39 protein-coding genes, 2 tRNA genes, 2 rRNA genes and 3 pseudogenes (1 of these 46 cut by a window edge) are annotated in these 50624 nt (G+C 57.5%); 14 read left to right on the forward strand and 32 right to left on the reverse strand.

Features of this window, described 5'->3' with window-relative positions; translation table 11 throughout:
• The 12 genes from GHO03_RS01150 to sctW all read right to left on the reverse strand — a co-directional run.
• On the reverse strand, positions 1-1605 hold the beginning of the coding sequence (locus tag GHO03_RS01150; RefSeq protein ID WP_256668336.1) for an AvrE-family type 3 secretion system effector. The gene continues 1686 nt to the left of window position 1, outside the view; only the first 1605 of its 3291 coding nucleotides appear in the window; the start codon lies at positions 1603-1605; its stop codon lies beyond the left edge, outside the window.
• 68 nt (positions 1606-1673) lie between these two features.
• Positions 1674-2771, reverse strand: coding sequence for a type III secretion system export apparatus subunit SctU (sctU, locus tag GHO03_RS01155; protein WP_153398885.1), 1098 nt, complete (start codon positions 2769-2771; stop codon positions 1674-1676).
• Positions 2768-3565, reverse strand: a complete 798-nt coding sequence (gene sctT / locus GHO03_RS01160) for a type III secretion system export apparatus subunit SctT (protein ID WP_153398888.1) — start codon at positions 3563-3565, stop codon at positions 2768-2770. The genes sctU and sctT overlap by 4 nt, the downstream gene beginning before the upstream one ends.
• 12 nt (positions 3566-3577) lie before the next feature.
• The gene (sctS, locus tag GHO03_RS01165; RefSeq protein WP_095003190.1) at positions 3578-3838 is read right to left on the reverse strand and encodes a type III secretion system export apparatus subunit SctS; all 261 of its coding nucleotides are present in this window, start codon (positions 3836-3838) and stop codon (positions 3578-3580) included.
• 7 nt (positions 3839-3845) lie between these two features.
• Positions 3846-4499 carry a type III secretion system export apparatus subunit SctR gene (gene sctR / locus GHO03_RS01170; protein ID WP_095003191.1) on the reverse strand — a complete coding sequence of 218 codons (654 nt, stop codon included), beginning with the start codon at positions 4497-4499 and terminating at the stop codon, positions 3846-3848.
• Complete coding sequence (locus GHO03_RS01175) at positions 4496-5485, reverse strand: FliM/FliN family flagellar motor switch protein (RefSeq protein ID WP_095019663.1); 990 nt, start codon at positions 5483-5485, stop codon at positions 4496-4498. Before GHO03_RS01175 ends, sctR begins: the two co-directional genes overlap by 4 nt.
• Positions 5485-5871: a type III secretion system HrpP C-terminal domain-containing protein gene (locus GHO03_RS01180; protein ID WP_178110282.1), complete on the reverse strand. Its 387-nt coding sequence runs from the start codon at positions 5869-5871 to the stop codon at positions 5485-5487. The genes GHO03_RS01175 and GHO03_RS01180 overlap by 1 nt, the downstream gene beginning before the upstream one ends.
• Positions 5850-6296, reverse strand: coding sequence for a YscO family type III secretion system apparatus protein (locus GHO03_RS01185; RefSeq protein ID WP_153398890.1), 447 nt, complete (start codon positions 6294-6296; stop codon positions 5850-5852). The genes GHO03_RS01180 and GHO03_RS01185 overlap by 22 nt, the downstream gene beginning before the upstream one ends.
• Entirely contained in the window at positions 6283-7641 is a 1359-nt protein-coding gene (locus tag GHO03_RS01190) for a FliI/YscN family ATPase (RefSeq protein ID WP_372241693.1), read from the reverse strand. The genes GHO03_RS01185 and GHO03_RS01190 overlap by 14 nt, the downstream gene beginning before the upstream one ends.
• Positions 7638-8594, reverse strand: coding sequence for an FHA domain-containing protein (locus GHO03_RS01195; protein WP_256668338.1), 957 nt, complete (start codon positions 8592-8594; stop codon positions 7638-7640). The genes GHO03_RS01190 and GHO03_RS01195 overlap by 4 nt, the downstream gene beginning before the upstream one ends.
• Positions 8591-10684, reverse strand: coding sequence for a type III secretion system export apparatus subunit SctV (sctV, locus tag GHO03_RS01200; RefSeq protein ID WP_153398896.1), 2094 nt, complete (start codon positions 10682-10684; stop codon positions 8591-8593). The genes GHO03_RS01195 and sctV overlap by 4 nt, the downstream gene beginning before the upstream one ends.
• The gene (gene sctW, locus GHO03_RS01205) at positions 10681-11712 is read right to left on the reverse strand and encodes a type III secretion system gatekeeper subunit SctW (RefSeq protein WP_153398899.1); all 1032 of its coding nucleotides are present in this window, start codon (positions 11710-11712) and stop codon (positions 10681-10683) included. Before sctW ends, sctV begins: the two co-directional genes overlap by 4 nt.
• A 330-nt stretch (positions 11713-12042) precedes the next feature.
• Between sctW and GHO03_RS01210 the strand changes: the two genes are divergently transcribed.
• Positions 12043-12567 carry an RNA polymerase sigma factor gene (locus tag GHO03_RS01210; protein ID WP_095019668.1) on the forward strand — a complete coding sequence of 175 codons (525 nt, stop codon included), beginning with the start codon at positions 12043-12045 and terminating at the stop codon, positions 12565-12567.
• Between the two features lie 80 nt (positions 12568-12647).
• Here the strand turns inward: GHO03_RS01210 and GHO03_RS01215 are convergent, their stop codons facing one another.
• Positions 12648-13865 carry an MFS transporter gene (locus GHO03_RS01215; protein WP_095003198.1) on the reverse strand — a complete coding sequence of 406 codons (1218 nt, stop codon included), beginning with the start codon at positions 13863-13865 and terminating at the stop codon, positions 12648-12650.
• 172 nt (positions 13866-14037) lie between these two features.
• Between GHO03_RS01215 and GHO03_RS01220 the strand changes: the two genes are divergently transcribed.
• Both GHO03_RS01220 and GHO03_RS01225 read left to right on the forward strand, forming a co-directional pair.
• Positions 14038-14114, forward strand: a tRNA-Met gene (locus tag GHO03_RS01220).
• A 352-nt stretch (positions 14115-14466) separates the two neighbouring features.
• Positions 14467-15831 carry a glycosyltransferase family 39 protein gene (locus GHO03_RS01225; RefSeq protein WP_153398902.1) on the forward strand — a complete coding sequence of 455 codons (1365 nt, stop codon included), beginning with the start codon at positions 14467-14469 and terminating at the stop codon, positions 15829-15831.
• A 75-nt stretch (positions 15832-15906) separates the two neighbouring features.
• On the opposite strand, the pseudogene GHO03_RS01230 reads toward GHO03_RS01225, so the two are convergent.
• The 4 genes and pseudogenes from GHO03_RS01230 to GHO03_RS01245 all read right to left on the reverse strand — a co-directional run bounded on the left by GHO03_RS01230 (position 15907) and on the right by GHO03_RS01245 (position 21339).
• Positions 15907-16250, reverse strand: a pseudogene (locus GHO03_RS01230) (cupin).
• Positions 16251-16406: 156 nt separating this feature from the next.
• A tRNA-Phe gene (locus GHO03_RS01235) sits at positions 16407-16482 on the reverse strand.
• A 99-nt stretch (positions 16483-16581) separates the two neighbouring features.
• Positions 16582-17982, reverse strand: a complete 1401-nt coding sequence (locus GHO03_RS01240; RefSeq protein ID WP_153398905.1) for an FAD-binding oxidoreductase — start codon at positions 17980-17982, stop codon at positions 16582-16584.
• A gap of 102 nt (positions 17983-18084) precedes the next feature.
• Positions 18085-21339, reverse strand: a pseudogene (locus tag GHO03_RS01245) (response regulator).
• A gap of 281 nt (positions 21340-21620) precedes the next feature.
• On the opposite strand from GHO03_RS01245, the gene GHO03_RS01250 reads away from it, so the two are divergent.
• The 6 genes from GHO03_RS01250 (at position 21621) to GHO03_RS01275 (ending at position 27589) form a co-directional block, all read left to right on the forward strand.
• Positions 21621-22202 (forward strand): fimbrial protein, encoded by a 582-nt coding sequence (locus GHO03_RS01250; RefSeq protein WP_095019672.1) that lies wholly within the window; start codon positions 21621-21623, stop codon positions 22200-22202.
• Between the two features lie 75 nt (positions 22203-22277).
• Entirely contained in the window at positions 22278-22976 is a 699-nt protein-coding gene (locus tag GHO03_RS01255) for a molecular chaperone (RefSeq protein WP_095019673.1), read from the forward strand.
• A 35-nt stretch (positions 22977-23011) separates the two neighbouring features.
• Positions 23012-25633 carry a fimbria/pilus outer membrane usher protein gene (locus GHO03_RS01260; protein WP_153398909.1) on the forward strand — a complete coding sequence of 874 codons (2622 nt, stop codon included), beginning with the start codon at positions 23012-23014 and terminating at the stop codon, positions 25631-25633.
• Entirely contained in the window at positions 25626-26552 is a 927-nt protein-coding gene (locus tag GHO03_RS01265; protein WP_095021237.1) for a fimbrial protein, read from the forward strand. The genes GHO03_RS01260 and GHO03_RS01265 overlap by 8 nt, the downstream gene beginning before the upstream one ends.
• A 19-nt stretch (positions 26553-26571) precedes the next feature.
• A complete protein-coding gene (locus GHO03_RS01270) occupies positions 26572-27063 on the forward strand; it encodes a fimbrial protein (protein WP_095019676.1) in 492 nt (163 codons plus the stop codon).
• Between the two features lie 7 nt (positions 27064-27070).
• Positions 27071-27589 carry a fimbrial protein gene (locus tag GHO03_RS01275; protein ID WP_232527630.1) on the forward strand — a complete coding sequence of 173 codons (519 nt, stop codon included), beginning with the start codon at positions 27071-27073 and terminating at the stop codon, positions 27587-27589.
• A gap of 9 nt (positions 27590-27598) precedes the next feature.
• On the opposite strand, the gene GHO03_RS01280 is transcribed toward GHO03_RS01275, so the two are convergent.
• The 7 genes and pseudogenes from GHO03_RS01280 to GHO03_RS25780 all read right to left on the reverse strand — a co-directional run.
• Entirely contained in the window at positions 27599-28243 is a 645-nt protein-coding gene (locus GHO03_RS01280; RefSeq protein ID WP_095023120.1) for a response regulator, read from the reverse strand.
• Positions 28244-28279: 36 nt separating this feature from the next.
• Complete coding sequence (locus GHO03_RS01285) at positions 28280-28927, reverse strand: response regulator (RefSeq protein WP_095003207.1); 648 nt, start codon at positions 28925-28927, stop codon at positions 28280-28282.
• Positions 28928-29017: 90 nt separating this feature from the next.
• Positions 29018-30214 carry an EAL domain-containing protein gene (locus GHO03_RS01290; RefSeq protein ID WP_095021239.1) on the reverse strand — a complete coding sequence of 399 codons (1197 nt, stop codon included), beginning with the start codon at positions 30212-30214 and terminating at the stop codon, positions 29018-29020.
• Between the two features lie 11 nt (positions 30215-30225).
• Entirely contained in the window at positions 30226-32994 is a 2769-nt protein-coding gene (locus GHO03_RS01295) for an ATP-binding protein (protein ID WP_153398912.1), read from the reverse strand.
• A gap of 96 nt (positions 32995-33090) precedes the next feature.
• Positions 33091-33972, reverse strand: coding sequence for a Dyp-type peroxidase (locus GHO03_RS01300; protein ID WP_095039415.1), 882 nt, complete (start codon positions 33970-33972; stop codon positions 33091-33093).
• A 97-nt stretch (positions 33973-34069) separates the two neighbouring features.
• The gene (locus tag GHO03_RS25775; protein ID WP_371928120.1) at positions 34070-34501 is read right to left on the reverse strand and encodes a methyl-accepting chemotaxis protein; all 432 of its coding nucleotides are present in this window, start codon (positions 34499-34501) and stop codon (positions 34070-34072) included.
• Between the two features lie 108 nt (positions 34502-34609).
• Positions 34610-35599, reverse strand: a pseudogene (locus GHO03_RS25780) (PAS domain-containing protein); the annotation flags it as partial.
• Here GHO03_RS25780 and GHO03_RS01310 point away from each other — a divergent pair.
• Complete coding sequence (locus GHO03_RS01310) at positions 35598-37016, forward strand: short-chain fatty acid transporter (protein WP_095003210.1); 1419 nt, start codon at positions 35598-35600, stop codon at positions 37014-37016. The pseudogene GHO03_RS25780 and the gene GHO03_RS01310 sit on opposite strands and share 2 nt — an antisense overlap.
• Before the next feature lie 120 nt (positions 37017-37136).
• On the opposite strand, the gene can is transcribed toward GHO03_RS01310, so the two are convergent.
• Positions 37137-37781: a carbonate dehydratase gene (can, locus tag GHO03_RS01315; protein ID WP_095003211.1), complete on the reverse strand. Its 645-nt coding sequence runs from the start codon at positions 37779-37781 to the stop codon at positions 37137-37139.
• A 151-nt stretch (positions 37782-37932) separates the two neighbouring features.
• Here can and GHO03_RS01320 point away from each other — a divergent pair, with 151 nt between their 5' ends.
• On the forward strand, positions 37933-38316 hold the full coding sequence (locus GHO03_RS01320) for a serine kinase/phosphatase (protein ID WP_178110283.1): 384 nt from the start codon (positions 37933-37935) through the stop codon (positions 38314-38316).
• 105 nt (positions 38317-38421) lie between these two features.
• Here the strand turns inward: GHO03_RS01320 and rimI are convergent, their stop codons facing one another.
• On the reverse strand, positions 38422-38874 hold the full coding sequence (gene rimI, locus GHO03_RS01325) for a ribosomal protein S18-alanine N-acetyltransferase (RefSeq protein WP_016781701.1): 453 nt from the start codon (positions 38872-38874) through the stop codon (positions 38422-38424).
• Positions 38867-39640, reverse strand: coding sequence for an energy transducer TonB (locus GHO03_RS01330; RefSeq protein WP_095003212.1), 774 nt, complete (start codon positions 39638-39640; stop codon positions 38867-38869). The genes rimI and GHO03_RS01330 overlap by 8 nt, the downstream gene beginning before the upstream one ends.
• Positions 39641-39784: 144 nt before the next feature.
• Between GHO03_RS01330 and mksB the strand changes: the two genes are divergently transcribed.
• Genes mksB through mksF form a run of 3 tightly spaced genes read left to right on the forward strand, consistent with a single transcriptional unit; the run spans position 39785 to position 44536 of the window.
• On the forward strand, positions 39785-41062 hold the full coding sequence (gene mksB / locus GHO03_RS01335) for an Mks condensin complex protein MksB (protein WP_095019681.1): 1278 nt from the start codon (positions 39785-39787) through the stop codon (positions 41060-41062).
• Positions 41052-41699, forward strand: a complete 648-nt coding sequence (gene mksE, locus GHO03_RS01340) for an Mks condensin complex protein MksE (RefSeq protein ID WP_095003214.1) — start codon at positions 41052-41054, stop codon at positions 41697-41699. The genes mksB and mksE overlap by 11 nt, the downstream gene beginning before the upstream one ends.
• Positions 41696-44536 (forward strand): Mks condensin complex protein MksF, encoded by a 2841-nt coding sequence (gene mksF / locus GHO03_RS01345; protein ID WP_095003215.1) that lies wholly within the window; start codon positions 41696-41698, stop codon positions 44534-44536. Before mksE ends, mksF begins: the two co-directional genes overlap by 4 nt.
• Before the next feature lie 57 nt (positions 44537-44593).
• Here mksF and GHO03_RS01350 read toward each other — a convergent pair whose 3' ends face one another.
• The 5 genes from GHO03_RS01350 to GHO03_RS01370 form a co-directional block, all read right to left on the reverse strand.
• Positions 44594-46897 carry a PqiB family protein gene (locus GHO03_RS01350; RefSeq protein ID WP_095003216.1) on the reverse strand — a complete coding sequence of 768 codons (2304 nt, stop codon included), beginning with the start codon at positions 46895-46897 and terminating at the stop codon, positions 44594-44596.
• On the reverse strand, positions 46890-47513 hold the full coding sequence (locus GHO03_RS01355) for a paraquat-inducible protein A (RefSeq protein ID WP_153398919.1): 624 nt from the start codon (positions 47511-47513) through the stop codon (positions 46890-46892). The genes GHO03_RS01350 and GHO03_RS01355 overlap by 8 nt, the downstream gene beginning before the upstream one ends.
• Positions 47500-48159, reverse strand: coding sequence for a paraquat-inducible protein A (locus GHO03_RS01360; RefSeq protein ID WP_153398923.1), 660 nt, complete (start codon positions 48157-48159; stop codon positions 47500-47502). The genes GHO03_RS01355 and GHO03_RS01360 overlap by 14 nt, the downstream gene beginning before the upstream one ends.
• 189 nt (positions 48160-48348) lie before the next feature.
• Positions 48349-48464 (reverse strand): 5S ribosomal RNA (gene rrf / locus GHO03_RS01365).
• Positions 48465-48612: 148 nt separating this feature from the next.
• Positions 48613-50624, reverse strand: a 23S ribosomal RNA gene (locus GHO03_RS01370); the annotation flags it as partial.

A 50624-nucleotide genomic window follows, 5' to 3' on the forward strand; every position in this document is an offset into this window, starting at 1 on the left:
CTTGACCGGCGCATTGTCCGGCACCGGCACGGGAGTCCAGGTGAGCGCTGAGGTGCAAGGGGTTTGCCAGTGAGCCTTGTCGAGCTTGAGCAGTTCGCCGGCGCCGGTCTGTGCATACAGATCTCCCTGACGGTCAAGTGCCAGCGCCACAAGCTCTTTAGGCCGGGTAAAGGTCAAGACCCTGGCCTTTCCGTTGACGTGGGCAATCAGCTTGTTTTCAGCATCAAGCGTTACAAATTGCCTGGCGTTATCGATAGCAAAACCGGTGATCTTTCGCTCGTTATTCTCAACCATGGCGCCACCAAGGTTGATATGGGCATGAGCATCATTAACAGGTGTCAGGTCATAACTGGCACCGCTGTACGCAGCATCCCGCGTTTTATGGATTGCCAGCGCTTTCAGCTCTGCACCTTGCAATACATAAGCGCGACCATCCAGGCCACGCTCCAGTCGCTCCACATTGTGGTGAGCGCTTTTATCCCATTGCTGTGAGCGCTCGTTCCAGCACAACAATGTGTTGCCCTCAAGCGCAACCTTGCCCCGCGGCCCAAGGTCCACACTACCGGCGAGTGTCTGCAGCCCTGGCTCGGGCAAACCTGTGTCGTTCACTCTGAGGATCACATCACTGAGGTTCCAGCCCGATGCCTGATCAGGGCCATGGCTCAAAGGGGTGCTGTGTAACTGGCGGCGGGAGTCGAGGACAAGGGCGTTGAGCCGGCCTTGATCATCATGCATAAAGCCCTTGATGCTGACTGCGCCCTGATGCAGCTGCTCAAGATTATCGAGTGGTTCAGGGCGCATGACCAATTGCCCGTCTTCGGCATTGCGCAGGTTCGCGCACAAAAACTCACCCTGAGGTGTCGAGGCGTACAGCACATCACCCGCCAGCCCCAGATGCGCCAGTTGCACCGGTTTACCCGACTCGTTGACGGGAACAAGACAAAGAGCAGCATCGGCTGTGTCGCGGCTGATTTTTAGCGTGAAACCCTCAAGGCTCGCCTGCGTTTTACCATCAATGCTCATGTCTGCGACCCCCTGCGGCACTTTCATCAGTTGCCCTTGAGCACTCAAGCCAATACGGCTGTATCGGGCCTCGTCCTTGTCGGGCAACCAACGAAGCGTCTGTGCTTCTAACCGGTACAGGCGTTGCTCGACCACACGAAACTGGCCGCCTTCGGCGGTTGTTTGCACACCGCTTATCTGCCCCAGATGGGCACGCCCGGGATTGATCGGGGGCGACGGGTAAAAACTCAGGGGAAGACTGCTTTTAAGTACTGCAGCGGCCGCAGGGGTGGACTGGATATGAAATACATTAAATTTGTCGTCCCTGATTCGCAGGTTCCGGGCAGGGCCTGCGTAAGTGGCATCTTGCTTGAACGGCCTGGACAACTGATTCAGTTGGGCGGCAATGTCCTGGCCCACATACGAGCCTTGGGTCACGACTTTTCCTTCAACCAGGCTGGCGCTGAATGCCAGAGAGGGCTGCTGATAATGACGAAAACCGGTCATTTGCACCGATTCGGTGGGGCCAGAAGTGTTCGGGGAGGCTGTGCCGCGCATTTCTGACGGCGCTGGCTTTGCGGGTTCAAAAAAATTGACGTCCATGACTGCTCAACTCTGACTGGCTGATGAAGAGTGAGTGACCATGTAATAGCGCCCGGTTCCTGCCCCGATCAGCGTTGCTCAAGTTCCGCCAACTCGATGACTTCACGGCGCTCGTCATCATCCAGTTCTCGCAGAGTGCGGTAGACCAGCGCAACCGCCTGCAGGGTCTCGCGGCTGATGCAATGCCCGGTCTCGATGCCATACAGCGTGCGAGCCAGCCACACACACTGAATCACCGGAACATCTGCTGCCCGTGCCCTGTCGATCATTCGCCGTGCCCGGGCATCAGCCCCCTTGGCAATCACGGTCGGCAAAGGCGTCTGTGGCGGCCGGTAGTACAGCGCCACGGCAAAATGCGTAGGGTTGATCAGCAGCATGTCGGCCTCTTCCAACGGCGGAGTCGGGGCCACAGGCTCTTCATGGGCCAGCTCCTGGGCCAGTGCCCTACGCAGCATCTTGGTATGAGGATCACCTTCCATGCCTTTGTACTCCTTGACCACTTCGACATGGGTCATGCGCATGCGCCGGGCAAAAAAATACCGCTGCAACGCCAGGTCAACCACTGCGAGCACCAGCAGCAGGCCAAGGCACACATGCAGCAAATGCCGGAACAAGGCGATCAGCGCGACGATATAGCCCGGCAAGCCAGCGTTGACCAACCCGATCAACGCCCCCAGGGAAGGCCCGATCACGCGGTAAAGCACCGCACAGATCAGCAGTGCCTTGATCAGGCCGGTGAGCAGGGTCAACAGTGACTGGGCCGAAAACATCTGCCGGGCCTGATTGACCGGGTTGAGCCGGTTGAAGTCCGGGATCAGGACTTCAGGGGCAAACAGAAAGCCGAATTGCAGCCAGCTGCTGATTAATTTCATCAAGACTGCAACGCCGGTCATCAGCAAGGCGAAGTCAAAAAACAGGTAACCCGCCTCGACGAACACGGTCTGCAGCGAATAACCAAAAGGTTGCCCGACCAGTGAAACGGGCAGCATCAGCAATTGGCCAAAACGCTGCAGGCTGTTCTGGGCCGTGATCAAGGCGACCTCACTGATAACCGCCAGCGTCAGCAGTTTGGCGATGTCCTGACTTTGCGCAACCTGGCCTTTTTTGCGCTGGTCCTGCAGTTTTTTCTGGCTGGCGTCATATTTCTTCTCACCCGAATCGCTCATGACTCACCTACTTTGAAGAGCTGGCCCAGTGCGTGCCCAAGATCCCCCAGCAGACTCATCCGGCCCACGATCAACTCCTCCAGTTGTGGTAGGTAGAGCAGCAGAAAGCCCAGCCCGGCCAGGCTTTTGGCCGGCATCGACAGCACAAACACCTGCAACTGCGGGCTGTAGAGGCTCAACAGGGCAACAGCGAATTCGATCAATAACAACAGCGCAATAAAGGGCGCGGCGTAGAGCACCAGATGCGTGAAGGTATCGCCGAGCAAAGAAAGAAACACGGCAAAACCATCCGCAGCAATGGTCGGTAACCAGAGCGTGGGGGGCCAGATCAGGTAGCTGTCCCAGATCACCCGGGTCAAGCTGCCCAGCCCGAGAGTGACCATCAGCACAAAAATGCTCAGTTGCTTGAACAGGTGCCCGACAGGTGTGGCATCCGCCCCCAGCGAAGGGTTGAGCTGCCCGCCGATCAGGGCACCACGCTGGTTATCGAGCAAAGCCCCTACCGACTCGAACAGCCAGAACGGCATGGACAGCAGCATGCCCAGCAAAAAGCCCAACATGGCCTCTTTGAGCATCAGACCGCTGAGCGCCAGCAGGGTGTAATTCACGCCCGACAAGGCGTGATAAATACCCGGAGCAGGTATCAGGGCCAGCGCAAAAACGATGACATGCCGGGGCATGCCGCGCACATGTTCGAAGCAGAATGCCGGGATCAGAAAAAAACAGGGATACAGGCGCGCCATCGCAATGGCGAGGCTGGGCAGGTATTCGAGAAACGCAATTTGTGGGGCCATCGGGTGTTCCCTCTACAGCGCCGAGCGGGCGACCATGTCAAAGGTGAGGTTGATCAATTGAATCAGTTCAACCCCGATCCAGCGCCCCGTCAGCGCCAACGTGACGCCCACTGCAACCAGTTTGATGCCGAAGGGCAGCGTCTGGTCCTGTACCTGCATCAGCGCCTGCACCAGCGAGGTCAGCACACCCACCGCTACAGCCACGATCAGCGGTGGCGCAGACAGCACCACCACCAGCAGCATGCCCTGCTTGAACAGCAAAATCGGCTCCATGGACGCCTCACAGATAGGACAGGAACAGACTGTCGAGCAGACGTGTCCAACCCGAAACCAGCACAAACAGCAACAGCTTGAGCGGCAATGAAAGGGTCATGGGCGAGACCATCTGCATGCCCAGCGCCAACAACAGGTTCGAGACGATCAGGTCGATCACGATAAAGGGGATGTAAATCAGAAAACCGATTTCAAACCCTGCCTGTAGCTGCGACAGCACAAATGCCGGTACCAGCAGGATAAGGTCGTCACGCTTGACCTCTTGCGCCAGTTGCGCAGGCCATAGACGCGCAGTGTTATCCAGCAGATGGGTCAGCACATCGGGAGCAGTGTTGCGTGCCATAAAGGCCCGCAAGGGCTTTACCGCCTCCTCCCCGCTCTCCTGCAAGGCTTGCACACTGCTCATATCCAGCGGCGTCTGCTTGAGGGCCTGGGCGGTTTCATACCCCACCGGTGCCATGACAAACATCGTTGCAGCCAGGGCAACTCCATAAAGGGCCATGCTCGGCGGCACCTGCTGCACACCAATGGCGTTGCGGGTAATCATCAACACAATGCAGATTTTCAGGAAGGCGGTGCACACCATCAGCAGCATGGGCATCAGTGACAGGCCGCCGAGAAACAGCGCCAGCAGAAAGGGATCGATCCCTTGAACGGTCATTGCGAAAAACTGATGCGCGACAGTTGCAGGCCAAGGCGCCCCTCAACCTCCACCAACTGCCCGTGACCGATCGGCCGGTCGCCGTAATACAACCCGGCCATGCCCGTGTCATAGCCCTCGATGCTCAACACCATGCCGGGGGCCAACTGGCGCAGCTCACCCAGGCTCAACTTGAGTGCGCCACAGCGCACGCTCAGCTCTACCTGCAAGGTTTCAAACGGCTCATTGCCTTTATGCCGTTCAACGTCCGTACCCGCAAACATCACCTCTTCCACAGCCGACTCCTCGAGAGCACACACGGTCAGGCAGCGACGCCCGCCTTCATCATCAATTTGCGATGTGATCCGCCACCGCCCAATCCTCAACTGCCCCACGCCATCACCGCTGAACAACAGGCGCTCCGGCACCAGCACGTCGCCTGGTCGTACCCTGCGCAACTGCTCAACCGTCAACGGCAGATAGCCAAGCACCACGGGCACAGGCACGGCAAAGCAATCGGGCAACGGCGCCTTGACTGCCTGCCATTGCCCCGCCTCGCAAAGCGCCAACAGGCTGTGGGCCGCCAGCATCAATCGGCCGACACTTCGCGATGGGCCCAGCACTACACTGAGGCAGCACTCGAATGCGCCCACCTGCCTGTCGGCAAGGGGCCGCAGATAGCCAAAAAGCGCCCTCAACTGCGCACTCATGCGCTGCTCAAAGTGCGCCCAAAACCATGACTGGGGATCGTTGCCGGTCTCGGCCAGCACCACCGGGCACTCGCCAAACAGGCTAAGCAAGGGCCCTGCATCACTGAGCGTAAAGACCCCGCAGCGGCTCTCGAACGAGACACACGCACCACCCCCTGGCGCCCGCCCCGGTTCCAGCAAAAGCTCACCGGGCTCGCCTGCGACCTGAAATGAATAGCGCAGGCCACGACCCAACCGCCAACAGGCCTGGACCGTGGTTGCGTCCAGCTGTGGCAAGGTGATCGGCGCTACCGTCATCACTGGCACTCCTGCAGTAACCGGATCCTGACGACCTGCCCCAAGGCACGGGCCAGACGCCGTTGACAGGGTTGCTGCTGACGGGCGAGCCATTGTCGGGTGGCGGATTGCTGCGCCTTTAAAATGATCAGCCAGCCATGATGTTCATAACGGGCGCTGACACTGACCCGCCCGCAATGTGCCAGATGCAGCACAAATTGCACTGGCCATGGCCCTGCCCCCGTTGCACGGGGCATCAGTGCCTCGGACAACACCTGTGCCAAGCCCCTATCCGCGCCTGCCAGGCTGTCTGCAAACAGTTTGCAGTCGGCTGCGCGCGCCGGGGCGGCAGGCTGATACCGGGCCAATGGCAACGGCACCGGGTTTACTCCTGATGACTCAGCCATCCCGCCTCCTCTGCCAGCAACATCGACCATTCCAGAAGTTTTTCGACCTTTCTCTGGCATTCACCCGCGTACTGGCGGGCACTCTCGACATGGATTGCAACCACGCGCTGCTGCTCGAGCAGCGCTTGCAAGGCACTTGCCTGTTGCGCTGTTTGAGCCGCCCACTGGCGCTGTGACTCGTCCCAGCCCGACAGGGTCCTGGGCGACACCACCTGCCCCTGATAGCGGCCGGTCAGTTCGGCTTGCTGCCGGTTTTCGTTTTGCCTGGCCTGCTCAACCGCCGAACGGGCCTGCTCAATGTTCAGGCCAAGGGCTCGCAGCTCCATACGTTTGATGTGCAACAAACGCTCAGCCCGATCGGCCCGATGTTGGCGCAGGCGCCGCAAGGGCTCTGTGGCAGGCGGGCGGTTTTCAGAAGGGCACATGGGCAGTCAACTCGCTCAAGTGCTCCAGGGTTTCCTGAAACGTTGCAGGCTCGCGCAAGTCCTGACGCAAAAAGGCCTCCACACGCTGGCGGCTCTCGACGGCCAGGTCGGTCAGGGCATCGTTGCCCGCCTGGTACTCACCCAGCCTGAGCAGCAGTTCGATCTGCTGATGCGCGCTCAGCAATCGCCTGAATGCGGCCATGTTTTGCATATGTTCTGGCGCAGCCACATTGCTCAGGATCCGTGACAGGCTGCCCAGCACATCTATCGCCGGATAGTGACCGCGCTCTGCCAGTTTGCGGGACAACACAATGTGCCCGTCCAGCAAGGATCGAACTTCATCGGCTACCGGATCGCCCATGGAGTCCTGCTCGATGAGTACGGTATAGATCGCGGTGATAGACCCCTCGCGAGTCAGGCCTGCGCGCTCGACCAAACGTGGCAACAGGCTGTAAACCGAGGGCGGCAACCCGCCTCTGCCCAAGGGTTCGCCAGCGGCCAGACCGATTTCCCGCTGAGCGCGGGCAAAGCGCGTCAATGAGTCGATCAACAATAAAACCCGCCGGCCTTTGCGTCGGAAACCTTCGGCCAGAGCAGTTGCGGTAAAAGCTGCCCGCGCACGCTCCATACTTGTGCGATCAGAGGTTGCGCACACCAGCACGGCTTTGCCCCGCAGCCCCTCATCCAGCTCATGGTCAAGAAACTCACGCAACTCGCGACCGCGCTCACCAACCAGGCCAAACACGATCACATCGCACTCGACGTTGCGGGCGATTTCGGCCAGCAGGGTGGTCTTGCCACAACCGGCACCGGCAAACAGCCCGACCCGCTGGCCCTCACCCAGGGTCAACAACCCGTCAATGGCCCGTACCCCTGTTGGCAAAGCGCGACCGATGCGCGGCCTCTGAGTGGCCAAGGGGGCTTCGCATACAACTGCATTGGCCTCCTCACAAGGCCGCCAGGCGAAGCCCCCCCCGTCGCCCCCGGCAAGCGATCGGCCAAACCCGTCGAGCACTTGCCCCAGCAGATCATTGCCGACGCGAACCTGATGCACAGCCCCCAAGCGTTCAACGGCCGCTCCTGCGCTTATACCTTCGAGGCTCGCCAAAGCACTGAGGGTGGCGTCCTGCTGATCACAGGCGATGACCTCTGCCAGTATCCATGCGTTGCTCCCTGCCTGAACCCGGCACAGCTCGCCAATGCGGGCCTGGGGCAGGCAGCATTGCAGCAGCATGCCATTGATCCGCAGGAGCCGACCGCTCAGGGTTACCGGTGAAAAACCCGCCAGGTGCGTGAACTGGCGTTGCCGCCAGCGCTCAAGGCGCTCAGCAATCGTGCCGTTCACCAGCTCACCTCATAGCGCTGCGCGCCTTCAAACAGCACTCGGCGGTTGTCGATCGCAGTCAGGCGCACACCCTGCGCTTCGTCACCAAAAAACAGCCGACGCCCGTCTTCCAGTACAACATGGGCCTTTTGGCCACCGATTATCTGGACGATCCTGAAGGGCAGTGCCGTGCTGATTTCCTGGACCTGATTAATGATCGCAACCGGCGTTTCAAACTGCGCCTCGAAGCGATCGAGCATCCGCGAGACCAGTGCCAGCGAGTCTTTGCCGACATCACCGCCCAGGATGATTTGCTCATCAACCACCTGCAGCCGGATGGCGTTGTCCAGATCACGCTCGATCAACATCTTGAGTAATTGCTGATGGACCTGATGCGTTGTTGCAAGCTGACGCCTGTCACTGACAGCCAATGGCTTCGGAGAAAGTGCCTGTGCCGTGTTTGAAGGCTGACAGGCCTGTGCCGCCAATATCAGCACCGACACGCTCAGGGCCAGCGCCAGCCACTTGCCAGGGCGGCGCGCAGGCACCATGCCCGAGCGCGCGGGGGCCGTTTCGCTCTGCACCCTGGTTACTTCTGCCGGCTCATCCACCCAGGCACTTTGCGTATTGGCGATGCACAAGCGTATCCCGCCAATGGCAAACGCCTTACCCGCAGCCAGATCGGCAATCTGTGCCCGGGCAGTGCCGGTTTCATCCTGCAAGAGACCTTCCTGCGCCTGCACTGTCCAGCGCCCGTCCACACAGTGCAACCGGGCATGCCTGGCTTCAACGCCAGGGTCGTACAACTCCAGGTCGGCATCTTGATGGGCACCGATGCTCCAGCACTCACCGAACAAAGGCAGTGCAGCCCCCTCATGCAAACCGCTCAGCACTCGCAACTCGAACAGCTGGCCAGGCTGCTGCAAATCGAACACCACGGTTGCGCCATCAGGTAAGCCATGCCCCGGACTCAAGACACGGCCTCGCGCAGCACACCGTCGAATTGCAGATCAAGACGCCCGAGCACCTTGACCTTGGCCGAGCCGGTCAACTCGGCGAAAGACATGACCGGCACATGGTTGAATTCATCGAACAACAGCGTGCGCAACGGGCTGCGCAGATCCTGCGCCACCAGCAATACGCTTGCGTCGCACTTGCGCGGTGCAAAAGCCTCCTTGAGCAGCGCCACAAGTTGCGTACTGTGCTCATTGTCCAGGGCAAAGAACACGCCCGCTTGGGTTTGGCGCAATGCCTCACGAAAAAGGTTTTCGCTATGGGCAGACAACAGCCAGGCATGCAGACCGTCAGCCTGACTGTACAGATGATAGATCTGCGACTTCAGGGCAATCCGCGCATAGTCCGCCAGCGCTGACACTTCGCGCTCGTGCTGGCCATGTTCGGTCAGCACTTCGACAATCAGGCGTACCGCCCGCAGGGGTACGCCTTCACTGGCCAGGCGCTGCAGAACGGCAGAGAACCGGGACAGCGGCATGATCCGCTGCAACTCTTGAACCAGCTCAGGCTGGGTTTGCTCAAGCCAGCCGAGAATCGACTTGCTCTCCTGCAACCCCAAAAATTGCGGCCCGCTGATCATCATGGCTTGACGCATGCGCTCAACAATCAAGGCATGGGCACTGAACGACTCGACGCCCTCCCGGGCCAGCAGCGGATCACCGGGGTTCAGCCATAGCCAGTCCCGTTCATCTCTTTGCTCGCTGCCTCTGAGAGCACTCTGAGGAGCATCCGTGACACTGTCCCGTGCCACGGCCCGTCGTTCATCAAAAGTCGCCTTGAGCGTGGGCACTTCGTGAACACAAAAGCGAAACTCATCCTCGGGCAGCATGTCGCTGTATTCGATTTCAAAACTGGGAAGTGTCACCCCGATACGGGTGACGATACTGTTGCGCACCTGACGAATCCCGTGAATCAGCCGCTCAGTAAGCTCCAGGCTTTGATGGGCACTGGCGAACTGCAACAGATAGGGGCGTGTCGGATCAAACACTCTCAGATCTTCGTTGCCGTTGTGTTCAGGGGCCACCTGCACTGCTTGCGCCGGCTCCAACGCCTCAGCCTTGCGGCTTCGCGACCACCAGTAAAAACCCGGCGCAAACGTACACAGGGCAATCAAGCCAAACACCGGGGCGGGCATTCCCGGCAGGGCGGCGAAGGCCAGCATGGCCGCCGATGCGATCATCCAGCTCTTGGGTTCACGGGTTATCTGCTGGCCGATTTGTGCCCCGACATGGCTGCCTGGCGATTGGTCGTCGGGGGCGACACGGATGATGATCATCCCCGCGGTCAAGGCAATCAACAGCGCCGGAATTTGCGCGATCAGACCATCACCGATGGTTAATACCGAATACAGCGTGATGGCCTCGCCAGCACTCATCCCGTGTTGCACTACCCCCGTGGAAAACCCGCCGAGGATATTGATCAGCACAATCACCAGGCCTGCGATGGCGTCTCCTTTGACAAACTTCATGGCGCCGTCCATGGCACCGAACATCTGGCTTTCCCGGGACAACTGGTCACGCTTGTATCGGGCCTGTGCACCATCGATCAACCCGCCACGCAGGTCACTGTCGATGGACATCTGCTTGCCCGGCAGCGCATCCAGGCTAAAGCGCGCCGCCACTTCAGCGACACGTTCCGAACCCTTGGTAATCACCAGGAAATTGACGATGGTGATGATCAGAAAAATCACCAGCCCCACCGCCAGATTCCCCCCCACCACAAAGTTGCCAAAGGCCTCGACGATCTCGCCCGCATCCTGCTCCAGCAGGATCAGGCGGGTCGTGGCAATCGACAACGCCAGACGAAACATCGTGGTCAGCAGCAAAAGTGCAGGAAATGTGGAAAATGCCAAAGGGTTGGGCAGATAAAGCGCCAGCACGATCAACAGGCTGGCCAGGCACATATTGAGCGCGATCAGCACATCCACCAGCCAGGTCGGCAAGGGCACGATAAAGATAAAAACAATGCCCAGCACCGCCACGGCCCCGAGCACTTCGCCCGGGCTTGCCACATTGCCAGGGCCTTTACTGAGCCATTTGACGAGTCTCATCGAATCGGTCTCGTCAGCCCTGCCGACAGCTGGACGATACCTTCGCTCTGAGTGTGTTCACCCATCAGGCTCAAAAAAGACTGCAATGCGTCCTGACGGCTTGCAGGGTCACTCCAAACGGCCAACGGGAGACGCTGAATCAACGGATAAACTTGATTGAGCAAGACCAGTTGACTGGAAAGGTTTTCGCCACCCAACTCACGACTCAGGCTTTGCACCTCATCGCTATCGATGCCCGTGCCCGCATACCCCAGCAGACGTTGCAACAGGGAGACTGGCGACAGTTCGGCCTGCCGTTCGCGGGATGACAATCGCTCAATAAACCACCGGCAACTGTGCAAAAGGCTGCTCAACTGGGTGCAGCCTTGAAGCCCGCTCAACAGAGTACGCAGCCTGATGCTCGGCACCGAGGGCCGGTGGGCGGCGATATCATCCGCCAGCGCGCGCGCCATCACGCGCAACCCGTCGTTGACCCTCTCTTCATCGAATAAAGCCAGCAAGGCCTGGATAATGCTCGGCAGTGATTGTTTGCGCACCACACTGGAGTAATACAGCGTGCGAACAGCCTGGCGCAGCGCGGCATCGCCTTCGGCTGCTGCCAGCGCCAGCGCAATATTCAGGCCCGCCTGAATTTGCCGGTCATAGCGGGTATGCAACTGTGCCTGAACCTTCTGCACCCGCTCGATATCACCTTCACGCCCTTGTGCCCGGGCCTGAGCAACCATGTACTGCAAGACAACACTGGTGCGGGCCGGGTCGTCGCCGGTCAACGCCAGCAAGGCTTCGACCCCTGAGTCTGACGCCAGTGCCAGACGAACGTGCCGGGTCCGCAGCCCCAGGCTGAGCTGAGCGGGATGCCCCAGTTGCTCATAGAGCTCGTTTAACTGCTGGATACCCTCAACCTTCTGCACCCGGTTATCTACCGTGCGCAGCACGCGCTGAGCCAATGCCTTGCTGCTGCTTTCGGCTTTCTGGCTGAACAACATGCCAACCTCTTCAGCGGCACTTTGCGCAGAAGACTGGGGCATCTGCCCCCCAACGCTCCGAGAAGAGAGCAGGATCTGCGCGGTGTCGTTTCGCCCTTCAACTTTCATAGCGCTGCCAAGTCAGGAGGTTTCATTGACCTGTGTGGTTGATCACAGGCAAGCGGTTCCCTGGCAGTAGCATTGGCATGTTTTTGAAAAAACTGGCGCACGCACAAGGTCCGCTACGCAAGATCCGGCACAACCGCGCCTGTTAAAAACCTGTAAAGCTCATATAAATCAGATGGCTATATTCGATCCGCAAATTGGCACAGGCGATGCTTGGGAGGTCCTTGTCGAAACCATTTTCGATAGCACTCACCCTGAGGATAAAAAATGGATCACCTTGATAAGGCTTCCCCCCCTGCCCCTGACTTTCTGGATCTGTCGACTGAACTTCAAAAAAAACTTAAAGCGTTTATCCACAAGCGCGTACTGAACCCCGAAGATGCAGAGGATATTTTTCAGTTGACCTGCCTGGAGGCGTGGCGCAGCAAAGCACGCTTCAACGGCCAGGCAACGCTCAGCACATGGATGTGCGGCATTGCCCAGAACCTCATTCGCAATCATTTTCGTCGGTTGCACGCAAGGCCGGTGCATTGCGAGTTCGACGAGACGCAGTGCCATGAGCAGGACCACAGCCCCGACCTGTATGGTCAATTTGAGACTCACCGCAGGCTTGAGCTCACGCTGATTGCCTTCAACCGGCTGCCCATCGAAATGCGCGACACGTTGTATGCATCGGTGCAAAGCGGCAGCAGTTATCGCGACACCGCCAGCGCTCTGGAAATCCCTATAGGGACAGTTCGTTCACGCATCTCGCGAGCTCGCGAACAACTCAAGATGGCCACCCACTGCTAGTGCCCGCCACGGATGCTCAGAGGGGTCCATGATTGAGGGCACGCCCGGAGCAAGGCCAGGGAATGGCCCCCACTACAGACTCAGACTTTTTTCGTTCGCGGCAGCAAAATCGCCAGCACGCCGAACAACGGCAGGTAAGAGCACAGGGTGTACACATACTCGATGCCATGAATGTCCGCCAAATGCCCGAGCAAGGCCGCACCAATCCCGCCAAAACCAAACATCAGGCCGAAGAAGATACCGGCAATCATCCCCACATTGCCCGGCACCAGCTCCTGGGCATACACCACAATGGCCGAGAATGCCGAGGCCAGGATAAAGCCGATGATCACGCTGAGCACACTGGTCCAGAACAGGTCGGCATAGGGCAGCAGCAAGGTAAACGGCGCCACCCCGAGAATTGAAAACCAGATCACCGCCTTGCGGCCAATACGGTCACCGATGGGGCCGCCAAAGAACGTGCCCGCCGCAACTGCGCCCAGGAACAGGAACAGGTACAACTGCGAGGTGGACACGGACACGTCGAACTTTTCGATCAGAAAGAAGGTGTAGTAGCTGGTCAGACTCGCCATGTAGAAGTACTTGGAGAACACCAGCAAGCCGAGCACCGCCAGGGCACCGAGTACCCGCTGCTTCGACAACCCATGAGTCGCCTGCTGCCCGGCCTTGAGCTTGAACAGATTCAAATGGTTGCGGTACCAGCGACTGATGACATACAGCAGCCCAACGGCGAACAGGGCAAACAGGCCGAACCAGGCCACGTTACCCTGACCGAAGGGAATGATGATGGCCGCAGCCAACAACGGGCCAAAGGCCGAGCCGGCATTGCCACCTACCTGGAAGGTCGATTGCGCAAGCCCGTAGCGCCCGCCCGAAGCAAGCCTCGCTACACGGGAAGCTTCGGGGTGAAACGTAGAAGAGCCAATACCCACCAGGGCGGCGGCCAGCAAAATCAGCGGAAAACTGCCGACCTGAGACAACATCAAAATCCCGATCAGGGTGCAAACCATCCCGGCAGGCAACAAAAGCGGATTGGGATGACGGTCGGTGTAGTAACCCACCCACGGCTGCAATAGCGAAGCGGTCATCTGAAACGTCAGGGTTATCAGTCCGATCTGAGTAAAGGTCAGGTCATATTTGGCCTTGAGCATCGGATAGATCGACGGCAGTACGGCCTGGATCAGGTCATTGATCAGATGCGCCAGGGCCACGGCGCCGATAATGCGCATGACCAATGGGCTTGACTGAGGGGCTGGAGGGGACGCGATTGTAGTTGTTTGAGCGTTGCTAAGAGCCATTTGGGTTTCCGTACGACAGGTGAATGCGCGCTTGCAGATCCGTCAATGTGCCATTCTTTTACAAGATCTTTCCATGCAAACGCCGTAAAACCTTAAGCAATTGATAGAACGAAGATTTTTTTTAGATATTTGCTTGACACACCCCCCGTACGAGGGAATAATGCGCGCCATCGGCTACATAGCTCAGTTGGTTAGAGCATAGCATTCATAATGCTGGGGTCCGGGGTTCAAGTCCCTGTGTAGCCACCAAACGCTTGTTTACAGAAGTCTCCATGAGTCTGCAGACAGTACAAGAAGCCCGCCTAGTGCGGGCTTTCTTGTGTCTGGGGGTTTCTTATTGTCTCCTCCCAAATCTCCCCGTCGCATCCTGCGAGCCCTCGGCCAATAACCTGGCAACTGCGTCCAGAAATCGCCTCCCCCCCCCTTACGTCATGACCGATCCGGATCAGTCTGCTTCACACCTGTTCGCAGCCCATGATCTGAAATGGACAGGTAGCCCCACTATTCCCTGACACTTTTAATATAATAAATATTTACTTTTTAAATCTGGGTTACCTAAAAAAAACAATGCTAGCCTGCGCGTTTTTGGAGAGCCGCTTATATGAAGGCACTTAAAGACGTCACTTTTAAATACCCCTGCTCCGTTATTTTTATAATGTCTTTTTTCCTATTTGCCGCCCTGCAATACAGGCCCGCAGTGCTCAACTACACAACACGCTTCGTCGACTTCGCCCACTATATGTTCCAGAACGGATTGACGCTTTTTCCAATCTCTGATGACCTGCAGCCCTATCCCGACTACACAGTGACCCATACGCTCCTCGTTTATCTGATTTCACTGCCATTTGGCCAAGTATCCCTTCTCTCACTGGCGACGCCTTTTTGTATTGCTGCCGCCTTGACACTGGTATTCATATACAAGCTGGGTGAACGGCAGGAAAAGAAATGGGGCGCATATGGTGTTGTGTTCGCGCTATTCACCTGGTCATTTCTGGACGGCGTAAACTCCTTATCAATGGATATATACCCTGCACTTTTTACCGTGATATGTTTTTATCTGGCCTGTGCAGGAGACGAGCATAAACAAACATCCCGATTGCTGCTTATACTCGCAGCCCTGGCGCTGGGCTTTGCATTCCGTGGCCCTGTTGGCCTGATCGTCCCAGCCAGTGTAGTCGCCTCTTATTACCTGCTGAGCCGGCAATGGCGCAGGCTCGTTGTGTTCTGCCTGCTCGCCGGCCTGGTCCTGGGCGCTGCCCTTTTGCTGCTGATAGCGGCTGCCTACGCACAAGGTGGACATGCTTTCTTGCAGGAGGTATTGGTCAAGCAAGGGCTGGGGCGGTTTGACAGTAACCAGGCACCTCGTTATTACTTCTACTTCTCTGCCGGCTTGCTGACCTACGGTGTAACCGTTTTTATTGCCTTGAACGTCATCATCAGAAAGAGCAAAGATTTTTTTGCACCGTCGCCTCTACCGTCGACAAGCATGCTCTTGTATCTCTCGGCCTGGTTTCTTGTCGTGGTCGTACTGCTGACAATTCCAAGTGCCAAGAAAGCGCGTTACATACTTTCAATCACACCCGCGATTTCCTTGTTAGCGGCCTATATCTTTGTAGATCGAAGCCAACGATTCGCCAATACCAGAGACAAACTGCTGAAGTTCTGCTTGAGGCTGCCCGTTATTGGCCTCGGGATACTTCTGTTTGTATTTATTTATAGTCACTTTGCGGCGTCCCCTGTTCAACCGAACTACCTCGGTGCAATGACGGGCTTGATTATTCTTGCCGCCGCTCGGCCCTGGATGGAGTCACGCCTTTATTCACATCCACATCGCGAGTTTTTGACATTCTCTTTTGGGGCGGCGGCTTTTCTCGTACTGGACATGTTTTTCTTTAACGCCATTACCTACCATCTGGAATTGGCCAATGAACCGACCCCCAAGTTCCTGCCTTATTGGTTTTGGTGACGCGCGCGCTCACAACGTCACCCATTACGGATTCCGCTCGAATGAGCGGCTATCAAGCAGCCGCCTGATGCGGGCTTATTCTTGCCTGACGATATCGACTGAAATCTCCACCGCCTCAATCACTCCCCGGTTTTCAAGCCAGTGCGTGGTGTGCCTGTCTTCAGGCCAGCCCACACCCGGGCCATACTCCGTGGCGATACCATTTCTATGGTCAGTAATAACGCCGTGAAGGATATAGACGGTGCCAGGCCTGTCTGTATGGTTGTGAACCGGCCCGAAAACGCCCCCGGCTCAATCGTCACCTTACGCATGCGAAGCTGGCGCCCTGCCATTCCCTCGATCTCGAGGCCAAGGTCGATGGTGGCCAGCAACGTGACCGTAACGCCTTTAGTCTCGGGTACTGCCTGTTCATTGCTCATCGCACCCACCTCTTCAAAAGACAAAGCCTTATTGAAAGTAAACACCCTGAAAGGCGTAACGAGTGACGAGGCGACAAAGGGATAGGCAGAACAGATTTGCTCCACCCGAAAACAAAAAACCCCCGAAGCCATAAGGCATCAGGGGTTTTGCTGTTGTGGTGCCCAGAGACGGAATCGAACCGCCGACACGGGGATTTTCAATCCCCTGCTCTACCGACTGAGCTATCTGGGCAAGGCGGCAATTAAACGTGTTTTACCGTCGGGGCGTCAAGCACGAAATAAAAAAAAGACCAATGATTACCTGCGCTTACATCACCGCCCAGGCCTGATATCACCCCTGGGGCAGGATTTTCCCCGGGTTCATCAGCCCAAGAGGGTCGAGAGCCTGCTTGACCAGGTGCATGACACCCAGTGCGGCGCCATGCTCCAGGGGCATGAACTTTATCTTTCCCGAACCAATGCCATGCTCTCCGGTGCAAGTGCCCTCAAGGGCAATGGCGCGCTCGACAACCCGCTCATTGAGCGCTTCGGCTTCAACCAGTTCTGCGGCATTGCCCGGGTCGACCACCATCCCCAGGTGAAAGTTGCCATCCCCGACATGCCCGACCATGCCTACGAAAAATGAAACCCTGGCCACATCTTCAGCCGTTTCGGCAATGCACCGGGTCAGCGCCGAAATCGGTACGCAGACATCCGTACTCCAGATCCGACCATTCGGCCGCATGGACTGCATTGCATAGTGGACACTGTGCCGGGCACGCCACAGGGCATTGCGCGCATCAGCATCGCCAGCCGCCTGAAAACCCAATGCACCATTGCTTTCAACAATCTCCCGGGTCAGTTCCACCTGCTCCGCCACACTGGCCGGGGAACCGGCGAACTCGAAAAACAGCGTCGGCGTTTCAACCAGGCCCATGTGCGAGAAACGGTTGACCGCCTGCACCGTGCGCGCATCGAGCAATTCGACCCGTGACACTGGAATGCCATATTGAATGATCGACACCACCGAACTGACCGCCGCCGCTATCGTCGGGAAGGTACACACCGCCGCGCAGGTGGTTTCCGGAATACCGTAAAGGCGCAGGGTGACTTCGGTGATGATCCCCAGCGTGCCTTCCGAGCCGACAAACAAGCGCGTGAGGTCGTAGCCAGCGGATGATTTTCGCGCCCGTCCACCGGTCTTTATCACCTGGCCGTCAGCCAGCACCACGGTCAGGTTCAACACGTTTTCGCGCATGGTCCCGTAACGCACCGCATTGGTCCCTGAAGCGCGGGTCGCTGCCATGCCCCCCAGGGTACTTTCACCGCCCGGGTCGACCGGAAAGAACAGCCCGGTGGCACGCAGTTCGGCATTCAGCTGCATGCGGGTTACCCCGGCCTCCACAGTGACATCCAGATCATCCGGGCGCACGGCGATGATTCGCTGCATGCGGCTCAGGTCGATACAGACCCCGCCCCGGGTAGCGCCTACATGGCCTTCCAGTGAAGTGCCACCACCAAAGGCAATGATCGGCACTCGCTGCGCTGCGCAGAGTTTGACGATGGCCGCCACCTCGGCCGTGGACTCGGCGTAACACACCGCGTCCGGCGGCAAGGTCGGGTGGTATGACTCACCTCGGCCATGTTGCTCGCACTCGGCTCGGCCAGTGCTCAGGCGCTCACCGAGCAGCTCGCGCAGGGCATCGAGCAGGGTGGGCATGGGAGAAGCGTGAAATGCAGGGTTAGAGGCCATGGAAACGTCCATATTATTGTTGGGAGGGACGATTCCAAGGTACAACAAACGGCCACTGTGATCACCGGCAGATCCGCAAGCCCGCTGAACGTGGCCGTAACGTTACTGGCTGCCGGGATATAACGCCCCGTCAACCAGCCTCGCGACCACCCTGCGCAAACGTTCGAGCAACACCTCATTGGCCGCGACCGAGACCGGGTTCAAGGGCTCACGCAACAAGGCAATTTCGCACTGATTGCAGGCCTCAGCCAAATTGACAGCGCCCACCGTGGCAAAAGAACCGTGCATCCGGTGCACATAACTGATCAGTTTCGAGGTATTGCCCTGCTGCAACGCCAGCTGAGCCTGCGCCAGATCCTCCTGCATGGTGGCGATAAACAGCCGATGCATGGCTGGCGACAGGCTGATCCAGTCTTGCAGATCATCCGTCTGCAGGGGTGCATCGGGGGCATCATGGACGCCAACAGGCAGCTCGGCAGGCGCTGCGCACAAGGCGGACAAGGTCTGGCGTAATGTGGTCAGGCTCAGGGGCTTGACCAGCCATACATTCATTCCCGCTTCCAGGCAGCGCTCCCCTTCTTCACGCAGGGCATTGGCGGTCACACCAATAATCGGCACCCGCGGGTCAAGCTCACGCAAGCGGCGCGTCAGCTGATAGCCATCGAGTCTGGGCATATTGACGTCGGTGATCAGCAGATCAAATGACGCTTCCTTCCAGCGCGACAGGGCCTGCTGCCCGTCGTCTGCCAACGTAACCCGGGCCCCCAGGGCCTCCAGCTGCTCCCTGAGGATCTCCTGGTTGACGGGATTGTCCTCGGCGACCAGGACATTCAACTCCAGCTTTGCGGCATAGGGCACCACACTGGCGGACGCCTGGGGGACAGCCCCATGGGCGATCTGCATCAGCGTTCTGCCAATGGCGCGAATATCATAGGCATTGACCTCCCAGCCACGGGCAGTTCTTTGCGGCTGGCTGCCCCCCGACTCGGTCGCCAGCAGCCGCTCACCTTGCCAGGGCACTGTCAGCGGTTGGTCAGGGTCCAGATCCAGCAGGATTGCAGGGTAGTCGGGAGGAAGCGCTGCCGGCATAACCTGGGCGCGAGCGCCCCAATGGTTTAACCAGTCTGCCAGGATCTGCCCTATATCATTGCGCGCAGCGCGCACGTAAACACGGACCCCCTCAAGGTCGATATCGGCACAACTACCCAGTGAGCCGGCGATAACCGGTAAGCTCATATGCAACGAAAAGCTGCTGCCAAGCCCCGGTTCACTGACCACCCGCAAATTCGCGCCCATCATCTCGCTCAAGCTCGCACAAATGGACAGGCCCAGCCCCGCACCGCCTGCACGTTCGCTGCCACCCACCTGGGAAAAGGGCTTGAACAGGCGCGTCAGTTGCCCTTCGCTGATCCCCACGCCGGTATCGGAAACCTGCCACTGCAACGCGGCCTGCCCTTGTTCGATGCCTATCACCTTGAGCCTGAAGACAACCCAGCCGGTGTCGGTGAACTTGATTGCGTTACTCAGCAAATTATTGATGATTTGCCGAATACGTACCGCATCGCCACTCAACAATGGCGGCAACTGCGCGTCGGCACAGGCAAAAATCTTCAAGCCCTTATTGCTCGCCGCGGCTGAATAACTGCGCACACAGTCTTCAAACAAGTCCAGCGGACAGAAGGACTTGGCCTCGACAGCCATTTGCCCGGACTCGATCTTGGAGACGTCCAGCACATCACTGATCAACTGAAACAACACCGTAGACGACCGCTGAATGGTCTGCAGGTATTCACGCTGGCGCTCATTCAGAGACGTAAGGCCCAGCAGTTCAAGATTGCCCAGTACCCCGTATAGAGGCGTACGAATTTCATGGCTCATGGTTGCCAGAAACAGAGTTTTGGCTTTGCTCGCTTCGTCAGCCGAACGCCGCTCCTGCTCCATCAGGTTGGCGTCATCCACATGCCGGGTGACGTCGTTGAAACCACAGAGCACCACGTTCTTGCCCTTGTAACGGGTAAAGACAAAACAGGCCTGCAGATAGCGCCCCGCGACTTCCAACTGGACCTCTCCCAGTTCGTGCTCACCATAATCGCGCTTCAGCAGGGCAATCAGTTCAGGGGTACCCTGCCACTCATGCGCCCTCTGGTTTTCCAGCAGGATCTCTCCCGTGCTGCGCTCGACCACGCACAACCCCACGGGTGCGCTGTCGAGCATGGCCCGATTGAATTCTTCGCTCTCGGCCAGGGACTGGCTGGCACGCTGGGCAGGTTCGATGATTTGCTTGCGGTACCAGCGGTTGAAGCGCCAGCCGATCAGCCCAAACAATACCAGCAGGCCCGCCGCGCCGGCCAAAGGCCATTTGGCATAGCCAAAGAAGTTCTGATAACTGATCGCGTACAACCCGACCCAGGGCGTGGCCCCGCCCGAACTCAGCTTGAAGCGCAGACCATCGCGGGTAATGCTCAAGCCCAGGGGCAGATCCTCGACATCCCCGGCGTCCCCCAGCAATACATCGCCGGCAGGCGAGATCAGGGTCAAACGGCTGTTGGTGGGGTGCATCAGCAAGCGCTCCAGATCACCGATATCGCTGACGTCCAGTAACGCGTTCAGGATCACCAGGTCATTGGCTTCAGCCCCAGGTGGCATGAAGTTGCGTGACAGATTCAGCCCGACGGCGCCGACAATGTACTTGCGCTTTTGAATCAGGTCCTGCGGAGCTTTTATCCAGATCAGCTCATCACTGCCAAGGGCATGGCGATGCACCATAAGTTCATCGTACAAACGTTTGGTCACATCGAAAAAGTTGCTTTTGAGCAACAGGGGGAACTGCCGCGTGCCCTCAATACCGGGCACCGCAATAGTGAATTGATCGCTGGGGGAAAAAACAAATACCTGCGGCGCCACATAGTGGGAATCGGACCAGTAAGCCGTGAAAAGGTCGGTCAACTGCACACCGAGCGAGTAGACGCCCTGCATTTCGGCATGGGTGAACTTGTCTCGCTGGCTCACCGTAAAGGGCAATGACTTGGCCGTGTCACGGTTCTGGAACAAGCGCTCATCGCCCTGACGGATCAGTACCTCGTGCTAGTGCGGTTGGCTATCTATCAGCAGGTTTTCATTAGCCTGACTGTAGCTTTGAACGGCAATACGCAAAAAGGTCTCATGCTCATGAATGCTTTCCATCAGCCGCGCGAAATGAAAATCCGTCTTCTCGCCCTCCTCCTTCAGCACTCGATTAACCGCCCAATAGCTCATGCTCACCAGCAGCAGGGCAAACCCAGTGAGCAGGAGCAATAGTTTGTTAAGTCTGAGTGAGCTCAGTGCCAGCGCACCGAGACGTACCTTAGCTTGCTTCATGATTTAGCGCCGTCGATGACCTGGGAGGAAATAGGCAAGCCTGTTGCTAGCCAAAGGGTTACACATTGCACTATCCGCCAGCCCCCACTGCGCTCGCCACGAGCCTTGCGCCGCCACTTCTGCGCCCTCGAAATGGCCTGAGCAAGCCGAACAGGAATTGTCTGATGGGGATTCTCCTCTGGCAATTGCATCCTTTGCATCACCTGCCGCGGCGAGCCGTTGGCAGGGGGGGCATTAAATAATGGAAATCACACATCATTGGTTTGTAGAGGGCTTCTCTCATGTTTCATAAATTTGGCAAATACACCGCGCTTTGTGGCTCTTCGCTGCTGATCGTAATGGCTGCTGCTACCGCTCAAGCGGCTGATGGTCAGGTTGAATTCACCGGCACTATCAACGACAACGCATGCACCATCAACAGCGAAAGCGTTAAAAAAGCGGTTGATATGGGCCAGGTCCGTATTGCCGACTTCCCTAACACTGTAGGGGCTGTCGCCACTGCTGGCGCCACACCATTTTCGATCTCGCTGGAAAACTGCAGCGGCTCGACCCTGAAAAACGCCTCCATCAAATTCAGCGGCCAACAAGCTGGCACTGATGCAACCGTGCTGGGCATGACCGGTGACAACCAGGTACCCGGCGTTGGTATCCAGATCAACGACGCGCGCACCGGTAACAAGTTGCCACTTAACACGGCCAGCAACGATTACGTTCTGCGTCCGCAGTCCAACACCTTCGACTTCACCGCATCCTATGTTCGCCTGGTTGCCGACACCGCAGCTTCGGGTGAGACCCCGGGTGTGCGTGGCATCGGCACCGGTAAAGTCAATGCATTGGCCAGTTTCGACGTTACCTACAAGTAATTTATGCATTTAACGAAGAGCTCGCGGTTGATCGCGATTGATCGCGAGCTCTGGCGTTAACCAGAGGACATCTTAATGCGTTTAAAAGTTGCAGCCTTTTTGGCACTGGCAGCAAGCTTCTGGCTGCCCCAGGTTCATGCAGGCGTCAACGTGGGTTCTACGCGCGTTGTGTATCAAAGCAAGGAGAAAGAAGCCAACCTTGCACTTTCAAACTCGGGTGATGACGGTGTGCCGTATCTCGTGCAGTCGTGGGTCAGCCCGTTCGATGACCGCGACGCCAGCGCCGATGAGTTTATTGTCACACCGCCGTTGTTTCGCCTGGATGCCAAGGGCCAGAACCTTCTGCGCATCATTGCCACCAACGCTCAGAACCTGCCCGATGACAAAGAAAGTCTGTTTTTGCTCAATGTCAAAGCCATCCCGGCCAAGAGCGAGGAACAGCGTAACCAGAACGTGCTGCAAATAGCACTCAAGACCACGATCAAACTGTTTTATCGCCCTGCCAACCTCAAGGGCACATTGCCCGAAGCTGTTGAAAAACTTCAGTGGCGGACCGAAGGCGGGAAATTGGCGGTGCATAACCCGTCAGGCTACAACGTAGTGGTCAGTGAGTTGCTGGTCAACAACAGCGCCAGCAAAGGCATGCCCGAGGTTATCAAGCCCGGCAGCACCGTCACCACTCCGATAGCGCTGAAAAACAGCGACAGCCTAGAACTTAGCTACATCAACGAGTACGGCAGCACAGTCAAGGCCGCACCCGTTACCCCACATTGATCACTGAATAATCCGCTGAATGGAAGGACCCCCTCATGCTGCGATTGCGCATGTGCGCCTTCGCGCGCCGAGTAAAGTGCTGGAGCACGATGACCGTTGCGGCTACAGGTCTTGCAACAACCGCAGTGCATGCAGACTACAGTTTTGACTCTTCTTTTCTGGAAATTGGCGGCGGCAACGCTTCGAGCGAAGTGGCCGAGCAAGTAAAAGCCATGAGCCAGGGTCAACTTCCGGGGATCTACCGGGTAGACCTGTCAGTGGATGACCGGCTTGTGGAGCAGCGCGACCTGCACTTTGTGCGAGAAACCGCGAGCCAGATATCGACTCCCAACGGCCTGTTCCCCTGCTTCAGCCTTCAGGCCCTGATGGATTTGGGAATTGACCCCACACGCCTGAAAAATGCGGACATCAGCGCCGACAATTGCGTGTACTTCAACCGTGACCTTACCGGCGTCACCTACGATTACGACTTCAACAAGCAGCATTTGAGCCTGCAGGTTCCCCAGGCGTATATCGGCAGCGTGCCGTTTGAAACCCGGCGCAAGACCTGGAGCGATGGCGAGCAGGTGGCCTTCGCCAACTACAGTTTTTCCGGGAGCGACTACGAGAACCAGTTCGGCAGCCGCCAATCCCAGTTCGGCAGTGTTCATAGCGGGTTCAACAGCGGCGCCTGGCGCTTTCGCAATTTCTCGACTTGGCAAAAAGGCACTAACGTCGACGGCAGCTGGAAATCGGTGGACACCTATGTCCAGCGCGACCTGGGCAACCTTATGGCCATTGCCACGGTGGGTGAAAGCGCCACCGACAGCGATCTGTTCGACACCATCTCTTACCGCGGCGTGGGGATCGCTTCTGATCTGGACATGCTGCCCGATGATGCGCGTAATTTTGCCCCCGTAGTGCGTGGGGTTGCCAACGGCCGCTCGCTGGTGACATTGCGCCAGCGCGGTTATGTCATCAGTGAACAGTGGGTGCCGTCAGGCCCGTTCGCCCTCAAGAACCTGTACTCGACCGCGGGCAACGGCGATATCGAAGTCACCATCGAAGGCCCCAATGGCGAGCGCCAGGTCTACATCCAGTCATTTGCCTCTGTGCCTTACATGTTGCGTGAAGGCCAGCAAAGCTACGCTGTGACCGCAGGCCAGTATCGCCCGGCAGAAGGCGCGCAGAATTCGCCCAAGCCCAGTTTTGTACAAGGCACCTATCGCCGCGGCCTGACCGAGGGCACCACGCTGTTCGGTGGCAGCATCGTCAGCGAACAATACAAATCGGCGCTGCTTGGCTTTGCCCACGACTTTGCCGGCTTTGGTGCGATTTCCCTGGACGTGACCCATGCCATCAGCGAAGACATGGGCGCAGACGCCAAAACGCTGTCGGGCCAGTCATATCGCTTCCGGTACTCCAAATCCATCGATCTGACCGATACCAGCTTCAGCCTGATTGGCTATCGCTACTCCACCAGCGGCTATTACAGCTTCAACGAGGCAATCAACGCACGCTCCAACAACTCGCTAGAGCCCTATGTCGATGAAACCCTGAATAACAGTGCGGCGTTTTCCCCCTATTTGACCGGCCATATGAAAAGCAGCTTTACCGCCAACGTATCGCAACAATTCGGTACCTGGGGCGGCATGTACGCCAACCTGACCAAAACCGATTACTGGAACCGGGCCAAGAGCAATACCTCCATTCAGTTGGGCTACAGCTTCAGTGTTGCCAGCGCCTCCTACAACCTGGGGCTGTCACAGAACAGCGGCATGGGCGACGACATCCGTAGCGTGTCGCTGAGCGTCAGCCTGCCGCTGGGCAGCCCGGGCAGCAGCAGCCGCATCGGCCTGAGCACCAACCAGGACTCCGCCGGCAATGCCAGCCGCAATGCCACCTTCAGCGGCTCGCAACTGCAGGACGATGCCCTGTCGTACAACCTGAGCATCAATCAGCAGATCAGTGACGATGACCGCGTGCTCGGCGGCTCGGTGGCGGCCCGCTACAACGCGGCCAATGCCATTTGGCACGGCTCCTATAACAAGGATCAGAACACCCGTCAGATGGACTATGGCGTGGAAGGCGGCGTGGTTGCCATCCGCAATACCGTGATGTTCACCCAGCCATTGGGCGAGACCAACATCATTGTCGCCACCCCCGGCGCCGCCGATGTGGGCGTGCTGACCAAGAGCGGGATCAAGACCAACGGCAGTGGCTACACGATTATTCCCTCGGCGCAGCCGTACCGCAAAAACAAGGTATCGCTCAACACTGACTCACTGTCGGACAACACCGACATTGCCAACCTGGTACAGGAAGTCACCCCCAATCGTGGTGCCTTTGTCCTGGCCAACTTCGAAACCCATAACGGCCGCCGCCTGCTGGTCAGCGTCAGCTCAAGCACTGGCAAGCCCGCCCCTTTCGCCGCCGAAGCGCAGCTGTATGACCCCAAGGGCACTCTGCTGAGCAGCGCGATGGTAGCCGACAAGGGCCGGGTATTTATGACTGGCGTGCCGGACAAGGCGCGGCTGCTGATCAACGTCAACGGCCAGCCTTGGTGCGCCAAGGACCTGGACCTGAACACCTACAACCTGTCAGAGACTGGCATCGGGCAACTGACCATCCGTTGCGATGCCAAATCGCCAGACACTCAAGGTACTCCCGATGCATGAATCAAACGTCAAATCATCTCGTCCGGGGCTGGTCAAAGTCTGCTTGTTGCTGCTCTGCCTGTTGCTGGGACTTGTCAGTCAGCAAGCGTTTGCACTGATTGAAAACAACCTCGCATGCACCCCTACGGGCACCACCGGCATCATTCAGCTGGGCGACCTTGCGCCATCCACCAGCTATACCGCCAACATGACAGCCAACTGCCGGGTTACCCGTTGGTTTCCCTTTGGCGCGTCATTGCAGCACAGCCAGTTCTACAACCAGGGCAGAGGCAGCAAGGTCCAGGTGTTTCATACCAACTCTGGACTGATGGTTCCCGAGCTGCCCATCGGGACTGCGACCACTACATGCATGCCGTGGAGCTGTGTGCAGCTGTACGTGGGCAACACCTTTTCCTACAACGTTCTGCTTTATGGAACGGCGCCCGTCACGCCTGGCAACTACATGGTCAGTGTCACGCTCACAGACACCTCTATCCAAGGTTATGAGGCTTACGGCGACTACTTGCAGACCGTCATTCTCAGCTTCCGGGTCATCCAGCCCGCCTGTTCGATGGGCTCGGCAAAAACCCTCAACCTGCCCTTTGGCACACTCAGCAGCAATGACTTCGCCAGTTCGCAGCAAATTGCCAATATCACCATGAATTGCACTCGCGGTACGCAAGCGACCGCCACGCTGGTACCCACCCAGGCGGCCATCAGCGGCAGCCCGGGCGTTTCAGCCACAACTCTGGCCGGTCTGTCGATGGCTGCCACCTGGGCTGACACCAACACGGCAGTGAGCTTCAACAGCCCACGCACGCTGGCGCTGACCAATGGCAGCAACAACATCAGCCTTGGTTTTCGCCCGCGCCTGAATACCAGTGTTTCGCCTACCGGAAATTTTTACAGTCAGTACACCCTCAACATCACCTATCTCTGATCAAGTAAGGAGCTCAACCATGAAATTATCCCTGACATTGGCTGCGACACTGTTCGCAGGCCTGCTCAGCTCGACCGCCAACGCCGTAACAGACACTGTGACCATCAACCTGAGCGGCACCCTGACGCGTCCGCCCTGCAACCTGACCAGCAGCAAGACGCTGACCGCCAACTTCGGCAGCCTGCGTTATGACCAGGTGGCCGATGCCGCGCTGATCGACATCCCCCTCACCATGACCTGCCCGGCCAACTCGGTACTGGCGGTGAGCATTCTGGCAGCCCGCACGATTCAAGGCTCAACCACACAGGCCTCAACGGGCAAAACCAATCTGGCTTATTCATTGCTCTGGAACAGCGACAGCACGGCGGCCAACATTACCGGGACCAAACGCAACCTGACCAACCAGAGCGGCACGGTCGACCTGAGTATGAAAGCAAAGTTGATTGCCCTTGGTGCGTTGACCGAGGGTGCATTCAGCACTTCGGCTGTTATCAGTATCGAGTACCTGTGAGATGTCCATGCTCGCCAGAGTGAGCCTGTGGGTGGCGATGCTGTCCACCGCAGCGCTGTTGCTCAGCCCGGCCATCTGTGCAGAGGATGCCGCCCTGATAGAGGTGGGCGGCACTCTGATAAAACCACCCTGCACAGCCAACTTCCCGGCCTCGCAAAGCGTGGATATCCCCAAGACAAACCTCAACTCGCTGAACTCGGACATCACCGGCTGGACCGATGTCAGCCTGGACTTTCAATGCATCAAAGGCAGCCAGGTACACCTGCGTTTCAGCGCCGGCAATGGTGCTTTTGACAGCAGCACACTGCGCACCACGCTCGACAGACTGGGGCTGAAAACCCGCCTGAGCGACATGACCAGTACGTTGAAAGTGATTGACCTGAAGCTGGGCGAGCAATTGATCTTCCCGGTTGAAGAAACGCGGCTCAAGCTCCAGCTCTCAGTGCGGCCGGTCAAGACCGGGGAGGAGCTGCCCGCAATCGGCAGTTACAGCTCAACGCTATTGATGGAAATGATCTATCTGTAAACCGCTGCGTCAGGCAAAAAGATTGGCCTTGACGCACAAGATCAGCAGCGCTTGATCATTGTCGACATTGAGTTTGCGCATCGCCGAAATCTTCAGGGTACTGATGGTTTTAATGCTGCGGTTCAGGCTATGCGCGACATCGCTCACACTCACCCCCGTAGAGAACAGACGCAGGACCTCGAACTCCTTGACCGTCAGTTGGCTGAGCCTTTGCGAAAGGTCATCGGCGTCCTCACTCAAGGCCCCTTGCGGCTGGTCCTGCTGGTAGTGCCCTTGGCGATAGAACGCGTCCAGCGCCACCAGGATCTGCTCAAGCCCAGCGCTCTTTGAAATGACACCGCTGATACCCAGCTCATACAGCCAGGTCAGTACTTGTGCATTGGTTATAACGGTCAGGATCAATACCTTGGGCTCGGGAAAATGCCGGCGCAGGTACTCCACCAGGCGAGTGCCGTCACCATATTGATCGTCACCCGGCATGTTGTAGTCGGTAATAATCACATCAGGCTTGAGTAACGAAATTTTGTCGATCAACTCCGAGGAACTCATTGCTTCGCCCACAACCTTGAAACGCGGGTCACGCTCAATGATTTCACGCACGCCCATCAACACAATCGGATGGTCGTCGGCCAATAAGACTTTCATTTGCGGCATGGCAAACATGACTCCTGCACTGGAAGAGCACTACAGCTATTCGAAGGGGTCCGCTTTGATGCAATAGGTCAGCAAGGCATGGTCGTTAAGCACTTCCAGCTTCTGCATCGCAGCCACCTTTTGGGTGCTCACGGTTTTAACGCTGCGGTTCAATTGGCGGGCGATATCACCCACGCTATTGCCCGCAACAAACAGCCTCAGCACCTCAACTTCACGGGGTGAAAGTGTGGAGAAACGTTCATCAATGACTTTGGGGTTAGTCACCACAGAGATGGCTGGAGCAGCCGGGGCCGTATAGTCCCGATCGTTGGCCAACGCACTTAGGGCCTTGCCTATTTCTTCGCGGATATGGCTTTTAGCAATCACGCCTGCCACACCCAGCTCCAGCAAGCGCGAGATAATCAGATGATTGCTCATGACTGTCAGCACCAGGATCTTGACCCCGGGAAAATGCTCAATGATGTACTCGATCAGTTGCAGCCCGTCGCCATAGGTTTCATCCCCTGGCATGTTGAAATCAGTAATCAGCAGTTCGGGTTGATGCAACTGCAACTGCTCGACCAACTGCGACGAGCTCAGCGCCTCGCCTACCAGGGAGAAATACTCATCACGTTGAATCATTTCCCGAAGCCCCAATACCACCACTGGATGATCGTCGGCAATCACTACCTTTAATTCGCGCATTGCCTGGCTCCACATTGATGACATGGCAAGTCCGGCGCCCCCGGTTTCTACAGATCGAGCGCAGAACAAGACCCGTGGCGCCGCACTCAGCTACCCCGGTGATGGCTTAGAGCTATCGTCCAGTAAAAGAGTTTCAAAGTCGGCGCACGATATAGCGCCGCAAATAAGGAAACCTTGCACTTGATCACACTGGATGCTGCGTAGAAACTCGAGTTCGGCCTGTGTCTCGACGCCCTCGGCGACAACTGTCAGGCCCAGCTTGCGGCTCAGTTCAACAAGGCTGCGCAGTGCTGACGCCAGATTCTCGTTTTCGACACAGCCATGTACCAGCGACCGGTCAATCTTGAGCTCACTGAATGGAGTGGAAACCAGATTGAAGTAAGAGCTGAATCCCTTGCCAAAATCATCCTGGGCCAAGCCAAAGCCCATCATGCGCAAACGACAAGCTCCCGCATAGTAATTACTGAGCTCTTCTGTGGTTGAACTCTCCATCAGTTCAAAAACGATACTGCGTGGCTCGCCACCATCAGCAATCACAGCGTCGCGCAGACGGTCGGCGAGCGCATGGTTATCCAGCAAATGCGTGGGCAAGTTGATTGAAACCGGAATATCCCAGCCCTGCTCTCGCCATTGTCTTTGGGCTTGAAGTGTTTGCTCCAGCATCAGCCACAACAGCCGCTCTTCAAGACCGTGGCTGATCAACAAGGTCAGAAAGTCCTTGGGCAATAACAAGCCGGCCTCGGGATGCACCCAACGCACCAGGGCTTCTGCACTGAGAATATTGCCGTTGCGCAGGGATTTCTTGGGCTGGAACCATGCTTGAATCTGCCCGTTGGCCATGGCCAATTCGATACTCTGCGGGTCGACTTCAATGGCCAGTGAGGGGTCCGTATCACCGTTAAGGCGGAAAAGCTCCATTCGCTCTTTCAAGCGCTGTACCGCATTGAACTCGACCGGTTTGGAGATCAGGCCAATCACTGAAATACCCAGGTTTTTTGCTGCCAACCCCGCACTAATCAGCATGCGCCGGGACGAGGCGCTCATCAGTGCCAACGCCGGTTTATTTTTCAGGGCGGCAACTCTCTGGATCAGTTGCACACCATCCATCACAGGCATCAGCAAGTCACTGAGCAGCAAGTCATAGTCATGACGCGCCAGACACTCCAGCGCGCCATCGCCATCCCAAACGGTGTCAACTGTAAAGCCACCCACCTCATTGAAAACGTTCAGCAAATACTCATGCTGAAAAGGGTGATCCTCAACGACCAGTACACGATAGGGCTTCACTGGATCCTCCTTTAGAAGTGCTGAAGACAGTTGTATAGGGTGTGCAGCGTAAAAGGCTTGATCAGGCAGTGATTCATCCCCGCATTCAGACAGCGCTCGCTCTCCTCACGCATGGCATTGGCCGTTGCACCAATGATCGGCAGCGTTATGTTCATGGCCCGCAACCGGGCCGCCAGCTCATAACCGTTCATTTTCGGCATGTTGACGTCGGTCAGCAGCAGATCAAAATCGTCGTCGCGCCAACGCTCGAGTGCTTCCAGTCCATCGCTGACCAATGTCACTGTGCAACCCAACTCTTCAAGTTGATCTCGCAGAATCAGTTGATTGATCACATTGTCTTCGGCAACCAGAATGCGCAAACCGAGCTTGAGTTCCGTCTTCACCGTACCCGGCTCAAGATCGCTGCCAATACCCATGCCCTGGGCCTTGCACAGGGCACGATAGACGTCCTGCAAGCTGCTCAGGTCCGCTTGCCAGCAAGGGTTTTCAACGGCGGGAGCTACCGACATGTCACTGGCGGCTACCACCAGCGGGCCTGTCCAGCCAGGTTCAAGCAATTGCCGGGCAGCGCCGGGATGCAGCTCCAATAAAACAGCAGCATCGGATGCATCCCCTGGTTTCGGCGCCCCAAGATGAGCCCGCGCACCCCAACGGCGTAACCAGGCGCAATAACACTCGGCCAGTTCGCGCACGGGGGAAACCACATAAACAACGCGGGCAGCCAACTCGCCAAAAGGGCTAAAACGCGCCGGTTCGCTAACCTGCACCAAGGGCAGATGCAGGGTAAAACTGCTACCCAATCCCGGCTCACTGACCAGACGCATGGTGCCGTTCATCAAGTGCATAAGGCGCTTGCAGATGGACAGGCCCAGCCCGGTGCCGGCGACCACGTTTTTCGCAGACTCCACTTGATAAAAAGGCTCGAACAGATGAGCCTGCTCTTCATGGGCAATACCTTTGCCAGTATCGGAAACCTGCCAGTGCAACATCACGCGCTCATCATCACGGCTGTCCATTTTCAGACGCAGGACAATTTTTCCGTAGTCCGTGAACTTCAGGGCGTTATTGAGCAGGTTATTCAAGATCTGGCGGATGCGGGTGACATCACCGCTGAGCCACTCGGGCACCGTTGAATCAATCAATGCAAACAACTGCAGGCCCTTGGCCTGGGCTGCGCCACTGTAGCCCAGGACCACCTCTTCTATCAGCTCAAGAGGGCTGAAGGTGTTGAGCTCCAGTTGCAGCTGACCCGCCTCGATACGCGACACATCCAGCACGTCGCAAATCAGCTGCAACAAGTTGCCGGATGAGCGTTCGATAGCCTTGAGATAGTTGTTCTGCTGATCATTAAGTTCGGTACGCGCCAGCAGTTCCAGCGTGCCCAAAACACCGTACAGGGGTGTACGGATTTCGTGGCTCATGGTTGCCAGAAACAGAGTCTTGGCCTCATTGGCCCGGTCCGCCAGTTGCCGGGCACGTTCGAGGGTTACTTCAATCTGTTTACGTGCGCTGATGTCGCTGAACGCGCAAATCAGCACGTCCTGACTTTTGTAGCGCGTAGGGGCAAAGGCCAGGTACAGAAGACGGCCATCCTCCATTTCGATCTCATCACTGTTGCGCAAGTCACATTCATCGAACGCGCGTGAAATCCAGCCATGGCATAACTTGCTGCGCTCAGTGCCGTTACCCAGCCACTGTTGTGACAAGGAGTTTTCCAGTACCACGGTGCCGTCTGTGCGCCGGATTACACACAGGGCCATCGGTGCAACTTGCAATACGGCACGACTGAACGCCTCACTTTCAACCAGCGCCTGAATGCGTTTCTCACCCGGGGTGATCAGGCGCCGATCAATGCGCACAATCAGTAATCGCAAGCCGATGCAGACGGCAATAAACAACAAAACACAGCCCAACAAAGGCCCGCCCAAAACTGGCAATAGAGATTTGATATCTAAGGCATAAACGATTTGCCAGCCCGAATAGCCCAGCTTCTTCGTGATTGCCAGGCTATCGGGCAACCAGCCACTACCGATAAAGCCAAATGAATTCTTGGGTTCCAGCGTCTGCAATGAATTGACGAGAGTGGATTGTGCGGCGTTGGTGAACAGAATCTGGCCTTGACCGTTGAGCAGCATGAAGTCACCGGCACTTTCACTGCGCAAGGCCTCTACCAGATCCGGAACCTCGACCTCAATGCCCAGCCAGCCGGAAGACAGGTTACGGTTATCGAGTCGGGAAAATAAATAAAAGGGGGCATTCAGGACCTTGCTGTCGGTCAGCCACAGATCATCACCAAATGAATAGGCCTTGGCCCCTTCATCAAGCAGCCGCTGCAACACCACTTTGGGCAGCGGTTCAAGGTTGCCTGAAGAGTCGAACAAACACACCACTTTGGGCTTATCCGTCTGCGGCACATACAACAGATTGACTTTGCTTTCGTGCAAATAATCCATCATCCGCCGGGTCAGCCAAAGGTTCCAGTGGCCAGCCTCACTGCCCTGGCTGATGTTGACCTCTTCTTGTGGATCAATACCGGCGACCGTTTGGCCTGCCTGATGATCAGGCACAGTGGCCAGCACCAGGCTCTTGAGAAGCGTCTGGCGGCTGACGAAAAAATCCTGGGCATTGAACACCGCCTCGTTCATAAAACTGCGGCGCTGCGAGACCTCTTCGTTGAACACGGCACGCAAGTATACGAACGACCCCGCAAGGAGTCCGACGATCAGGCCACAGGCAAATAAGTGCAGGAGTTTTCGAGCGGCTTGGGGGGTCGATTTCATGCCGCAAGCCTGAGGCTGCGGCATGCAAAAAATAATCAGACAATTCCTGAAACCAGTCGTCGCTGACTCCGCTCTGCTACGGGGGAGTGACGCTTATTACGGACGCACCGCACTCAAATCCATCCGCCCGTCTTTCATCGGCGGGCACCAGTAGTAGCCACCGTTAAGTGGACGGCTGTAACGATACAAGCCATCGATGATGCCGTCTTCCAGACCGCTCATGCGCCGCAGTTGCACTTCAAAGGCATTCAAGGTGCGACCGAAGGCAACAAACATCAGCCCGGACTTGCCGTTTTCTGTCCACGGCATGGAGCGACGCACAATAAAGGCTTCCGGGGTGAAGCTTTCCTGGGCAGTACGTTTGACGTGGGCAGACTCCGGCGCATCGTCCAGCTCTTCGTTGTCGCTCTTGCGACGACCCATGATGTTGTCCTGCTCCTCGGACGGCAGTGCGGCAAAACCGTTCAGGTCATGCTGCCACTGCTGAATGGCAACAAAGCTGCCACCGTCCAGCCCGGCGCCAGCATTGGCAACGATGGCCGCGTCCACAGCCGCTTCGTCCACCGGGTTTTCAGTGCCGTCTTCGTAGCCGGTCAGGTCACGATCAGTGCCGTAACGGAAGCCTTCGGTCACTTGCAGCAGGTTGAACGCAGGCGCCAGGGCAGTCTCGATGGCCTGGCTGCGGTGCAGCAACTCGCCACGGTCTTCGCCCAGCAACCACAGCCACAGGGCGTGCTGGGTCGACGGGTTTTCAACCATGGCATTGATCGCAGGAAACACCCGCAACCCCGGGACTTTCGCGCCAAGGGCCAATACCAGCGGCGAACCAAAACCGGCCACCACGCTTTTGCCATCCACCCACTGCGACAAGGTGTCGAGTGCAGCCGGCAAAGCTTCTACTGACTTGAGGGCGAAAAACATGTAACGCGCTTGCGAAGGTATCGGTTTGGCAAGAATGCTCGACTGGTAGAGACTCATAGAAACTCCTTTGGAAAGCCTGGAGTTTACTCCTACCAGTACTTTTTCCGTCACCTCAGAGGGATTTTTCTTAAGTTCAACCCCTGCATATCAAGGCTCATGACGACAGCTGGTTGGCAAACTGACCCACGGCATCGACCACTTTCTGCGCGCCATCCTGGATTTCGACAATCACCGTGCCCGCTTCGGCGGCCAACGCCAATCCTGCTTCGGCCTGAAGCTTGCCATCGGCCATCAGGGTCACGGCGCTACGGGCCATGTCCTGGTTCTGCCGCACCACACCGATGATTTCTTCAGTGGCCTTGCTGGTGCGCGACGCCAATTGGCGCACTTCGTCAGCCACGACGGCAAAGCCACGACCTTGTTCACCGGCACGCGCGGCCTCAATGGCGGCGTTAAGCGCCAGCAAGTTGGTCTGGTCGGCAATCGAGCTGATGGTCTTGACGATGCTGCCAATCACTTGCGACTGATCGCTCAAGGCTTCAATGCCGTCACCCGCCTGCTGCATGTGACGGGCCAGATCACGCATCACTTGCACCGCTTCGGTCACCACTTTGGTGCCGCGCTGGGCACTGCTGTCGGTTTGCAGCGAAGTGCTGTAGGCAATGCCTGCCGCTTCGCAGACGGCCTGTTCCTGATGAACCTGATCGGTGATCACCGTGGCGAACTTCACCACTTTGTACAGGTTGTCATTGGCGTCGCGCACCGGGTTGTAGGTGGCCTCAAGCCATACATCACGGCCGTGACTGTCAATGCGCTGAAAGCGTGCCGCGACAAACTCACCCGCATTTAAACGCTGCCAGAAAGCCTGGTATTCGGCACTGTTCTGTTCTTGCGGGGTGCAGAACATGCGGTGATGTTTGCCCTGGATCTGCCCCAGGGTATACCCCATGCCGGAGAGAAAACGCTCATTGGCGGTCAGCACTTCGCCCTTGAGGTTGAACTCGATCACGGCGGTAGAACGCATCAGCGCACTCATCAGGTTTTCATGGTCGCGGGAAGTTTCGATGGTGCGCGTCAGGTCACTGGAGAAAATCGAAATGCGCAGCACCCGCCCGCTGGAGTCCAGAATCGGCTGCATGATCGAGCGCAGCCACGTTTCCTGGCCATTGCCGCGCAGCAAGCGCACGGTGCCACTGTAATGTTCATTGCGCTTCATGGCGCTCTTGAAACGAAGGCTGTGTTCGTCGTTTTTCAGGTGCGCGGGCACCAGTTCATCAATATGCAGACCCAGCAACGCAGTACCGGTGTAGTGCATCTGTTGGGTGAAGTTATGGTTGGCTGTCTCGATGCGCCCATCCGCGCCCAGAGACAGCACCAGCATTTCGCTGTCCAGGCTCTCCCGAACCTGCTGCAGGCTGGATATTTCTTCGCGAAGAGCCGACAGCTCTTGCTTCAAGCGTGTGTTGAACATGGGGTACCCGGAGCAATGAAAGAATGCGTGCAACAGAATCGGCTTTAGGCGAATTTTCTGGAGCGCCGAAAACGACCGTTCATCCAAAACCGAGGCCACTGAATAACCCTGCACATTCATGGCCACACGCAGCGGGCCATCGGAATTGCTCCCGCTTTGATTTACTGTGCTCGGGCCATCCCATAACCATAAGAAAACCGAGGTACATTTCATGGCCGCCGAGATTACAGACAGCCGCTCTGCCCGCTTTGCCCTGCGCTGCTCGAACTTTGCCGAGCGCTGGTTTCCCGACTCGTGGGTGTTCGCCGCCGTTGCGGTAATAACCGTGGCACTGGCCACGATGCTGATGGGCGCCAAACCCACCGATGCCGCCATGGCATTTGGTGACGGCTTCTGGAGCCTGATCCCGTTCACCATGCAAATGGCCTTCGTGGTGATTGGCGGTTATGTGGTGGCCAGCTCGCCGCCCGCCGTCAAATTGATCGACAAACTGGCCCGGGTACCGAAAAACGGCCGCCAGGCGGTGTGCTGGGTAGCGTTGATTTCAATGGTCGCGTCATTGCTCAACTGGGGGCTGTCGCTGGTGTTTGGCGGCTTACTGGTACGGGCACTGGCCCGGCGCACCAACCTGCGCATGGACTATCGCGCCGCCGGCGCTGCGGCCTACCTGGGGCTGGGCGCGGTGTGGGCACTGGGGTTGTCGTCTTCGGCTGCACAGTTGCAAGCCAACCCCGCCAGCCTGCCGCCGTCGATTCTGGCGATTACCGGGGTTATCCCCTTCACTGAAACCATCTTTCTCTGGCAGTCCGGGGTGTTGCTGGCGGCGCTGGTAGTGGTGTCGTTGATTGTCGCCTACGCCACCGCACCCGGCGCTGAATCGGCCCGCGACGCAGCTGCCTGCGGTATCGACCCGAGCTTCAGCTCACCGAAGCTCCCCCCGCGCACACGCCCCGGTGAGTGGCTGGAATACAGCCCGCTGCTGACCATTTTGCTGGTGCTGCTGGCTGCTGGCTGGTTGTTCCATGAGTTTTCGACCAAACCGGCGATCAGCGCCATCTCCGGGCTCAACACTTACAATTTTCTGTTCCTGATGCTCGGTGCCCTGCTGCACTGGCGCCCGCGCAGTTTTCTCAATGCCGTGACCAGCGCCGTGCCCACCACCACCGGGGTGATGATCCAGTTTCCGCTGTATGGTTCGATTGCCGCATTGATGACGGTGGTCAAGGGCACCGACGGGCAAACACTGGCCCACCATATCTCGACGTTTTTCGTGCAGATCGCGTCCCATGACACCTATGCATTATTGATGGGCGTGTATTCGGCGATTCTGGGCTTTTTTATCCCGTCGGGTGGCGGCAAGTGGATTATCGAAGCGCCGTACGTGATGCAGGTGGCCAATGATCTGGGCTATCACCTGGGTTGGGCTGTGCAGATCTACAACGCCGCCGAGGCGCTGCCCAATCTGATCAATCCGTTTTACATGCTGCCGCTGCTGGGCGTACTGGGTTTGAAGGCGCGGGACTTGATCGGCTTCTCGTTTGTGCAACTGTTGGTGCACACGCCGCTGGTGCTGTTTTTGCTGTGGGCATTGGGGACGACGCTGGTGTATACCGCGCCGGTGATGCCGTAAGCGAACTCGTAACTAAATGTGGGAGCGGGCTTGCTCGCGATTCAGGCGGCGCGGTAAAGCAGGAAAACCGCGTCGATACCATTGCGAGCAAGCCCGCTCCCACAGGTTATGCATGCAACTTTATACTGCGCCCACCGGCCGCAAACGATACTGCGGCGGCAACTGGTCAAGGCCGCTGATGGTGGTGTTCAGGCTTTTCCAGCGACCGTCCTTGATCCCGTAGATGCAGCCATGCACCGACAGCTTCTGCCCGCGGTGCCAGGCATTTTGCACAATATTGGTATGCCCGACGTTCGCCACCTGCTGGATCACGTTCAATTCGCAGAGGCGGTCAACCCGCTCTTCCTCGGTGGGCAACAGCGCCAGCGCTTCACGATTCTCGTAATACAGGTCACGGATCGAACGCAGCCAGCCATCGATCAGCCCCATCTGCTGGTCCTTCATCGATGCGCGTACACCGCCACAGCCATAGTGGCCGGTCACCAGAATATGTTTGACCTTCAAAACGTCGACCGCGTACTGGATCACCGACAGGCAATTCAAGTCAGTGTGCAACACGACATTGGCCACGTTGCGGTGCACAAAAAGATCGCCGGGCAACATGCCGACAATTTCGTTGGCCGGCACCCGCGCATCCGAACAACCAATCCACAGGTATTCCGGTGTTTGCTGGCGGGCCAGCTTGGCGAAGAAGTCGGGATCTTCCTGCTTGATCGCATCGGCCCAACGCTCATTGTTATCAATCAGATCTTGTAGTTCGTTCATGCTGTGGAGCCTCAAGAGTTGATGCGCTGTTCTGACAGCCGACCAGCGGTCGGGGTCACTTGCCCCATGACATTCCGGCGGTCAGTTGGGTGGAATCTTCAGCAATGGCTACAGTCATCGTATTAAAGCACCCAGAGTATGAGGAATTACCATGACTGATTCACGTCGCCCCTACGGGGCACCACAACCCGCACCTATCGACGATATCGAGGACGCCATGGGTTCGGTGGAGCCGCTGGATTTTGATGATGACGATACCTATGAGCCCGTCAGCGACTTGTTTGTCGACGATACAGGCTCCAGGCACAGAGCCGCGCTGGATGACGAACTGGATCTGGGCCTCAACGACGACGACCTGGAGCAGGAGATGCTGATCCGCGAGGACAGCGCCCGCGATGCCAAGGAGGCTGCCCAGGGCCCGGACGGTGCCGCTGACTGGGATCTGAGCCTGGTTGATGAAGACGAAATCGGCGCCGGCAAAGGGCTGGATGAAGCCGAACTGGCGGAAATTGACCCGGTGGGACGCAAGCGTTGAAAGGTAAACCCTGTGGGAGCGGGCTTGCTCGCGATCGGATCAACACGGTTTAGCTGATAAACCGCAGCGCCAGCAAGCCCGCTCCCACACAACGACTTTTCGCCATCAGTCGACCAGCGTGCAGGCCATCACCACCGCATCTTCACGCCCACCCACAGCCGGGTAGTAGTCACGGCGACGGCCGATTTCATTGAAGCCATAACGCTCATACAACTTGAACGCCGCGGTATTGCTGTCGCGCAGCTCAAGGAAGCATTCGCGCGCCTCATGCTGATAGGCAATCGACATCAAGTGCTCAAGCAGCTTGAGCCCCAGGCCACGGCCCTGGCTCTCGGGCTTGACGGTGATATTGAGCAGATGGGCCTCGTCGAGGATGATCTGCACCACGCCATGCCCTACCTGCTGCTCACCTTCAAACATCAGCCAGATATGGTACTTGCCCAGGCCGTCGAGAAATATGCCGCGGGTCCAGGGGTGACTGAAAGCGGCGTATTCAATTTTCAATACCGCATCAAGATCCGCCTCGGTCATCGGGCGAAAAGTTACCGCATCACTCATCGTTCTGTTTCCAGCGCGCCATTAGCCGGCGCATGGCTTGCCACACATGCGCTTTGCGTTGTGGCTCATCCATTAAGAGTTCCAGGCCCGGCAACGCCCATGCGCTGCCCAGCCCTTCAATTTGCAGTTCAGTGTTGAACGCCTCGGCATCGGCCTCACCGGCAAAGCGCACCGCAGGCAGCCCGATCAGCCACAAACAGGCACATTCGGCCTCTTCCAGGCGGGCCATAAGAAAGCCCTGCACAAACTCACGCGCAGCCTCGGGCCCTTGATCGACATTGCCACGCCGCAGCAACGGCCAGCGCACCGGCTCGCCAATGATTTGCGGGCTGTCGGGCAAGCCGGCAGCGCGCAACATGTCCTTTAACAATAAATAGGCCGGGTCGCGGCTCTGGAATGCACCGCCTGTGGGTAACTCCACCAGCACCAGGCAACGTCCGGCCCGCAGTAACTGCAGGGCAAAACGCGGCGGTGGCAGTTGCACGACCTTGGCCGGTACAGGTGCCAACTCGGCTTCGACCACCGGTTTGCTGACCGGGCGACTGACCGAAGGTCGGGGCACTTCGATTTTTGGCCGCTCGACAGGTTTGCCCGGTGCAACCGCCGCCTTGACCGCAGGCCTTGTGATCACAGGCTCCGCGGGCGGCTCGGGGAGCACCAGCAGTTCTGGCCGCGAAGGGGCGGCAAACGGCAGTTCAGTGCGCGGCAACCAGCTGACCACTTGCATGGCAGTCAAGAAAGCGCGGCGGCGGGACTCATTCAACAAGGGTCGGCCATCTGTGGATTACTAAAGTGTGGGGATTCTACCGCCCTTCTGCCCTTCCCGCCCGCAGTTGATCTGCCAAGTGATGACTCGACAGCACGTTGCAGTACAATCGCGGCCTTTACTTGCCAATTGACCGGCCCTCCCATGATCGAACCCAAGCGCGTTTTACGTGCCCTCGCCGAGCACTGGGCACTCCTTGAGCCTTTGTGTGAACACTTCGACCAAGGCACCCTGAGCCTGAACGAATTACGCCTGCAACTGGCCGTTCATCAGATGGACAGCACGCCGCAAGACATCACCGCCGTGCTCGATGCCTGGATTCGTCTGGACATTCTGGTGCCGGTCGCCAAAAGCCCGAACCGTTTCGAGCTAAACGCCCAGATTCACGACTTTCTGGCTTATTTGCGCCACGAGCACCGCCTTGGCCTGTGCCTGGAAATCGAAGCCTACCTGCGCCATCTGGAGCGGCTGGCAGGTTATATCCAGGATGCCTTCGACATTCGAGACGGCCATGACCTGGCACGCCAGCTGCGTTTACTCGATATGCGGGTACGCGATGTATTGAAAAAACTCGCCAACGATGAACAGGCGCTGGTGGCCGTAGCCGAACGGGCCAAGACCAGCGACCGGCAAATTCCGTTGCGTCAGCGCTATGCCGAAGTGCTGGCAACCTGGGATGAATACGTCGAACCCATGATTCAGCTGGTCAACGCCGACGGCGCTTTCGAGCAAGGCGTACGCAAGGTCGAAGTGGTGCTACTGCGCATGCTCAGCGAACAGCAACGCCTCGGCCACTTGGTAGACGACGACATGCTGCTGCGCACCCATGCGCGCATCCTTGAGATGCAAACCAGCGCCCAGATGACCCTGCGCCATGCCCGTGAGTTGCTACTGCCGCTGCGTGAAGAAGCCCGCCGGCACAATGCCGTGACCCGTGGTGCCGCGCTGGCACTGGCAGCCATCCGCCGCAAAGGCCTGGACGCAGTGCCGCAAGCAGCCATGCCGATGTTCACCCGCCCGCAAAGCACCTTTTTGGGTAGCGCCAGTCAGGTTGAGGCTTATGTCTATGCCCTGGCCCGCTTCGAAGCCAAACCGGCGAAATTTCCCAAGGCGCATAAGGTCCACCGCGGCGAAACGCCCAAGGCCCCGCGCACGGTCAAGGAAATGCTCGACCGCTGCAGCGATGCGCTACCGATGCCGGACTTGATGTGCTGGCTGCTGGCACAAGAGCCAGACGGCGACACCGATGAGCTGCTGTACTGGTTCTCACGCCTGTCCCGTGAAAAACGCTTCGTGCGCGAACGCCTGGAGCGCCGCGATTACCACACCCACGAACATTTGGTCAGCCTGCGCTCCTTCGCTCTGCTTTCTCACAGCGAAGATGCGACCCAGACTACTGCGAGCTCTCTGCATGCATCTTGATCTTTCTGAACTGTCCCAGCTGGCACCGATTTTTCGTGAGCTGTTCAAGGGTTATCACGTCAGCCGCCGCGACCCGGAGCTGTACGCGCAACTGTCGAACTTCCAGGATCAATACCGCGCCCTGTTTAAAGCCCTGGGCTTTGAACTGGTGTGTGATACCCGCGGCTTCTATTACTTTGTGCCCGACACTGCCACTGCGCAGGTCAACAAGACCGCACAGCGCCTGGCGCTATTCACGTTTATCATCGTCGAGCATCTGGCCGATCAGGGCCGCGATCCGATTGCCGTGCTCGACGGTGGCAGCCTGGGCCGCGACGAATTGCCCGCGCTGCTGGAAAAATACCGCGACCTGTTTGTACAGGCTGAAGTCACCAGCCAGGACGAACTGGAAGAAAAGATCATGCGCCGCATGACCCAGCTCGGTTTTGCCAGTGAAGAACCCGGCATCTATCGCTTTCTGCCACCGATGCACCGTTTTCTCGATGTGTGCCTGTCGGTGCAACAAGACCGCGACCTGGCCGCCAGCCTGCACAGCATCCTGCCTTTGCCCACGCCGGTGCTGGCCGATGACGACAGTGATGACGAGGCCGCATTGGCCCGCGCCATTGCCGACGAACAACAGGAGATGGACGCATGAGCCAGGAACGCTACGGCATTCGCCGCTTTGCCCTGTTGAACACCGCCGGTTACAGCCTGGGGCTGTTCCCGCTGGAACACCCGCTGTCGGTCTACGGGGCGAACAACCTCGGCAAATCGGCATCAATCAACGCCTTGCAGTTCCCGATTCTGGCGCGCATGTCCGACATGAGCTTCGGCAAATACAGCCTTGAGCAGTCGCGACGCTTCTACTTTGCCTCGGACACCAGTTACATCCTGGTCGAAGTGTCCCTGCCCCACGGCCCCCATGTGATCGGTGTTGTCGGTCGCGGCCCGGGGGGCGGCTTCGGTCACCAGTTTTTTGCCTACGCGGGCAAACTGGACCTGGCCCACTACCAGAAAGACGACACCTGCCTGCGCCAGAAAGAGCTGTTCAACAATCTGGAGCGTAATGGCCTCAAAGCCTACGAGCTCAAGCCTGATGAGCTTCGGCGTCTGCTGGTGGGCGGCCATACGTCGATCCCCCTGGACCTGACCCTGATCCCGCTGCGCTCCACCAGCGAGCAGAGCCTGAAGACCTTCCGCGCGCTATTTATCAACCTGCTGCATATGCGCGAAATCACTGCGGCCAAGCTCAAGCAACTGTTCCTCGATGCGTTCGAACACAGCCTGCGTTCGGGCAGCGTTGATTACATTGCAGCGTGCGAAGAAGCTTTCCGTGATGTACGACGCATGGAGCAGGACTACAACGCACTGGTCGGCGCCGGGCCGTTGGTCGAGGCATTGGCCGCAGGTGTACGCCAGCGCGACCTGCTGCGTGGCAAGCTGCACCGCCTGTCACCGCTGCTCGATTCCTTGCTCGGTACCTGGCAGGACTACGCCGGGGCCCGCAAGGAAGAGCTGCTGATCCAGTCCGAGCACTACCGCAACGAACAGGACGCCCTGCAAAACAACCAGCGCAGCAGCACTCAGGAGTTGATGCGTCTTGAGCGGGAAATTTCCGGTATCCAGCGCTGGCTCGGCGAGTTGTCAGTGCTCAAACATCGCTTCGCCCTGGTCGACGACGTAAAGGTGCTTGAGCAGCAATTGCTGAGCGCCAAAGACGCCCACGACGAACTGGCGGGGGCGCTGGCGCAGTCGCGTCAGTTCAGTGCCGAGGATCTGGACGAGCGACTGCGCGATCTGGAAAAGCGCCTCAAGTCGGTCAAGCAGCAGCTCGATCACGCCGACAACAACAGCTATGCCCGCTTGCGCGAAGAGTTTTCGCAGCAGGATGTGGAACGCCTGATGCGCCTGTTCAACAGTGCCCTGTTCAGCCTGCCCCTGGGTGAGCACGGGATTGCGCTGGATGACAGCGATGCCTGGGTCAAATCGCTGGAGCTGATCCTCGATGGCTTTAAAGGCGAGCGTTTTGAAGCCCCGGGCCTGTCCATCGACTTGAGCCATATCGAGCCCCCTGCCCTGCAGGCACTGGCGGACCGCGCGGCTTTGCGCGAGCAGAAAGAGCGTCTGGAAAAAGAGCTCAAGCAACTCAAGACCCAGCAGGCCGTGACCTCTGACCGCGCCGCAAGCAAGAGCGAAGCCGAGTCCCTGTATCAGCAGGTGCTGGATGCGCAAAAGGCGCTGGAAGATTTCCGCCGCAGCCAGACGCTCAGTGCAGAAGAAGGCGAAAAACTCGAGCAACTGGCTCAGGCCGAAGCTGCGCAGGACGAGTTGAAACGCTCCAGCGATGCCTTCACCGAGCGCGTCCAGCAGTTGTCGGCCAAGTTGCAACTGGTCGGTCGCCAGATCGGTGACATGGAAGCCAAACAGCGCACCCTGGATGACAGCTTGCGTCGACGCCAACTGCTGCCCGCCGACTTGCCGTTCGGTACGCCATTTATGGATCCGGTCGACGATTCGATGGACAACCTGCTGCCGTTGCTCAACGACTATCAGGACAGCTGGCAGGGCTTGTTGCGTTGCGACGGCCAGATCGAGGCGCTGTACGCTCAGGTACGCCTCAAGGGTGTGGCCAAGTTCGACAGTGAAGACGATATGGAGCGGCGCCTGCAGTTACTGATCAACGCCTACGCCCACCGCACCGAAGAAGCCCTGACCCTGGGCAAGGCGCGCCGGGCCGCAGTCACCGATATCGCCCGCACGCTGCGCAATATCCGCAGCGACTACGACAGCCTCGAGCATCAACTGGCGCTGTTCAACCGCGAAATCAACAAGCGTCAGGTGTCCAACCTCAAAAGCTTCCGTATCGTGCTGGCCCCCAACAAGGAGGCGCTCAAGCATATCGATCAGATTATCCACAGCGCCGGCCAGTACGAAGAAGGCGAGACACTGTCGGTGTTTGACCTCAGCCAGAGCACCGAACAGGACAACAAGAACGAAGAGGCCAAGGAGTATCTGGCGCGCCTGGTGGCAGCCAACCATAACCAGTTGGGGCTCAAGGACTTGTTCGAGCTGGCGTTCGAGATCACCAAGCTCAATGGCCAGCCGGTGATCCACACGGATATCGATGGCGCGGCGTCCAACGGTACGACCATGACGATCAAGGCGCTGACCAACATGTATTTGTTGCTGCACTTGATGGACCGCGATCAGGCTGGGCGTATTCGCTTGCCGTACTACCTGGACGAAGCTGCCGACATTGACGAGAAAAACCAGACAGCTCTGCTGGAGACCAGTTTACAGCTGGGCTTTGTACCGATTCTGGCCAGTGTGAAGCCGCAGGTCTGCGCCCATGTGGCCATCGACCTGGAAGGCGGCAGCGGCCCTAACGGGATCTATATCGATGAAGACGACTGGAAGTACATTCGTCGCCATGACGAGGTGAAACCTGATGCGTTGACGGCGGTGGAAGAACGCGAACTGGATGAAGTCTGAGACTGAACCCCGTACATAAAAAAACCGCGATCATTGATCGCGGTTTTTTTTTGCAGCTTATTTGCCTAACGGGATCTTCGGTGCCCACTGCAGCCATTCGTCTTCGAACTTGTCAAAGAGCGGGAAGGTTTGCTCTGGGCGAGCCTGGGTGCCCAGCTTGTCGCCGTCCGGTGTGGCGAAGGCAATGCCACCCTGCACCAGGGTTTCCAGGGATTCAGTGCGAATCGTTGCTCCTTTGAACAAACCGAAGTCGACACCAAAACCGCTCGTATTCCAGAAGCGACTACCGCTACGCACCAACGGCGCGTAACGCGGCTCGATCAGGATATGTACCAGCACCCGGTCGGCACTGTTGCCCAACTCATACCCCGTGACTTTACCCACGGTGACTTCACGGTAGGTGACAGGCACGCCCTCCTTGAGCGAACCACGACGGGCAGCGCTCAATACCAGGCTCAATCCGGCCTGGGAAACGGCGGCATCCGGCGCTTGCTCCAGGGCTACAAAACTGGTCTGGCGCCCCAGTTGTTTGCTCGCCGGTTGCACCTCCAGGTACTGGCCGGTGACCAGGGTTTCGAGGTTGGCCGTTTTCATCAAACCAAGCTCCGGCTTGACCACCCAGAATTGGCTGCCAACCCGCGCAATCCGCTCAGGCACTTCGGTGATGCGTGCCTTGAGCAGAACCGATTGCAGGTCCTCGCTCAGGTCAATGCTTTCGATCTTGCCAACATCCAGCCCCTTGAAGCGAATCGGCGTACCCTCGCGCAGGCCATCGGCACGCGGCACCTTGATCGTAACGGCGACTCCCTGCTGCATGGCTGCGTCACGGTCAGTAAACAGACGGAAACGCGGGATACGTTTTTGCAGCGGCGCCTTGGCTTCCGGCGTTTCAAAAGCAATCCCGCCGGCCATCAGACTTTGCAGGGATTCGCTTTTAACCTGGATACCGCCGGTCAAACCGCCGGTCAACGTGATGCCGCTGGCATTCCAGAAACGGGTCGAAGCATTGACCAGATTCTCGTATTCCTTCTCGATATGGACACCGATCACCAACTGCTTTTTGGTGCGGGAGAACTGATAGCTCTGCACCGAACCGACCTTGACCTGCTTGTAGAGGATCGGGCTGCCGACATCCAGCGAGCCCAGGTTCTCGGTAAAGAGCACCATATGCAGGCCCGGTGAGCGCAGATCCAGCGGCGGAGCCTTTGGCCGGGCGACGAATTCGCGTTCGGGGGTGCTGCCCTTGTCACCCGGGCGAATGGCAATGTAGTTGCCTTTTACCAGCGCCTCCAGCCCGGTAATGCCGGCCAGGGAGATGGACGGCTTGACCACCCAGAACTGGGTGCCCTGCACCAGGTAATCTTCTGCCAACGGGTCCAGAGTCAGCTCGGCACTGGCGCTGGTCAGATCAGGGTCCACCTTGAGACCCTTGAGGCTACCGACCTGGATGCCTTTGTACATGACCGGCGTACGACCGGCCTGCAGGCCCTCGAAGTCGCTGAGTTTGACTTTGACCTTGATCCCCGCCTGCGCGGCATCGAAGTCTTCATAAAGACGGAACGGCAGGCTCGAATCGGTGGGCGGGCTGTCTTTGCGGTTCTCTGGAGTGGCGAAGGCAATACCACCGGCCACAATACTGGCCAGAGATTCGCTGCGCAGTTTCACACCCGACAGGTTGGCGTCGATGCTGATACCGCTGGCATTCCAGAAGCGCGTATGTTTGCGCACCAGATTGGCGTAGGTCGGCTCGATAAAGACTTTGATTTCAACAGTGCTTTGGTCTTCGGAAAGCACATAGCTTTTGATCTGCCCTACCTGGATCTGCTTGTAGAACACCGGGCTGCCACGGTTCAACGAACCGAGACGCTCAGCTTTAAGCGTCAGGTGCAGACCTGGTTTGGCATCAGACAAGGGCGGTTCTTGTGACAGCGCCTTGAACTTGCGTGCAGGCTCGCCATCGGCGGGACTGACCGCAATATAGTTGCCGGACACCAGCGTTTCGAGCCCGGTGATACCGGCCAGAGTGACACTGGGTTTGACCAGCCAGAAACGGGTATTGGTTTTCAGGTATTGCTCAACGTCCTTGTCCATTTCGACGGTAGCAATCACCCCTTTGCTGGGGCCAGACTCGTCGAGGGCGAGGGTTTTCACCTTGCCCACGGGCATGCCTTTGTAGACCACCTCGGTCTTGTTGGCGACGATGCCTTCGCCGCTCTCGAAACGCACCTGAATATCGATGCCGGTTTCGCTGTAGGCACGCCACCCCAGCCAGCCACCGATGACCAGGGCAATAAGCGGAAGGATCCAGATCGCCGACCAGTTGGAAGCCGGGCGGGTTTTAGCGGTAGGCAAGTCACTCATGGTCGTCGTCCGACTCCGTGTTGTCCCAAATCAGTCGGGGATCAAAAGTTACAGCTGCAAGCATCGTTAGCACCACCACACTGGCAAATGCCACTGCGCCAAGATTGGCTTCGATGCTGGCTATGCGTCCAAAATTCACCACGGCCACCAAAATGGCAATGACGAAAATATCCAGCATTGACCAACGGCCAATGAACTCGATAAATCGGTACATGATGATACGTTGCCGGGCAGAAAGAGGCTGATGGCGTTGTACCGAAAACAACAGCAAGGCGATGCCGACCAGCTTGAAGGTGGGCACCAGAATACTTGCCACAAACACCACGCCAGCAATCGGGATCATGCCGTGCTGTACCAGCTCGATGACACCCGCCATGATCGTACTCGGCGAGCCCTGGCCCAATGAGTTGACTGTCATGATCGGCAGCAGGTTGGCCGGGATATAGAGAATGGCCGACGTCAGCAGCAATGCCCAGGTGCGCATCAAACTGTCGGGGCGACGCGCGTGAACCAGAGCACCGCAGCGAGTACAGGTTTGCTCGTCGGTTTCGGGGTCTTGCCTGTTCAGTTCGTGGCATTCGCCACAGATCAAGATACCCGCATCAATCGCCCGCATGAGCATCCTCCCCGGATAACGCCTGCCAGATCTGGTGAGGTGACATCACCACTTCCAGCCAGACCTGTACCAGCAACAGGCTGACAAAACAGACCAGGCCCAGGCCAAGACTCAGCTCAGCCAGATCGGACAGTTTTACGATGGCCACCAGCACGCCCATGAAGTACACCTCAAGCATGCCCCAATCACGCAGATGGTGATAAATGCGGTAAATCAGCAAACCGTAGCTGCGCCCGATATTCCAGCGAATGCTCAGCAACACAGCAAGCTGGCAGAGCAACTTGAGCAGCGGGATGCCCATGCTGCACAGGAACACCACCACCGCGATGCCTTGCATGCCGGTGTTGTACAAACCGAGCACACCACTCCAGACCGTGTCTTGCGACGCCTGGCCCAGTAGATTGAGCTGCATGATGGGTAAAAAGTTCGCAGGTATGTAGAGCAGCAAAGCAGCAATCACAAGCGCAAGGCTGCGTTCAACCACCTTGTGCCTATGAGCGTAGAGTTCATAGCCGCAGCGCGGGCATTGGGCTTTCTCACCGAGGGCGAGATGCGGCTTGCGCATCAGTAGATCGCACTCATGACAGGCCACCAACTCGTCCAGCGGTAATTCTGACACCCTGCGGGGGTCAACCGGATCTGGCATATAGGGAGTCTCAGGCTCAGAAAATGACTGGGCCTATTCTAGTGCGCGGGCTACAAAATAACTGTGCCTATTTGCAGGACTTTAGCTGCAGGCGATCTGAAGAACGATACGCTCAGGCGGGTCATAACTTTTTTCGCCACAAAAACAAAATCCCCGTCTGCGTGAGCAGACAGGGATTTTGGAATTTAATCTTGACGATGACCTACTCTCACATGGGGAAACCCCACACTACCATCGGCGATGCATCGTTTCACTACTGAGTTCGGGATGGGATCAGGTGGTTCCAATGCTCTATGGTCGTCAAGAAATTCGGTAGCCAGGTCGTTTACCTTTCGGTTCACGCTCCAGCGAATGGGTATGTAATAGATGTGGTGTTTTGTGAACCGCAAACTTTCGGTTTGTATCGTCTTCACACACCGCAATTCGCTTCTAAGCAAATTGCTTGGGTGTTATATGGTCAAGCCTCACGGGCAATTAGTATTGGTTAGCTCAACGCCTCACAGCGCTTACACACCCAACCTATCAACGTCGTAGTCTTCGACGGCCCTTTAGGGAACTCAAGGTTCCAGTGAGATCTCATCTTGAGGCAAGTTTCCCGCTTAGATGCTTTCAGCGGTTATCTTTCCCGAACATAGCTACCCGGCAATGCCACTGGCGTGACAACCGGAACACCAGAGGTTCGTCCACTCCGGTCCTCTCGTACTAGGAGCAGCCCCTCTCAAATCTCAAACGTCCACGGCAGATAGGGACCGAACTGTCTCACGACGTTCTAAACCCAGCTCGCGTACCACTTTAAATGGCGAACAGCCATACCCTTGGGACCGGCTTCAGCCCCAGGATGTGATGAGCCGACATCGAGGTGCCAAACACCGCCGTCGATATGAACTCTTGGGCGGTATCAGCCTGTTATCCCCGGAGTACCTTTTATCCGTTGAGCGATGGCCCTTCCATACAGAACCACCGGATCACTAAGACCTACTTTCGTACCTGCTCGACGTGTCTGTCTCGCAGTCAAGCGCGCTTTTGCCTTTATACTCTACGACCGATTTCCGACCGGTCTGAGCGCACCTTCGTACTCCTCCGTTACTCTTTAGGAGGAGACCGCCCCAGTCAAACTACCCACCATACACTGTCCTCGATCCGGATAACGGACCTGAGTTAGAACCTCAAAGTTGCCAGGGTGGTATTTCAAGGTTGGCTCCACGCAAACTGGCGTTCACGCTTCAAAGCCTCCCACCTATCCTACACAAGCAAATTCAAAGTCCAGTGCAAAGCTATAGTAAAGGTTCACGGGGTCTTTCCGTCTAGCCGCGGATACACTGCATCTTCACAGCGATTTCAATTTCACTGAGTCTCGGGTGGAGACAGCGCCGCCATCGTTACGCCATTCGTGCAGGTCGGAACTTACCCGACAAGGAATTTCGCTACCTTAGGACCGTTATAGTTACGGCCGCCGTTTACCGGGGCTTCGATCAAGAGCTTCGCGTTAGCTAACCCCATCAATTAACCTTCCGGCACCGGGCAGGCGTCACACCCTATACGTCCACTTTCGTGTTTGCAGAGTGCTGTGTTTTTAATAAACAGTCGCAGCGGCCTGGTATCTTCGACCGACAGGGGCTTACGCAGTAAATGCTTCACCTCCATCGGCGCACCTTCTCCCGAAGTTACGGTGCCATTTTGCCTAGTTCCTTCACCCGAGTTCTCTCAAGCGCCTTGGTATTCTCTACCCAACCACCTGTGTCGGTTTGGGGTACGGTTCCTGGTTACCTGAAGCTTAGAAGCTTTTCTTGGAAGCATGGCATCAACCACTTCGTGTTCTAAAAGAACACTCGTCATCAGCTCTCGGCCTTAGAATCCCGGATTTACCTAAGATTCCAGCCTACCACCTTAAACTTGGACAACCAACGCCAAGCTGGCCTAGCCTTCTCCGTCCCTCCATCGCAATAACCAGAAGTACAGGAATATTAACCTGTTTTCCATCGACTACGCTTTTCAGCCTCGCCTTAGGGACCGACTAACCCTGCGTCGATTAACGTTGCGCAGGAAACCTTGGTCTTTCGGCGTGGGTGTTTTTCACACCCATTATCGTTACTCATGTCAGCATTCGCACTTCTGATACCTCCAGCAAGCTTCTCAACTCACCTTCACAGGCTTACAGAACGCTCCTCTACCGCATCATCCTAAGATGATACCCGTAGCTTCGGTGTATGGTTTGAGCCCCGTTAAATCTTCCGCGCAGGCCGACTCGACTAGTGAGCTATTACGCTTTCTTTAAAGGGTGGCTGCTTCTAAGCCAACCTCCTAGCTGTCTAAGCCTTCCCACATCGTTTCCCACTTAACCATAACTTTGGGACCTTAGCTGACGGTCTGGGTTGTTTCCCTTTTCACGACGGACGTTAGCACCCGCCGTGTGTCTCCCATGCTCGGCACTTGTAGGTATTCGGAGTTTGCATCGGTTTGGTAAG

The organism is Pseudomonas sp. FSL R10-1339 (genome assembly GCF_009600545.1).
GTDB lineage: Bacteria > Pseudomonadota > Gammaproteobacteria > Pseudomonadales > Pseudomonadaceae > Aquipseudomonas > Aquipseudomonas bubulae.

Coding starts and splice junctions, on each gene's coding strand:
- sctU (WP_153398885.1), bottom strand. CDS start 2,771: ATGAGCGATTCGGGTGAGAAGAAATATGACGCCAGCCAGAAAAAACTG.
- sctT (WP_153398888.1), bottom strand. CDS start 3,565: ATGGCCCCACAAATTGCGTTTCTCGAATACCTGCCCAGCCTCGCCATT.
- sctS (WP_095003190.1), bottom strand. CDS start 3,838: ATGGAGCCGATTTTGCTGTTCAAGCAGGGCATGCTGCTGGTGGTGGTG.
- sctR (WP_095003191.1), bottom strand. CDS start 4,499: ATGACCGTTCAAGGGATCGATCCCTTTCTGCTGGCGCTGTTTCTCGGC.
- GHO03_RS01175 (WP_095019663.1), bottom strand. CDS start 5,485: ATGACGGTAGCGCCGATCACCTTGCCACAGCTGGACGCAACCACGGTC.
- GHO03_RS01180 (WP_178110282.1), bottom strand. CDS start 5,871: ATGGCTGAGTCATCAGGAGTAAACCCGGTGCCGTTGCCATTGGCCCGG.
- GHO03_RS01185 (WP_153398890.1), bottom strand. CDS start 6,296: ATGTGCCCTTCTGAAAACCGCCCGCCTGCCACAGAGCCCTTGCGGCGC.
- sctV (WP_153398896.1), bottom strand. CDS start 10,684: ATGAGACTCGTCAAATGGCTCAGTAAAGGCCCTGGCAATGTGGCAAGC.
- sctW (WP_153398899.1), bottom strand. CDS start 11,712: ATGCCCCAGTCTTCTGCGCAAAGTGCCGCTGAAGAGGTTGGCATGTTG.
- GHO03_RS01210 (WP_095019668.1), top strand. CDS start 12,043: ATGGATCACCTTGATAAGGCTTCCCCCCCTGCCCCTGACTTTCTGGAT.
- GHO03_RS01215 (WP_095003198.1), bottom strand. CDS start 13,865: ATGGCTCTTAGCAACGCTCAAACAACTACAATCGCGTCCCCTCCAGCC.
- GHO03_RS01225 (WP_153398902.1), top strand. CDS start 14,467: ATGAAGGCACTTAAAGACGTCACTTTTAAATACCCCTGCTCCGTTATT.
- GHO03_RS01240 (WP_153398905.1), bottom strand. CDS start 17,982: ATGGCCTCTAACCCTGCATTTCACGCTTCTCCCATGCCCACCCTGCTC.
- GHO03_RS01250 (WP_095019672.1), top strand. CDS start 21,621: ATGTTTCATAAATTTGGCAAATACACCGCGCTTTGTGGCTCTTCGCTG.
- GHO03_RS01255 (WP_095019673.1), top strand. CDS start 22,278: ATGCGTTTAAAAGTTGCAGCCTTTTTGGCACTGGCAGCAAGCTTCTGG.
- GHO03_RS01260 (WP_153398909.1), top strand. CDS start 23,012: ATGCTGCGATTGCGCATGTGCGCCTTCGCGCGCCGAGTAAAGTGCTGG.
- GHO03_RS01265 (WP_095021237.1), top strand. CDS start 25,626: ATGCATGAATCAAACGTCAAATCATCTCGTCCGGGGCTGGTCAAAGTC.
- GHO03_RS01270 (WP_095019676.1), top strand. CDS start 26,572: ATGAAATTATCCCTGACATTGGCTGCGACACTGTTCGCAGGCCTGCTC.
- GHO03_RS01275 (WP_232527630.1), top strand. CDS start 27,071: ATGCTCGCCAGAGTGAGCCTGTGGGTGGCGATGCTGTCCACCGCAGCG.
- GHO03_RS01280 (WP_095023120.1), bottom strand. CDS start 28,243: ATGCCGCAAATGAAAGTCTTATTGGCCGACGACCATCCGATTGTGTTG.
- GHO03_RS01285 (WP_095003207.1), bottom strand. CDS start 28,927: ATGCGCGAATTAAAGGTAGTGATTGCCGACGATCATCCAGTGGTGGTA.
- GHO03_RS01295 (WP_153398912.1), bottom strand. CDS start 32,994: ATGAAATCGACCCCCCAAGCCGCTCGAAAACTCCTGCACTTATTTGCC.
- GHO03_RS01300 (WP_095039415.1), bottom strand. CDS start 33,972: ATGAGTCTCTACCAGTCGAGCATTCTTGCCAAACCGATACCTTCGCAA.
- GHO03_RS25775 (WP_371928120.1), bottom strand. CDS start 34,501: ATGCGTGATCTGGCCCGTCACATGCAGCAGGCGGGTGACGGCATTGAA.
- GHO03_RS01310 (WP_095003210.1), top strand. CDS start 35,598: ATGGCCGCCGAGATTACAGACAGCCGCTCTGCCCGCTTTGCCCTGCGC.
- can (WP_095003211.1), bottom strand. CDS start 37,781: ATGAACGAACTACAAGATCTGATTGATAACAATGAGCGTTGGGCCGAT.
- GHO03_RS01320 (WP_178110283.1), top strand. CDS start 37,933: ATGACTGATTCACGTCGCCCCTACGGGGCACCACAACCCGCACCTATC.
- rimI (WP_016781701.1), bottom strand. CDS start 38,874: ATGAGTGATGCGGTAACTTTTCGCCCGATGACCGAGGCGGATCTTGAT.
- mksB (WP_095019681.1), top strand. CDS start 39,785: ATGATCGAACCCAAGCGCGTTTTACGTGCCCTCGCCGAGCACTGGGCA.
- mksE (WP_095003214.1), top strand. CDS start 41,052: ATGCATCTTGATCTTTCTGAACTGTCCCAGCTGGCACCGATTTTTCGT.
- mksF (WP_095003215.1), top strand. CDS start 41,696: ATGAGCCAGGAACGCTACGGCATTCGCCGCTTTGCCCTGTTGAACACC.
- GHO03_RS01350 (WP_095003216.1), bottom strand. CDS start 46,897: ATGAGTGACTTGCCTACCGCTAAAACCCGCCCGGCTTCCAACTGGTCG.
- GHO03_RS01355 (WP_153398919.1), bottom strand. CDS start 47,513: ATGCGGGCGATTGATGCGGGTATCTTGATCTGTGGCGAATGCCACGAA.
- GHO03_RS01360 (WP_153398923.1), bottom strand. CDS start 48,159: ATGCCAGATCCGGTTGACCCCCGCAGGGTGTCAGAATTACCGCTGGAC.